Origin of the sequence: Streptomyces sp. NPDC006739 (genome assembly GCF_042869815.1) — a bacterium.
Lineage (GTDB): Bacteria > Actinomycetota > Actinomycetes > Streptomycetales > Streptomycetaceae > Streptomyces.
This window is the reverse complement of sequence record NZ_JBIAGM010000002.1, coordinates 225,508-281,512: the sequence shown is the minus strand read 5'-3', so window position 1 is coordinate 281,512 and position 56,005 is coordinate 225,508. Positions and strand designations below refer to the sequence as shown.

The window sequence follows — 56,005 nt, the reverse complement described above, 5'->3', positions numbered from 1 at the left end:
GCTCCGACCTCGACGTCCGCCTCACCTACCGGTTCGTGCGCGACACGGTCTGGGTCGCCGCCTCCTGGTACCGGCCCGGCGGACAGCACAGCCCGGAGGAGATCGCCCGGCAGTACCTGTCGATGGTGCTGGACGGGATCGCCGTACGCGCATAGTCCCTTCATCGTGAACATGCCTTTCCTGTGAGGGAGTTGTCATGGCCGAGGCCTACATAGTCGAAGCGGTGCGCACGCCCGTCGGACGACGCGGGGGCGGGCTGAGCGGGGTGCACCCGGCCGACCTGGGCGCGCACGTGCTCAAGGAACTGGTCGCACGCTCGGGCGTGGACCCGGCCGCCGTCGAGGACGTCGTCTTCGGCTGCCTGGACACGGTCGGACCGCAGGCCGGGGACATCGCCCGGACCTGCTGGCTGGCGGCCGGGCTGCCCGAGGAGGTGCCCGGCGTGACCGTCGACCGGCAGTGCGGCTCCTCGCAGCAGGCCGTGCACTTCGCCGCACAGGCCGTGCTCTCCGGCACCCAGGACCTGGTCGTCGCGGGCGGGGTGCAGAACATGTCCCAGATCCCGATCGCCTTCGCCACCCGGCAGGCCGCCGAGCCGCTGGGGTTCACCCAGGGTCCCTTCGCCGGCAGCAGCGGCTGGCGGAGCCGCTACGGCGACAAGCCCGTCAACCAGTTCGCCGGCGCCGAGATGATCGCCGCCAAGTGGGGCATCAGCCGCCAGGACCAGGAGGAGTTCGCCCTGCGCTCGCACCGGCGGGCGGTCCGGGCCATCGACGAGGGCCGCTTCGACCGGGAACTGGTGCCCTACGCCGACGTCCGCACCGACGAGGGCCCGCGCCGGGACACCTCCCTGGAGAAGATGGCCGCCCTGAAGCCGGTCATCGCCGGCGGCACCGTCACCGCCGCCTGCTCCTCCCAGGTCTCCGACGGCGCGGCGGCCCTGCTGCTGGCCTCCGAGCGGGCGGTCCGGGAACACGGTCTGCGTCCGCGCGCCCGCGTGCACCACCTGTCGGTGCGCGGCGAGGACCCCATCCGCATGCTCACCGCGCCGATCCCCGCCACCGCCCACGCACTGAAGAAGACCGGTCTGACCATCGGCGACCTCGACCTGGTCGAGATCAACGAGGCCTTCGCACCGGTCGTCCTGGCCTGGCTCGAGGAGACCGGCGCCGACCCGGAGAAGGTCAACGTCAACGGCGGCGCGATCGCCCTCGGCCACCCCCTCGGCGCCACCGGCGCCAAACTGATGACGACCCTGCTGCACGAACTGGAGCACACCGGCGGCCGGTACGGCCTGCAGACCATGTGCGAGGGCGGCGGCCAGGCCAACGTGACGATCGTCGAACGGCTGTGAACCTCACCCCACGGCCGCCAGTCTCCGCCGCACCTCCTCCGCCTCCTTCATGATCCGCTCCACCAGTTCCGCGCACGACGGCAGGTCGTCGATCACCCCGGCGACCTGCCCCGCCGCCATCACCCCGAGGTCCGTCCGCCCGTCCACCATCGCCGACCTCAGCAGCATCGGCGTGTTCGCCGCCAGCAGCACCTGACTCCAGGACAGCTCCTTGCCGTGCCTCAGGGCGAGCCCGTCACGCACCAGGTCCCGCCAGGTGAGCCCCGACAGCTTCCGGAATCCGGCCGCCCGGCGGAGGGCCCGGAACAGCGTTCGTGTCCGGCCGGAGTCCTCCAGCGCCCGCACCAGGTCCGTGCGCAGCATCCGGTGCGGCAGACCGTCCACCGCCCGGGTGACCGTCACGTCCCGGACCGTCGCCGCCAGGTATCTCTCCTTCACCGCGTCCGGCACCGTCGACTCCGAGGTGAGCAGGAACCGCGTGCCCATCGCCACCCCCGCCGCCCCGTACGCCAGCGCCGCGACCAGACCCCGCCCGTCGAAGAAGCCGCCCGCCGCCACGACGGGTATCCCCACCGCGTCCACCACCTGCGGCAGCAGCACGCTCGTCGCCACCTCGCCGGTGTGCCCGCCACCCTCCCCGCCCTGCACGATCACCGCGTCCGCGCCCCACGCCGCGACCTTCTCGGCATGCCGCCGCGCCCCGACCGACGGGATCACGACCACCCCCGCGGCCTTCAACTCGGCGATCAGCTCCCGGGAGGGCGCCAGGGCGAAGGACGCCACCCGCACCCCCTCCTCGATGATCAGACGGACCCGGTCGCCGGCGTCGGCCGCGTCCGCGCGCAGGTTCACCCCGAACGGCGCGTCGGTGCGGGCGGCGACCTCGCGCACCGCCGCCCGCAACCGGTCCGGCGTCATCGTCGCGGAGGCCAGGATGCCGAGCGCTCCCGCGTTCGCCGCCGCCGACACCAGGCGCGGACCCGCCACCCAGCCCATCCCCGTCTGCACGATCGGATGGCGGACCCCGACCAGCCGGGTGAGCGCGCTCTCCATCAGCTCCTCGCCCCCTGCGCGACCTCGCGCTCCCGGGCGCCGTCCGGGTCCAGCACCTCGCGGATCAGGCGCAGTTCCCCGGCCGAGGGCTCCCGTGTGTGCGGGACCTCGTCCGGCACCGTGAGCGCGAAGCCGGTCGCCTCCCGCACCTGCCCGACGCTCACCCCCGGGTGCACCGACGCCAGCCGCATCGAGTGGTCCGGGGTGGCGAAGTCGAACACGCCGAGGTCGGAGACCACCCGGGGGATCCGGTGGTGGCGGGCCGTGCCCGACAGGCCGGCCGCACGGTCGTACCCCACCCCGCACACCATGTCCACGCGCTCCACGAAGACCCGCCGGGAGTGTCTCGGGATCCAGTAGCTCGTCGGGTTGTTCAGCGTGTTGAGGGGCGCCCCGCGCACCCCGAGCAACTGCCGCCGGGGCCTCGCCCAGTCGCCGATGCAGGAGATGTTCTGGTTGCCGTACCGGTCGATCTGGCTCGCCCCCATCATCACGTGCCGCCGGCCGCCCGCCACCAGGGCCAGATGCTGCCGGTAGGGCAGCCAGCCCTCGGCCGTGCCGTCCGGGCGGACGAGCAGCGCCTCGCCGTCGGTCAGCAGCAGGTCCGGCGCGAAGGTGAGCCGGGCCAGCCGCGCTCCCAGGGAGGGGATCAGGCCCATCGGGGACGCCAGGATCTCCCCGCCGCCGCGCCATGCCTCGGCGCAGGCGATCACGCAGTGCTCGGCACGGGTGGCCGCGGGCAGGGGGCCCTCGGTGTCGCTCATTTCCCCTGCTCCTTCCACCAGTTCGCCACCGCCGCCCGGTAGGCCTGCTCGTCCCCGCCGAGGAACCGCTCGGCGAACTCCGGCCAGGGCGTGGACGCGTACAGCCGCTGGAAACCCTCGTCCCGGCCGTAGTCGGGGGCGCAGGAGGTGAAGTGCGCGCCGCTCGGAGCCTCCACCACCCCGGCCACCACATGCCGTTTGACGAGCAGCGTCTGGGCCGGCGCCTCCTTGGTCAGCTCGGCGGTGTCGACGATCCGTTCGCACGAGACGTAGGCCGCCTCCGCCGCCTCGCAGAACAGGTCGTCGAAGTAGGGGTCCGGGCCCAGGTACTGCCCGTTGCCCAGCCGGTCGGCGCGGTTGACGTGCACCAGGGCCGCGTCCAGCCGCAGCGCGGGCATCGCGACGAACGTCTCGGCGTCCTCGTAGGGCGAAGTGACCGTGCGCAGACCGGGGTTGACCCGCATGACGTCCGAGCCGAGACCCGCCCGCACGGGCAGGAAGGGCAGCCGGTTCGCCGCAGCCCGCAGACCCCACATGAACATCCCCTCGTCGATCTCCGTCAGCTCGAAGGCGCCCCGCTCACGCGCCGCCCGGTAGTGAGGTTCGAGCGGGATCGAGTCGAGGGTGACGAAGGCCGTGACCAGTTTGCGGATCCGTCCGGCAGCGGCCAGCGCGCCGACGTCCGGGCCGCCGTACGAGACGATCGTGAGATCGCCGATGTCGGACCGGAGCAACGCTCTGACCAGGGCCATCGGCTTGCGCCTGGACCCCCAGCCACCGATGCCGAGGGTCATGCCGCTCTCCAGGCGGGCGACCACCTCGTCGGCGGTCATCGTCTTGTCGCTCACCTACGCACCCTCCTTCCCGAAGGAGTCACGGACACGGCCGGCCACGCCACCGACATCGGCCTCGAAGGTGAAGCCCTGTTCGAAGCGGTAGCTGCGGCGCACGTCGACCGGGTCGATGCCGTTGATGGCCGCCTTCGCCATGCGCAGCAGATCGCCGTCCTTGGCGGCGATCTCGCGGGCCAGCTCCAGCGCCGCCGCTCGCAGCCCGTCGCCCGGCACCACCCGCCACACCGAGCCGTGGGCGTGCAGTTCGGCCGCGCTCACGGTGCGCGAGGTGTAGTACAGCGTCCGCATCAGATGCTGGGGGACGAGCCTGGCCAGATGCGTGGCCGCGCCCAGGGCGCCCCGGTCCAGCTCGGGCAGCCCGAAGGAGGCGTCCTCGCTCGCCACGATCGCGTCCGCGTTCCCCACCAGGCCTATCCCGCCGCCCAGGCAGAAACCCTGCACCGCCGCCACCACCGGGACCTCGCACTCGTACACCGCCGCGAAGGCCTGCGCGCAGCCCCGGTTGGCGCCGATCAGCGCCTGCCGCCCGTGCGCCTGTATCTCCTTGATGTCCACGCCCGCGTTGAAACCCCGGCCCTCGGCGGCCAGCACCAGGCACCGGACCTCCGGGTCGCGGCCCGCCGCGCGCACGGCCTCGGCCAGGGCGAACCAGCCGGCCACCGGCGGCGCGTTCACCGGCGGGAAGTCGACCGTGACGAGCGCAATCCCCTTTTCCGGGGACGAAGTGGAGACACCCATGGACGCATCAGCTACCTTCGCACTCAACGCCTTTCCACCAAACATTTGTTAGGTGAGGGTTCGAAGCTAGCAGTCGGCGATGACAAGCGGGAGAGCCTGTGGACAACTCGCTGCACGGCAGGACCGTCGTCGTCACCGGCGGCACCCGGGGGGTCGGCGCGGGCATCGCCCGGGCCTTCGCCGAGGCGGGCGCCCGGGTCCTGGCCTGCGCCCGCCGCCCACCCGAACACCCGCTCCACGGCGTGGAGTTCGCCTCGCTCGACGTGCGCGACCCGCCCGCCGTCCGCGCCTTCTTCGAGGCGCTGCCCCGGCTCGACGTCCTCGTCAACAACGCGGGCGGCACCCCGTACCGGCTCCTGGCCGACGGCGACAGCGAGCGGCACGTACGGGTGATCGAACTGAACCTGATCGCCCCGCTCACCGCCTCCCTCGCCGCCTACCCGCACCTGCGGCGGTCCCGGGGCTCGGTCGTGATGGTCGGCAGCGTCAGCGGCGGCCGCCCCTCGCCCGGCTCGGCCGCGTACGGGGCGGCCAAGGCGGGGCTGGAGAACCTGGCCCGCTCGATGGCGGTGGAGTGGGCGCCCGAGGTGCGCGTCAACACGCTCCTCGTCGGCATGGTCCGCACCGAGCTGTCCCACCTCCACTACGGCGGCGAGGACGGCATCGAGGCGGTCTCCCGCACCGTCCCGCTCGGGCGGCTGGCGGCGCCCACGGATGTCGGTGCCGCCGCCGTCTTCCTCGCCTCCGCGCAAGCCGCCTACATCAGCGGGGCGAGCCTGCACGTGCACGGGGGCGGGGAGCGGCCCGCGTTCCTCGACGCCGCGACCGCGAACCAGGCCGGACCGACGGCGGAGTCGGCCGGGCGAGCAGCCGAGACGGCCGGGCGAACAGCCGCGACAGCCGCCCGAACAGCGGGGACAGAGGAGAAGAAGGAGGAGGAGTGAGATGAGCGGAATCTGCGCCGGCCGGGTCGTCGTCGTCACCGGTGCCGGACGGGGACTGGGCCGGGCCCACGCCCTGGCCTTCGCCGCCGAGGGCGCGCGCGTCGTCGTCAACGACCTGGGCGTCGGTCTCGACGGGACGCCGGAACCGGACCACCCGGCGGCGGCCGTGGCGGAGGAGATCCGGGCGGCGGGCGGCCAGGCGGTCGCGCACGGCGGCGACGTCGCCACGAGCGGCGGGGCCGCCTCCCTGATCCGGACCGCGGTGGAGAGATACGGCCGGCTCGACACCCTCGTCAACAACGCCGGCTTCCTGCGGGACCGGATGCTGGTCAACCTCGACGAGGGCGACTGGGACGCCGTGCTGCGCGTCCACCTCAAAGGCCACTTCCTGCCGCTCAAGCACGCGGCCGCGCACTGGCGGGCCGAGGCCAGGGCGGGCCGCGCGCCGGTGGCCCGGATCGTCAACACCAGCAGCGGGGCGGGGCTGCTGGGCTCGGTCGGGCAGGGGAACTACAGCGCGGCGAAGGCCGGGATCGTCGGGCTGACCCTGGTCGCGGCGGCCGAACTGGCGCGCTACGGCGTGCAGGTCAACGCCGTCGCCCCGGCCGCCCGCACCCGTATGACGGAACGTACCTTCGCGGAGACCATGGCGGCCCCCGGCGCCGGTTTCGACACCATGGCCCCCGAGAACGTCTCCCCGCTCGTGGTCTGGCTCGGCTCCGCCGCGAGCGCCGGGGTGACCGGCCGGGTGTTCGAGGCGGAGGGCGGCCGGATCACCGTCATGGAGGGCTGGCGACCGGGCCCCACCGCCGACAAGGGCGCCCGCTGGGCCCCGGCCGAGGCGGGCGAGACGGCACTGAAACTGCTCGCGGCGGCACAGGAGCCGGGGGCGGTGTACGGGGCCCAGGCCCCATGACACGGCTTGCGGAAGCGTCCTAGGTGTCGCACTCCAGTACGGTCCGGCACAGTCCGCACCGCGCGCGCACCCGCCCCCGTACGGGCACCCGGATCCGCTGGTGGCAGGTGGGACAGGGAAAGGAGACCCGGAGCCGGCCGCCGCTGTCCGGGGTGAAGGTGTAGGGGACGCCCTCCTGGGAGACGGGCGGGTGGCGCCGGTCGCGGGCGTAACGGCGGCGCCCCGCCCAGCCGGCCGCGGTGAGCGGTGGCTGCTGCTCGTCCCGGCGGGCCAGGGCCAGGCCCTCGACGTACGCCGTGTAGGCCTGCGGGCTGGTGAACCACACGGAGGGGTCCTCGCCGAAGACCAGGGAGCGCTTGGCCAGGACGTAGCCGAACTCCTCCGGGGTGAGGTAGCCCAGCTTCTGGGAGGACGCCGCGTCCTCGCGGTAGGCGTCCAGCAGCAGCCAGCCCGCGCCCAGGTACGTCGTGGCCGTGTCCGTGAGGATCTCGTTCTCCGCGGTGCTGGGGAAGGACAGGTCCAGACGGTGCAGGTAGACGTGCATCACCTCGTGGGCGAGAGCCGCGCCGATGTCCCGGCGATGGGTGCGGAAGCGGTCGTTCAGTTCGATGAAGTACTCCGGGCCCGCCGTCAGTTCCACGTTCGCCGCGTGGGTCATCTCGCGAAAGCCGATGATCATGCGGGCGTCCGGCAGCCGGAAGTGCCGCACCAGCTCACGGGCCACCCGCTGGGCGCCCAGATGGAGGTCGTCGGTGTCACAGAAGGCCACGTCCGCGGGGGCCACGCTGGCCGGGAAGGTCTGGACGGTGTCGTACGACAGCCGCCGGTACAGCGCGGTGACAGCGGCCCGCACCGTCTCCAGATGCGGGAATCCGTGCTCGACCGGTCCGCCGTTCGCCACGTCCGTACCCCCAAAGACGCCCAGAACTCCTCTCCACTCTAGGCCGCCGTGCGCGGATCCCGCGTGAGTTGCGCCCGGCGCCCCGAGACCCGCCCGCGCCCCTTAGGGTTGGCCCCATGACCCCCAGCAACACCGGTAACGGTGACGTCGAGCCCGCGGTGCGCGCGGAGCTGGACCGGCTTCGTGACAGCATCGACAACATCGACGCGGCCGTCGTCCACATGCTCGCCGAGCGGTTCAAGTGCACCCAGCAGGTCGGACACCTCAAGGCGGTCCACCGGCTGCCGCCCGCCGATCCGGCCCGCGAGGCACGGCAGATCGCCCGGCTGCGCACCCTCGCCGAGAACGCCAAGCTCGACCCGGCCTTCGCCGAGAAGTTCCTCAACTTCATCATCGCCGAGGTGATCAGGCACCACGAGAGCATCGCCGAGGACACCCTCAACGGCCAGGCACTCCAGGCCGACTGACCCCGGGCGGGCACTTCCCGCCGTCCGCCGGGCCCTCCGTCGCGGAGCGGAGACGTAAGCTGGTGGTCCATGCGGAGGGACGTCGGGCCATGCCGTCGGATGCCAGGATCCTGATCGTCGACGATCACAAGGACACGCTCTACGCGCTGGAGAGCGCCCTCGTCTCCCTCGGCCACCCCCTCGCCCACGCCACCAGCGGCGACGAGGCGCTCAAGGAGGTGCTCCGCCGGCAGGTCGGTCTCCTGCTGCTGGACGTGCGCATGCCCGGCGTCAGTGGCCTGGACGTGGTGCGCTATCTGCGCCGCCTGGAACAGACCCAGCACATCCCCGTCATCCTGCTCACCGGCTTCGGCCCCGACCAGGAACTGGCCGCCACCGCCTTCGGCCTGGGCGTCGCCGACCTGCTCATCAAGCCCGTCGACCCCTGGTCCCTGCGCACCAAGGTCCAGTACCTGTACGACGCCCACCAGCGCAGGCTCGCCCTGGAGCGGGAGATCCGCGAACTGCGCGCCCTGGTCAGGGACCGTACGGCCGCCGTGGAGGACCGACAGCCCCACCCGCACCCCACCCCCACCACCGACAGCCGGGTGCCGCCCCAGCGGGAGGCGCGCCACGGCACCCCGGCGCAGGACCGGACATAAGCCGTGTACCGATCCACCCCTGTGCGCTGTCGGCGCCATCAGGCAGCATGTCGTTCATGTCCGTACTGACGCGCGACGAAGCGCAGCTGAGAGCACAGCTCCTCGACGTCCACCGCTACACGATCGATCTCGACCTGACCACCGGGTCCGAGACCTTCGCCTCCCGTACCGTGATCCGCTTCACCGCGCGGACCGAGGGCGAGACGTTCGTCGAGGTCAAGCCCGCCGAGCTGCGTTCGGTCACCCTCGACGGACAGCCCATGGACCCGGAGACCCTGGACCAGCACCGGCTGCCCCTGAAGAACCTCACGGCGGGCGAGCACGAGCTGTGCGTGGACGCGGTCATGCGCTACTCCCGCACCGGTGAGGGCATGCACCACTTCACCGACCCCACCGACGGCGAGACGTACGTCTACACCCAGGTGTTCATGGACGACGTGCAGCGCGTCTTCGCCGCCTTCGACCAGCCCGACCTGAAGGCCGTCTTCGAACTGACCGTCAGTGCGCCGCAGGACTGGACCGTGCTGGCCAACGGCGTCACCGAGCACCTCGGCGAGGGCCGCTGGCGGGCCGCCCCCACGCCGTTGATCTCCACCTACCTGGTCGCCGTCGCCGCCGGCCCCTGGCACTCCGTGCGCGCCGAGCACCGCGGCCTGCCCCTCGGCCTGCACTGCCGCCGCTCACTGGCGCCCCACCTGGACGCCGACGCGGAGGAAATCCTCGGCATCACGCGCGCGTGCTACGACCGCTACCACGAGAAGTTCGAGGAGCCCTACCCCTTCGACTCCTACGACCAGGCGTTCGTCCCGGAGTTCAACGCCGGCGCCATGGAGAACCCGGGCCTGGTCACCTTCCGCGACGAGTTCGTCTACCGCTCCGCCGTCACCGACACCGAGCGGCAGACCCGTGCCATGGTCATCGCCCACGAGATGGCCCACATGTGGTTCGGCGACCTCGTCACCCTCAAGTGGTGGGACGACATCTGGCTGAACGAGTCCTTCGCCGAGTACATGGGCTACCAGACCACCCTGGAGGCGACCCGCTTCACCGAGCCCTGGGTCGACTTCGGCGTGGCCCGCAAGGCCTGGGGCTACGACGCCGACCAGCGCCCCTCCACCCACCCGGTCGCCCCCGAGGCCGTGGACGACACCGCCGCCGCCCTGCTCAACTTCGACGGCATCTCCTACGCCAAGGGCGCCTCCGCGCTGCGCCAACTGGTGGCCTGGCTCGGCGAGAAGGACTTCCTGGCCGGCATCAACACCCACTTCGCCCGGCACCGGTTCGCCAACGCCACCCTCGCCGACTTCATCGACTCCCTCGCCTCCGCCACCGACCGTGACGTCCACGCCTGGGCCGACACCTGGCTGCGCACCACCGGCGTCGACACGCTCACCCCGCGCCTGGCCACCGCCCCCGACGGCACCCGCACCCTGACCGTCGACCGCGCGGGCAGCCGCCCGCACCGCATCACCGTCGGCCTCTACGACCACGACCTCGCCGACGAGGCCCGGCTCGTCCTGCGCGAGCGCATCGACCTCGACATCCCGCAGACCGCCCCGCAGCCCCTCGGCAAGCGCCCCGCACTGCTCCTCCTCAACGACGGCGACCTCGGCTACGCCAAGGTCCGCTTCGACGCCGAGTCCTTCGACACGGTCCGCACGCGCCTGTCCGGGCTGCCCGACCCGCTCACCCGCGCGGTGGTGTGGAACGCCCTCAGGGACGCGGTCCGCGACGGCGAACTCCCGCCCGCCGCCTATCTGGAGACGGCCCGCGCCCACCTCCCGCACGAGAGCGACCTGGCCCTCGTCCAGGGCGTCCTGTCCTTCGCCTGCGCCCAGATCGCCGACCGCTACCTGGCGCCCGAGGACCGCCCGGCCGCCCTGGCCACCCTGACCTCCCTGTGCCGCGACCTCATCCGGCGCACCGAGGACGGCGACAACCCGGGCCTGCGGCTGATCGCCGTACGGCACTTCATCGACGTCGCCGCCCACCCCGACGCCATCGCCGCCTGGCTCGCCGACGGCACGGTGCCCGGCGGCCCGGAACTCGACCCCGAGCTGCGCTGGCGCATCCTCGGCCGGCTCGCCGTCCTCGATGCCACCGACGAGGCCGCCATCGACGCGGAGCTGGCGCGCGACCCGTCCGCCACCGGCCAGGAGGGCGCCGCCCGCTGCCGCGCCGCCCTGCCCGACCCCGAGGCCAAGCGCCGGGCCTGGGAGGCGATGTTCGCCGCCGACGACTCGACCGATCTGTCGAACTACCTGTTCACGGCGACCGCCCAGGGTTTCTGGCAGCCCGAACAGAGTGAACTGGTACGGGAGTACGTGCCGCGCTACTACAAGGACGCGGTGGCCCTCGCCGCCCGTCGCGGCCCCGCCATCGCCGTCGCCACCGGCCGCTGGGCCTTCCCCGCCTACGCCGTCGACGCCGAGAACCTCGCCCTGGGCGAGGCCTGTCTGCGCGACGCCGAGCCGAGCGCGGCCCTGCGCCGCAAGCTCGCCGACGAACTGGACGACCTGGCCAGGGCGTTGCGCGTCCGGCGCGGATGACGAGGGGCGGGCGGACGGCGGCTCACCGGCTCCCCGGGGCCGATCCGGCGACAGGGCCGTGCCGGCCCGCGCTCACGAGGCGCCGTCCCGCTCCGCCGAGCCGGTCCGCCGGGCCGGCGCCAGACGCAGCACCGCCCGCCGCGCGTCCCCTTCGCGCGGCCCCGCCCGCCGGTTGCCCACCTCGGCCCGCCGCGGGGCGGCCGCCTCCAGGGTGAAGCCCAGGCGTTCCAGGAACCGTTCGCCGGAGCGCCAGCCCGGCGGGACCGTCGCCGTCACCAGCGAGGTGTCCTCGGCGCGCGCCAGCAGGAACTCGGCGACCGCCCGGCCGAGACCCCGCCCGCGCGCCCAGGGCGCCAGCAGGAACATGCCCACCGCCACCGACCCGGGCTCGGGATGGTTCCGTACGGCGTCCAACAGGCCCGTGACCACCCCGTCCCGCTCCACCACCAGGAGCACCTTGTCGTCGGGGCTCGCCCCCTCCGGCAGCGAGTAGAACAGACTCTGCACGTCACCCGGCCCGGACGGCAGCCCGGTCGCCGCCACGAACCAGTCCTCGCACTCCTCGAACAGGGCGAGCAGCGGCGCCTCGTCCGCGGGCCCGGGCTCCCGGACCACCACCCGCTCACCCGGTACGTCGATCATCCACGCGTCCGTCATCCGACCGACGTTAGTGCGGCCCGCACCCCTTGCCCAAGGTTTTCCCCGCACCGCGATACCACTTTCGGGTTGAGATCGCCGGGCTTTCGGGACGCGCGGGACTCTTCCCATACAAGCTGGAATTCCCCACGGACGTCCGCCTCGCCGCGCCCCGGAGGAGAACCCATGAGCCTGCCGCCCCTCGCCTCAGGACCCGACGGCCCCGTCGCCCTGCGGCCGCTCCTGGACACCGTCCTCGACGCGCTGCGGGCCGGCGGCCGGGCCCGGGGCGGCCCGCTGCCGGCCGGCGGACCCGACGCCGTGGCCGCCCGGGTCGCCGACGCCGTGGGGGACGTCCTGCCCGACGAGGGCGACCCCGACGCCCTGCGGGTCCTCGTGCACGCCCTCGCCGAAGGCGCCGCCGACCCCGCCGACCCCCTGTGCGCGGCCCATCTGCACTGCCCGCCGCTCGCCGTCGCCACCGCCGCCGACCTCGCCGCGAGCGCCCTCAACCCCTCGCTGGACTCCTGGGACCAGGCCCCGGCCGCCTCCGCCCTGGAGAGCGTCGTCGCCCGTACCCTCGCCCAGGAGGCCGGCCTCGCCGACGCCCTGGTCACCAGCGGCGGCACCGAGTCCAACCAGCTCGCCCTGCTGCTCGCCCGCGAGGCGCACGGCGGCAGCGTCCGCCTGGTCTGCGGCGCCAACGCCCACCACTCGCTGCCGCGCGCCGCCTGGCTGCTCGGACTGCCCGACCCGGTCGTCGTCCCCGCACCGGGCGGCACCCTCGACCCCGCCGCCCTCGACGAGGCCCTCACCGCGCTGTCCGGCCCGCTGCTGGTCGCCGCCACGGCGGGCACCACCGACGCCGGCCTCATCGACCCGCTGCCCGAGATCGCCGGCCTGTGCGCCGCCCACGGCACCCGGCTGCACATCGACGCCGCCTACGGCGGAGGCCTGCTGTTCAGCGACCGGCACCAGGAGAAGCTGGCCGGTCTCGAAGCCGCCCACACCGTCACCCTCGACCTGCACAAACTCGGCTGGCAGCCGGTCGCCGCGGGCCTGCTCGCCGTCGCCCGCCCCCGTGACCTCGCCGCACTCCACCAGCGCGCCGACTACCTGAGCGCCGACGACGACTCCGAAGCCGGGTACCCCGACCTGCTCGGCCGGTCGCTGCGCACCACCCGCCGCCCCGACATCCTCAAGATCGCCGTCACCCTGAAGACCCTCGGCCGCACCGGCCTCGGCGCCCTCGTCGACCAAGTCTGCGAGCGGGCCAAGGAGTTCGCCGCCCTCGTCCAGGACCACCCCGGCTTCGACCTCTACGACCGGCCCACCATCAGCACGGTCCTGTTCCGCCCCGCCCAGGCCGCCGACGACACCGTGGCCGCCGTACGCCGCACCCTCCTCCACCAGGGCCGGGCCGTCCTCGGCCGGGCCCGCCTCGACGGCCGGCTCTGGCTCAAGGTCACCCTCCTCAACCCCCACACCCGGCCGGACGACTTGGCCGACCTGCTGAAACTCGTGGAAGGAACGACGTTTCGATGAGCCCGATGCCAAACCCCCCACGCCACGAGCCCGAAGCACCCCGCGACCTGGTCGGCATCGGCATCGGTCCCTTCAACCTCTCCCTCGCCGCCCTCGCCGACCCGCTCGCCGAACTCGACTCCGTCTTCTACGAACAGCGCCCCGGCTTCGACTGGCACCCGGGGCTGCTCATCGCGGGCGCCACCATCCAGGTGCCCTTCCTCGCCGACCTGGTGACCCTCGCCGACCCCACCAGCCCCTGGAGCTTCCTCAACTACCTCAAGAGCCGCGACCGGCTCTTCCCCTTCTACTTCGCCGAGCGCTTCCACATCCAGCGCGCCGAGTACGACGCCTACTGCCGCTGGGTCGCCGAGAGCCTGCCCGGCCTGCACTTCCGCCACCAGGTCGACGCCGTCCGCTGGAACCCGGAACGCGACGTCTTCGAGGTCGACTTCACCCAGCTCGACGCCGAGGGAGAGGCCGAGGCCCTCGGCCGTACGTACACCAGGAACATCGTCCTCGGCGTCGGCACCGCCCCCTACGTCCCCGATCCGCTCAGGCCCCTCGTCGAGGCCCCCGGAGTGCCCGTCCTGCACGCCGCCGACTACCTCGAACACCGCGACACCGTCCTCGCCGCCGACCATGTCACCGTCGTCGGCTCCGGACAGTCGGGCGCCGAGGTCTTCCTCGACCTGCTGCGCCACCGCCCCCTCGGCCACGAGCGGCTGCACTGGCTCGGCCGCAGCGAGGCGTTCGCGCCCATGGAGTACTCCAAGCTGGGCCTGGAGCACTTCACCCCCGACTACACCCGGTACTTCCACGCCCTCGACGAACCCGTCCGCGACCGGCTCGTCGCCTCCCAGTGGCAGTTGCACAAGGGCATCGACGCCGACACCATCGCCGCCATCCACGACGAGCTGTACCGCCGTACCCTGCACGGCGGCTGGCCGGACGCCGTGCTCACCCCGGGCGTCCAGGTCCGCACCGCCGGCCGCATCGCCACCACCCAGCTGGAACTGCACGTGGAACACGTCCAGCAGGGCAGCCGCTCCCGCCTCACCACCGGCGCCGTCGTCCTCGCCACCGGCTACCGCGAACGCCCGCTCGGCCGCATCCTCGCCGGACTCGACCCCTATCTGCGCCGTGACAGCAGGGAACGCCCGCGCATCGACGAGAACTTCCGGCTCGTCCTCGACCCCTCCGTCACCGGCTCGGTGTACGTGCAGAACGCCGAACTGCACACCCATGGCGTCGGCGCCCCCGACCTCGGCCTGGCCGCCTGGCGCAGCGCCACCATCCTCAACTCCCTGACCGAAAAGGAGCCCTACCCGCTGCCCGCGCGCACGGCCTTCACCAGCTTCGGACTCGACGGGCCGAGGCACCGGATCCCGGCCGCCCGGCAGGCCATGCGGCTGACACCCCTGGTGGACGACCGGCAATAACCAGGCAAACCCCGGAAGATCCCCGATGACGGTGGTGTTGGGCCATGCCATGACCACAACATGGATCGCAGCCCACCGCACCGCCGTCATCAACCCCCATGAGAGCTTCCGGCTCTTCGAGAGCAGAGGCTTCACCGACCAGACCGTACGGCAGTCCCTGCGCCTGGCCGGAGGAGGTGAGGCGCTGCGCATCAGGATCGGCAACCGCTACGGCAAGGAACCCCTGGAGATCGGCGGCGCCCGCCTCGCCCGGCGCACCACCGGCCACGGCATCGACCCCGCGACCGACACCCCGCTGACCTTCGACGGCGCCACCGCCGTCACCGTCCCCGTCGGCGAGGAGCGCGTCAGCGACCCCGTCGAACGGCCCGTCCCGGCCGGGCAGGAACTCACCGTCAGCCTTTACCTGCCGGGCGAGACCGGACTCACCTCCTTCTCCGCGGTGCCGTACGACATCGGGTACGCCGTGCCCGGTGACCGGACGTCCGCCACCACCCTGCCGGACGCCGAGGAGGTGGCGACCGGCCACTTCGGGATCGGCGCCGACGTCCGGGCGCCCGAGGGCACGCGGATCGCCGTCGCCTTCGGGGACTCCTGGATCGAGGGCGCGGCCACCACCCCCGGCCTCGACAACAGCTTCCCGGCACAGCTCGGCCGACGGCTGACCCGCGGCTGGATCGTCAACCAGGGCATCTCCGGCAACCGGCTGCTCACCGACGAGATCGGCGAACACCTGCTCGCCCGCGTCGACCGCGATGTCCTCGCCGAGCCGGGCGTCAGCCACGTCCTGATCCACATCGGTCTCAACGACCTCGGCCTGCCGGGCACCATCGCCTTCCCGGAACCCGGCGAGCCGCCCACCGCCGAGGAGCTGGTCAACGGCCTGACGGCACTCGCCGACCGGCTGCACGCCGCCGGTCTCACCGTCATCGGCTCCACCATCGGCCCGTACCGGGGCACCGTCTACGACGGCTACGACACCGACACCGGCCAGGCCGTGCGGCGCGAGGTCAACGACTGGCTGCTCGGGGACCGGCACCCCTTCGACGGGGTGGTGGACGTCGCCGCGGCCGTGGCGGACCCGGCGGCGCCCGACCGGATCCGTCCCGAGTTCAACAGCGGCGACGGCCTGCACGTCAATGACGCCGGCGCGAAGGCCATCGCCGACGCCGTCGACCTGTCACTCCTGGACCTCTGACAGAGTGGGACGTATGACCACCGATGCGACCCGTCCGTACGGCACCCCCGAGTCCCCCCTCGTGGTGGTCCGTGGCGAGGCCGAACTGGAGGTCGAGCCCGAGACCGCGCGCATCGGTGTCACGGTCGGCGCCCTCAACCGCGACCGGCGCTCCACCCTCGACGACCTCACGCGCCGCAACGCCGCCGCCCTCGACCTCCTCAAGTCGTACGGGGACGCCGTGCGGCAGTTGTCGACGGGCGCCTTCTCCCTCAGCCCGGAGCTCGCCGAACGGGGCCGGGGCGAGCGCGTCCGCGGCTACCGGGGCAGCGTCTACCTCACCGCCGAGTTCACCGACTTCACCGCCCTGGGTGAGGTCACCACCCGGCTGGCCGACCTGGAGCTGACCCGGGTCGACGGCCCCTGGTGGGCCCTGCGCCCCGACTCCCCGGTGCACGGCGAGGCCCGTCAGCAGGCGGCGCGCGAGGCCGTGCGGCGCGCCCGGGAGTACGCCCAGGCCCTGGGCACCTCGCTGACGGCCCTGGTCGAGCTGGCCGACACCGGCGCCGAGCGCCCGCGCGCGGCCTTCGACCGCGGCACCCGCCGCCTCGCCGTCGCCGACTCCGCCCAGCCCCCGCAGCCGCTCGATCTCGAACCGCCGCGCCTGCGTGTCACCGCTCAGGTCAGCGCCCACTTCACGATGGCGCCCCCGAATTTGTGCTCATAGGAGCGGCGCACCGCACAATTCAACACTTGTCAATAGCCCTTTACCCAAAGGTTGTTGAGTAGACATGTCCGGCAGATTATCTACCCGCGGGTAAGGCCTAGGCTCGAATCATGCGCCGAGCAAAGATCGTTTGTACTCTGGGGCCCGCCACCGACTCGTACGACCGGATAAAGGCACTGGTCGAGGCCGGAATGGACGTCGCTCGTTTCAACCTCAGCCACGGCACCCACGCCGAGCACGAGGAGCGCTACCGGCGTGTGCGGAAGGCCTCGGACGAGACCGGCCGCAGCGTGGGGATCCTCGCCGACCTTCAAGGCCCGAAGATCCGGCTCGGCCGCTTCAGTGAAGGACCCGTACTCCTTGAACGCGGCGACTCCTTCACCATCACGGTGGAGGACGGGGTCGAGGGCGACCGCCACCGCTGCGGCACCACCTACGCGGGCCTCGCCACCGACGTCGCCCCCGGTGAGCGGGTCCTCGTCGACGACGGCAAGGTCTGCCTGGAGGTCACCTCCGTCGACGGTCCCCGCGTCCACACCCGGGTCGTCGAGGGCGGCGTCATCTCCGACCACAAGGGCCTGAACCTGCCCGGCGTCGCCGTCTCCGTGCCCGCCCTCTCCGAGAAGGACGAGGCCGACCTCCGCTGGGCGCTGCGCACCGGCTTCGACGTCATCGCGCTGTCCTTCGTGCGCAGCGGCAAGGACGTTGCGGACGTCCACCGCATCATGGACGAGGAGAGCCGCCGTCTCCCGGTGATCGCCAAGGTCGAGAAGCCGCAGGCCGTCGACAACATCGAGGACATCGTGGCCGCCTTCGACGGCGTCATGGTGGCGCGCGGCGACCTGGGCGTCGAGATGCCCCTGGAGCAGGTCCCGATCGTGCAGAAGCGGGCCGTCAAGCTCGCCCGGCGCAACGCCAAGCCGGTCATCGTGGCCACCCAGATGCTGGACTCGATGATCGACAACTCCCGGCCGACCCGCGCCGAGGCCTCCGACGTGGCCAACGCGGTCATCGACGGCACGGACGCGGTGATGCTCTCCGGTGAGACCAGCGTCGGGAAGTACCCGGTCGAGACGGTCATGACCATGGCGAAGATCGTCGAGGCCGCCGAGGAGGACATGCTGGCCAAGGGCCTGCCGCCGCTGACCGAGCGGAACAAGCCCCGCACCCAGGGCGGCGCGGTGGCCCGGGCCGCCGCCGAGATGGGCGACTTCCTCGGCGCGAAGTTCCTCGTCGCCTTCACCCAGTCCGGGGACACGGCCCGCCGGGTCTCCCGCTACCGTTCGCCCATCCCGCTGCTGGCCTTCACCCCCGAGCCGGCCACCCGCTCCCAACTCAGCCTCACCTGGGGTGCGGAGACGTTCCTCGGCCCGCATGTCGACTCCACGGACGCGATGGTCGACCAGGTGGACGAACTGCTGCTGAAATACGGCCGCTGCCGCAAGGGTGACGTCGTGGTCATCACGGCGGGTTCCCCGCCCGGTGTCTCCGGCTCCACGAACATGGTGCGCGTCCATCACATCGGCGAGGACGACAGTCCGAAAGAGGGAATGAGCGCGTCATGACGAAAGGCCCCTGCGAAAGAGGGGCCTCGATCATTGGCGAATAAGTGGCGCGAGCGGCGACCTTGGAATGCAAGGAAAAGTGCCCCGGGTCGGACTCGAACCGACACTGTACGGGTTTTGAATCCGTTGCCTGCTGCCAATTGGGCTACCGGGGCTCGCAGAATCCAAGGTTTCCCCCGACCCTCCGCGCGTCCACCATACCGTAGCTAGGTAGGCTCTTGTCAGCAGTACCCCTGCCCTGAACGAGGAGCCCCAGTGACCGCCGAGTCGCCCCAGCCCGTAGACGTGCCCGACGAGGACAAGTCGCACGTGCCTCCGCTGACGACCCGAGTCGTCATCGCCGAGGACGAGGCCCTGATCCGGCTCGACCTCAAAGAGATGCTGGAGGAGGAGGGGTACTCCGTCGTAGGCGAGGCCGGGGACGGCGAGCAGGCCGTGGAGCTGGCCCGCGAGCACCGGCCCGACCTGGTCATCCTCGATGTGAAGATGCCGAAGCTGGACGGCATCTCGGCGGCCGAGAAGATCGCCGAGGAGTCCATCGCGCCGGTCCTGATGCTCACCGCCTTCTCACAGCGCGACCTGGTCGAGCGCGCCCGGGACGCCGGTGCCATGGCCTACCTGGTGAAGCCGTTCAGCAAGAGCGACGTGGTCCCGGCCATCGAGATGGCCGTCTCCCGGTTCAACGAACTGCGGCAGCTGGAGAAGGAGGTCGCCGACCTCACCCAGCGGCTGGAGACCCGCAAGCTGGTCGACCGCGCCAAGTCCGTCCTGCAGACCGAGTACGGACTGACCGAGCCGGCCGCCTTCCGGTGGATCCAGAAGACCTCCATGGACCGCCGCATGTCGATGCAGCAGGTCGCCGAGGCGGTCATCGCGGACAGTGACGAGAAGAAGGCCGCCAAGGGCTGACCCACGCCCACCCGGACGCACACGACGAGGCCCGCGCCCCGGAGAACGGGCGCGGGCCTCGTCGTACGCGCGGAAGACCCTGGAGGCCCTGTCGTCGCGACAGGGTCTAGTCCTCGCCCAGGTACGCCTTCCGCACCGACTCGTCGTGCAGCAGGTCCTGCCCGCTACCCGACAGGACGATGTTGCCGACCTCCATCACATGGCCCTGGTCCGCCAGCGACAGCGCCGCCTGGGCGTTCTGCTCGACCAGCAGAATCGTCGTGCCCTGGGACTTCAGCTCGGCGATGGTCGCCATGATCTTCTGCATCATGATCGGCGACAGACCCATCGACGGCTCGTCCAGCATCAGCAGCTTCGGCTGGGACATCAGCGCCCGGCCCATCGCCAGCATCTGCTGCTCACCGCCCGAGAGGGTGCCCGCCGCCTGCTTGCGCCGCTCGCCCAGGATCGGGAAGAGGTCGTAGGCCCGCTGGATGTCCTTCTCGATGCCCTCCTTGTCCTTGCGGAGGAAGGCGCCGAGCTGCAGGTTCTCCGCGATCGTCAGCCGCGGGAAGATGTGCCGGCCCTCGGGGGAGTGGGCCAGCCCGAGCGCGACGATCTTGTGCGCGGGGACGTCGGCGAGCGGCTTGCCGTCGAAGACGATCCGCCCGCCGGCCGGCTTCAGCAGACCCGACAGCGTGCGCAGGGTGGTCGTCTTGCCGGCGCCGTTGGTACCGATGAGGGTGACGACCTGGCCGGCCTCCACGCTGAACGAGATGCCCTTGACGGCCTCGATCTTGCCGTAGGCGACCCTGAGGTTCTCGACCTCCAGCAGTGCGGTCACTGGGCCTCTCCCTTGGTGGTGCCGGTGGTGCTCGACGCGTCGGCCGTCGTCGCCGCCTCGGCGGCCTCGGCCTCCGCGGCCTCGACTTCGGCGGCCTCGGCCGCGCCCGGGTCGCCCTCGAAGGGCTCGCCGAGGTAGGCCGCCACGACCCGCTCGTCGGCCTGGACGACCTCGGACGTGCCCTCGACGAGCTTCTCGCCCTGCACGAGGACCGCCACCCGGTCGCACAGGTTGAAGATGAAGCGCATGTCGTGCTCGATGACGAGCACGGCGATGCCCTTGTCCCGGATGGCGAAGACCAGTTCCTCGGTGGTCCGGGTCTCCTGCGGGTTCATGCCGGCCGTCGGCTCGTCCAGCAGGAGCAGCCCCGGCTCGGACGCCAGCGCACGCGCGATCTCCAGCTTGCGCTGCTCGCCGTAGGGCAGGTTGCGGGCGAGGTGGTCGCGCTTGGCGGCCAGCCCGATGAACTCCAGGAGTTCCATGGCCCGCGCCTCGGACTCCTTCTCCGCCTGGCGGAAGCCGGGCCCGCGCAGCAGCGCCGACCACAGGCCCTCCTTGGTGCGGGTGTGCCGGCCCACCAGGACGTTCTCCAGAACCGTCATGTTGGCGAACAGCCGGATGTTCTGGAACGTACGGGCGATGCCCGCCTGCGTCACCAGGTGCGGCTTGGGCGGAAGGACGGAGCCTTTGTACGAGACCGTCCCCTCGGTCGGCACGTACAGGCCGGTGAGGCAGTTGAAGAACGTGGTCTTGCCGGCGCCGTTCGGGCCGATCAGACCGACGATCTCGCCGCTGTTGACGGTGAAGTCGACCGAGCGGACGGCGGTCAGGCCGCCGAAGCGCATGGTGACGTCACGGGCTTCGAGTACAGGTGTCGACGGTGTTGTCATCGTGCTTTACGCCCCTGCCTTGGTGACGGCCGGTTCGTCGGTCAGCGTCGTCTGGTCCGGTACGTCGAGTTGGCCGGTCTCGTGGAACTCCAGCTGGCGGCGGCGGTTGGCGATGATGCCCTCCGGCCTGAAGCGCATCAGCAGGATGAGCGCGATACCGAACGCGAACAGTTCGTAGTTCTGCAGGAACTGGAGCTTCTCCGGGACCAGGTAGAGCACGCTGGCGCCGAGCAGCGGGCCGCTGACGGTGCCCATGCCGCCGAGGACGACGGCGGCCAGGAGGAACGCCGAGTTGGGCGGGGCCGCGCCGGCGAACTGGTAGGGCTGCGGGTTGACGCTGTAGTTGACGTGCGCCATCACGGTGCCGGCCAGACCCGCGAGGGAGGCGCCGAGCGCGAACGCGATCAGCTTGACCCGGAAGCCGTTGATGCCCATGGCGGTGGCGGCGGTCTCGTCCTCGCGGATGGCGATCCAGGAGCGGCCGATGCGGGAGTCGGCCGCGCGGGTGAAGACGAGCACGACGATCGCCGTGACGATGAGCATCAGGAACAGGTAGTTGGCGAACCGGCCCAGGGTGAACCCGCCGATGTCGTGCGCCTCGCCGAGATTGAACCCGAAGATGTTCAGGTCCGGGATCTGCGTGATGCCGTTGGGGCCACGGGTGATGTTCGGGCCGGAGTCGCCGTCCAGGTTGTTGACGGTGATACGGAAGATCTCACCGAAGCCGAGCGTCACGATCGCCAGGTAGTCGCCGCGCAGCCGCAGGGTCGGCGCGCCGATCAGGACACCGAAGACCAGCGAGGCGGCCATGCCGGTCAGCGCGGCGGCCCAGAACGGGAAGTGGACGCCGGAGAACCGGGAGTACTCCGAGCCGGAGACCAGGGCGGCCGCGTAGGCGCCGACGCCGAGGAACGCGACGTAACCCAGGTCGAGCAGACCGGTCAGGCCGACGACGATGTTGAGGCCGAGGGCGACGGTGGCGAAGATCAGGATGTTCACGCCGATGTTGGCGTTGTGGTCGTCGCTCTGGGTGAACGGGAAGATCACCGCGGCGAGGAACGCCAGGGTGGTGGCGAAGCTCTTGTGCCGGGCGGAGATCGTCGCGTACCGGTCCAGCAGCCCGGCGTGCACCAGGGCCAGGACGGCGAACAGGAGCAACAGGAGGAAACCGATGAAGGTTTCGCTCGCGTTGTTGTCGATCCCGATGCCGTAGGTGAACGCGATCAGACCGACGGCGGTGCCCGCGGTGATGACACCGCGCTCGGCGATGCCGGAGAGCCTGCCGGGGCGGGGCTGTTCGGGCTTGGTCAGGTAGCCGCGGAAGCCGGCGCCCGGGGCGGGGTGCGGCAGGGCCAGGGCGCCGATCACCGGGAGCGCGGAGGCGGCCATCGCGACGAAACCGCCCGGGTCCAGGTTGACCAGGCCGCCGAGGTCGACGGCGATGGCGATGCCGGTGAACCAGCAGACGGCGAACGCGGACAGCGTCGCCAGCAGCACCGGCGTGGTGGCGTTGCCCGGGTTCAGCCAGCGCAGCCCCGGCACGTCGAACAGGGTGAGGCCGTACAGCAGGGTGAGCGCGCCGGCGACCAGGGCGAGGATCTGCAGGCCCGCCGGGTAGCCGTAGACGGTCAGGTCACCGGGGAAGTCGGGGGTCCAGGTCCAGCTGAGGAAGGTGCTGGCGATGGTGCCGACCGCGCCGACGGCGATGAGCAGCCGGGCGGCGGACGCCGGCAGCGGGACGGGCCCGCGCGCGGCCGCGGCCGTGGTCTCGGGGGTGGTGTCGGTCATGTCGCTCACGCCCTGTCCGCGACGCGTTCGCCGAGCAGGCCCTGTGGCCTGAAGAGGAGTACGAGGATGAGGAGGACGAAGGCCCACACGGCTGCCCAGCCCTGGCCGCCGAGCTGCTGCATGCCGGGGATGTCGGCGATGTACGCGGTCGCCATGGCCTCGGCGAGACCGAGGACGAGACCGCCGAGCATGGCGCCGTAGACGTTGCCGATGCCGCCGAGGACGGCCGCGGTGAACGCCTTCAGACCGGCGATGAAGCCCATGTCGTAGGAGACCGAACCGTACTTGAGGCCGTAGGAGACACCCGCGACCGCGGCGAACAGGCCGCCGATGGCGAAGGCGATGACGATGATGCGGTTGGTGTCGATGCCCATGAGCTGCGCGGTGTCCGGGTCCTGCGCGGTGGCCTGCATGGCGCGGCCGGTGCGGGACAGCCGCACGAAGAAGGCGAGGATCGCCATGGAGATCGGTGCGGCGATGATCAGGAAGACGTCACCGCTCTGGATCGTGACCGAGCCGAGGTGGTACGGCCCGAACGGCAGCTGCGGGAACACCCGGGCGGACTTGGCGTTCGGGTACAGGTTGAAGACGGCCTGCTGAAGGGCGAGCGAGAGGCCGATCGCGGTGATCAGCGGTGCGAGACGGGGCGCGCCGCGCAGTGGCCGGTAGGCGAAGCGCTCGGCGCCGACGGCGATGAGCACGGCGACGAGCGCGCCGCCGATCAGCATCGCCGGCAGGGCTATCCACATGGATATGCCGGCCGGCAGGGCGAGGTAGACCGTGAGGGCTCCGAACCCTCCGGTCATGAAGATCTCGCCGTGGGCGAAGTTGATGAGCTGGACGATTCCGTACACCATCGTGTAGCCGATGGCGATCAGACCGTACATCGAGCCGAGGAACAGCCCGTTGGCCAGCTGCTGCGGCAGGGTGTTCACCGCATGGCCTCCATGTGGTGGGGAGAGTCAAGGGGGAGGTAGAAGGCGGGCCGCGCGGTGACGGTGGTCTGCGCCGCGCGGCCCTGGGTGGTGCCGAGGTGTCCGGGTCGGGTTACTTCGGGTTGGCGACGCCGCTCTGGACGGACTTCCACACGCCCTTGGTGACCTGGTAGACGGTCAGCTGCTTGTTGGTGGTGTCGCCGTACTCGTCGAAGGCGATCTTGCCGGAGATGCCGTCGAAGGAGGTCTTCTGGACGGCGTCGACGATCTGGGAACGGGCGTCGGAGGGCAGCTTGCCGTCCTTCACGACCGAGCCGACGGCCTTGATGATGGCGGTGGCGGCGTCGTAGGAGTACGAGCCGTAGGTGCCGTAGTCACCGGGGTACTTCTTGGCCTTGTAGGTGGCCACGAAGTCCTTGGCGGCGGGCAGGGTGTCGACCGGGACACCGATGGAGGTCACGAGGTCGCCCTCGGAGGCGGCGCCGGCGGTCTTGATGTAGGTCGGGGTGAACATGCCGTCGCCGCCGAACAGCGGGATCTTGGCGCCGGCGTCCTTGAGCTGCTTGGTCAGCACCTCGGACTCGTCGTACTGGCCGCCGTAGTACAGCAGGTCGGCGCCGGAGTTCTTGATCTTCGTGACGAGGGTGGAGAAGTCGCGGTCGCCGACGCTGACGTGGTCGGTGCCGATGACCTGGCCGCCCTGCTTGGTGAACTGCTCGCGGAAGATCTTGGAGAGGCCGGCGCCGTAGGTCTGCTTGTCGTCGACGACGAAGGCCTTCTTTTTGTGGATGCCGTTGAAGGCGTAGTCCGCCGCGTAGGCGCCCTGGAGGGCGTCGGTGGTCGCGGTGCGGAAGTACGTCTTGAACGGGCGGGACTTCGAGGTCTGCCAGTTCTTGCCCTGGGTCAGCTCCGGGGCGGTGTTGGACGGGGAGATCTGCACCATGTTGGCGGTGGCGAAGACCTGCTGCATCTGCGTCGCCACACCCGAGTTGAGCGGGCCGACCACACCGACCACGCTCTTGTCGGCGACCAGCTGGGAGGCGTTCTGCTGACCGGTGGCGGGCAGCGCCTTGTCGTCCAGGGCCTGGATCTTGAAGGTGACGCCGGGGACGGTCTTGTTCTTGTTCGCGTCGTCGACGGCGATCTGCGCGCCGTACTGGATGCCGAGGCCGGTGGCGGAGTTCTGGCCGGTCAGCGGGGCGTCGACGCCGATGGTGACGACGGTGTTGCCACTGTCGCCGCTCTTGTTGCTGCTGTCGCGGGAGCCGCACGCGGTGAGAGTCAGAGCCCCGGTGGTCAGCACGGAGGTAAGAATCACCATGGAACGCTGTCGCACAATCAGTCCTTTCCGCAGGCACATCCGTCCCTGCGGGGACGGGGTTTGCGGTGCCGGTACCGAACTCCCGGTGGAGCGGTGACTGGCCGTGACTCTAAGGCCGGTGTGCAGACAACGGCATCGCCGTGCGCTGGCTTGTGACTTTCTTGTTATGACGGCGTGGACGGCGACCTTCCGGGCGGGAGACTCTCGGCCGTTTTGGCGGAATTTCCGCTCCGTCCACATATTGAGAATCCGCACTTCCGCTTGGCCTTGGGAGCGACACGGGTCCCGCTCGGTCGCGGGCCGCGCGTGGCGGAATCACAAAGGCCCCGGGGCGGGTCGCCGTGGAGATGACATCGCGCCGCCGCATTGCGCGCGTGTTACACAGCGTTACGCCCCGGAGCCGTCCCCTCAGGCCTTCTGCGCCCCGGGAGCCTCACGCAGCAGACAGGTCAGCCGGGCGGTGCACACCCGCCGCCCCTCCTCGTCGCTGATCACGATCTCGTACGTGGCCGTGGACCGCCCCCGGTGCACGGGTGTCGCCACCCCGGTGACCAGCCCCGACCGCACCCCCCGGTGATGCGTGCAGTTCAGGTCGACCCCGACCGCGAGCTTCGAGCTGCCCGCGTGCAGCATCGACCCCACCGAACCGAGGGTCTCCGCCAGCACGGCGGACGCGCCCCCGTGCAGCAACCCGTAGGGCTGGGTGTTGCCTTCCACCGGCATCGTCCCGACGACCCGCTCCGCCGAGGCCTCGACGATCTGCACGCCCATCCGGGTGCCGAGATGGCCCGCCGAGAACAGAGCCGGCAGGTCGACGCCGAGCGCCGCGTACTCGTCGATGACCTCCTGCGGGAACTTCACGTGCTGCTGTTCACCCATGGGACCCGGCTCCGTTCGTCATGCGGTGGTGCGCCTGATATCGGCTGAGCAAACGCTCAGTCGGTCGTCGATTGTTCCAGACGGACCACGACGGACTTGCTGGCCGGGGTGTTGCTGGTGTCCGCGGTGGCATCCAGCGGGACGAGGACGTTGGTCTCCGGGTAGTACGCCGCCGCGCAGCCCCGCGCCGTCGGGTAGTGCACCACCCGGAAGCCGGGCGCCCGCCGCTCCACGCCGTCCTTCCACTCGCTGACCAGGTCGACGTACGACCCCTCGGCCACCCCGAGGGCCCCGGCGTCCGCCGGGTGCACCAGCACCACCCGGCGCCCGTTCGTGATGCCCCGGTAGCGGTCGTCGAGACCGTAGATCGTGGTGTTGTACTGGTCGTGCGAACGCAGCGTCTGCAACAGCAGGCGCCCCTCGGGCAGTTCGGGATACTCCACGGGCGCCACCGTGAAGTTGGCCTTCCCCGTCGCCGTCGGGAAGCGCCGCTCGTCGCGGGGGGCGTGCGGCAGCGCGAAGCCGCCGGGGCGCGCCACCCGCGCGTTGAAGTCCTCGAAACCGGGGATCACGCGCGCGATGCGGTCACGGACGGCCGCGTAGTCCCGCTCGAACTCCTCCCACGGCACCGTGCTGCCGCCGCCGAGCACGCGGCGCGCCAGCCGGCACACGATGGCCGGCTCGGACAGCAGATGCGGGCTCGCGGGCTCCAGCCGCCCCCGGGAGGCGTGCACCATGCCCATGGAGTCCTCGACGGTCACGAACTGCTCGGTGCCCCGCCCGTCCGGGCCGGCCTGCAGATCGCGCTCGGTGCGCCCGAGCGTCGGCAGGATCAGCGCCCGCGCGCCGGTGACGACGTGCGAGCGGTTGAGCTTCGTCGACACGTGCACGGTCAGCCGCGCGCGCCGCATGGCCGCCTCGGTGACCTCGGTGTCGGGGGAGGCGGAGACGAAGTTGCCGCCCATGGCGAAGAAGACCTTCGCCTCACCGTCGCGCAGCGCGCCGATGGCGCGTACGACGTCGAAGCCGTGCTCGCGCGGCGGCGCGAACCCGAACTCCTTCTCCAGGGCGTCCAGGAAGGCCGGGGCCGGCCGCTCGAAGATGCCCATCGTGCGGTCGCCCTGCACGTTCGAGTGACCGCGCACCGGACACACGCCCGCGCCCGTGCGGCCGATGTTGCCGCGCAGCAGCAGGAAGTTGACCACCTCGCGGATGGTCGGGACGGAGTGCTTGTGCTGGGTGAGGCCCATGGCCCAGCAGACGATGGTCCGCTTCGAGGCGAGCACCATGCGCAGGGCCTCCTCGATCTCCCGCCGGGACAGGCCGGTCGCGGTGAGCGTCTCGGCCCAGTCGGCGGAGCGGGCGGCCGCCGCGAACTCCTCGTACCCGTGCGTGTGTTCGCGGATGAACTCCTCGTCGACCGCGCCCGCGCCGGGGGCGCTTTCGTGTTCGGCCAGGATCAGCTTGTTGAGCAGCCGGAAGAGGGCCTGGTCACCGCCGAGGCGGATCTGCAGGAACAGGTCGGTCAGCGCGGCGCCCTTGAGCATGCCCTGCGGGGTCTGCGGGTTCTTGAACCGCTCCAGACCCGCCTCGGGCAGCGGGTTGACGCTGATGATCTTCGCGCCGTTCGCCTTGGCCTTCTCCAGCGCGGAGAGCATGCGCGGGTGGTTGGTGCCGGGGTTCTGCCCGGCGACGATGATCAGGTCGGCCTGGTGGAGGTCCTCCAGCAGGACGCTGCCCTTGCCGATGCCGATCGTCTCGGAGAGTGCCGAGCCGGACGACTCGTGGCACATGTTCGAGCAGTCCGGCAGGTTGTTCGTGCCCAGCTCCCGGGCGAAGAGCTGGTACAGGAACGCGGCCTCGTTGCTCGTGCGGCCCGAGGTGTAGAAGACGGCCTCGTCGGGAGAGCCGAGGGCGGCGATCTCCTCGCCGATGATGTCGAAGGCGCGCTCCCAGGAGACCGGCTCGTAGTGCTCGCCGCCCTCGGGGAGATACATGGGGTGCGTGAGCCGCCCCTGCTGGCCGAGCCAGTAACCGCTGCGGCCGGCGAGGTCGGCGACCGGGTGCGCGGCGAAGAACTCGGGGGTGACCCGGCGCAGGGTGGCCTCTTCGGCCACCGCCTTCGCCCCGTTCTCGCAGAACTCCGCCTTGTGCCGGTGGTCCGGCTCCGGCCAGGCGCAGCCGGGGCAGTCGAAGCCGTCCTTCTGGTTCACGCGCAGCAGCGTCAGCGCGGTCCGCTTCACGCCCATCTGCCGCTGGGCGATGCGCAGGGTGTGCCCGATGGCGGGCAGCCCGGCGGCGGCGTGCTTCGGCTCCGCGACCTGCGGCGCGTCCTGTACCGGATCACCCTTGGGTGGCTTCGTCGCCATCGCACGGTCCCCTTCGACTGCGGTGTGAAGTACTGCCCAGATCCTCGCACGGGGTGCTGACAGCGAGCGCCCCCGGTCCGAGGGCCGTCGTTGTCAGTGGCTCGTGGCAGGATCGGGGACGTGGCAGATTCAGCATCGAAGAAGACCGACAAGAACCCCGGCGGCCGTCCCCGGCTGATGCTCATGGACGGGCACTCGCTGGCCTACCGCGCGTTCTTCGCGCTGCCCGCGGAGAATTTCACGACCGCGACCGGCCAGCCGACGAACGCGATCTACGGCTTCGCGTCGATGCTGGCCAACACCCTGCGTGACGAGGCGCCCACGCACTTCGCGGTGGCCTTCGACGTCTCCCGCAAGACCTGGCGCTCCGAGGAGTTCACGGAGTACAAGGCGAACCGCTCCAAGACCCCGGACGAGTTCAAGGGGCAGGTCGAACTGATCGGCGAGCTGCTCGACGGGATGCACGCCCAGCGCTTCGCCGTGGAGGGGTACGAGGCGGACGACATCATCGCCACCCTCGCCACCCAGGCCGAGGCCGAGGGCTTCGAGGTGCTGATCGTCACCGGCGACCGAGACTCCTTCCAGCTGGTCAGCGAGCACACCACGGTGCTGTATCCGACGAAGGGCGTCTCGGAGCTGACCCGGTTCACCCCGGAGAAGGTTTTCGAGAAGTACGGATTGACGCCCGCCCAGTACCCGGACTTCGCGGCGCTGCGCGGCGACCCGTCCGACAACCTGCCCGGCATCCCCGGGGTCGGCGAGAAGACGGCCGCGAAGTGGATCAACCAGTTCGGTTCCTTCGCCGAGTTGGTCGAGCGCGTCGACGAGGTCAAGGGCAAGGCCGGGCAGAACCTCCGCGACCATCTGGAGGCGGTCAAGCTCAACCGCCGGCTCACCGAGCTGGAGCGCCGGGTCGAGCTGCCGAAGGCGGTCGCCGACCTGGAGCGCGCGGCCTACGACCGCAAGGCGGTCGCGATGATCCTGGACACCCTGGAGATCCGCAACCCGTCCCTGCGGGAGCGGCTCTTCGCCGTCGACCCGGGCGCCGAGGAGGCGGAGGCCACGCCGGTCAGCACGGACGGCGTCCAGCTGGACGGCACGGTCCTCGGTGCGGGCGAGCTGGCCCCGTGGCTCGCGCGGCACGGCACGCGCACGCTCGGCGTGGCCACCGTGGACGCCTGGGCCCTGGGCGCCGGCTCGGTCGCCGAGGTGGCGCTGGCCGCGGCCGACGGCGCGGCCGCCTGGTTCGACCCGTCCGAGCTGGACGAGGCCGACGAGAACGCGTTCGCGGCCTGGCTGGCCGACGCCTCCCGGCCCAAGGTCCTGCACAACGCCAAGGGCGCCATGCGGGTCTTCGCCGAGCACGGCTGGAGCGTCGAGGGCGTCGGCATGGACACCGCGCTGGCCGCCTACCTGGTCAAGCCGGGCCGCCGCTCCTTCGACCTGGACGCGCTGTCCCTGGAGTACCTGCACCGGGAGCTGGCGCCCGCCGCGACGGCCGACGGCCAGCTGGCCTTCGGCGCGGACGACGGCGCCGAGGCCGAGGCCCTGATGATCCAGGCTCGCGCGGTCCTCGACCTGGGCGAGGCCTTCGAGGGCCGCTTGCGGGAGGTGGGCGCGACGGACCTGCTGCGGGACGTGGAGCTGCCCACCTCCGTGCTGCTGGCCCGCATGGAGCGGCACGGCATCGCGGCCGACAGGCCCCATCTCGAAGCCATGGAACAGATGTTCGCCGGTGCGGTGCAGCAGGCCGTGAAGGAGGCGCACGCGGCGGCCGGGCACGAGTTCAACCTGGGCTCGCCCAAGCAGCTCCAGGAGGTCCTCTTCGGCGAGCTGGCCCTGCCCAGGACCAAGAAGACCAAGACCGGCTACACCACCGACGCCGACGCCCTGGCCTGGCTCGCCACCCAGACCGACAACGAACTGCCGGTGATCATGCTCCGCCACCGCGAGCAGGCGAAGCTGCGGGTCACGGTCGAGGGCCTGATCAAGACGGTCGCGGGCGACGGCCGGATCCACACCACCTTCAACCAGACGGTGGCCGCGACCGGCCGCCTGTCCTCCACCGACCCCAACCTCCAGAACATCCCCGTCCGCACGGACGAGGGCCGCGCCATCCGACGCGGCTTCGTCGTCGGTGAGGGCTTCGAGTCCCTGATGACCGCGGACTACAGCCAGATCGAACTGCGCGTGATGGCCCACCTCTCCGAGGACGCGGGCCTGATCGAGGCGTTCACCTCCGGCGAGGACCTGCACACCACGGCGGCCTCCCAGGTGTTCGGCGTCGAGCCCGCCGCCGTGGACGCGGAGATGCGCCGCAAGATCAAGGCGATGTCGTACGGCCTCGCGTACGGCCTGTCGGCGTTCGGCCTGTCCCAGCAGCTGAACATCGACGCGGGGGAGGCCCGCGCCCTGATGGACGCCTACTTCGAGCGTTTCGGCGGCGTCCGGGACTATCTGCGCCGGGCGGTCGACGAGGCCCGGGCCACGGGCTACACGGCGACGCTCTTCGGCCGGCGCCGCTACCTGCCCGACCTCAACAGCGACAACCGCCAGCGCCGCGAGGCGGCCGAGCGCATGGCGCTGAACGCGCCCATCCAGGGCACGGCGGCCGACATCGTCAAGATCGCCATGCTCAAGGTGGACGAGGCCCTGCGCGAGGCCGGCCTCAAGTCCCGCATGCTCCTCCAGGTCCACGACGAGATCGTCCTGGAGATCGCCCCGGGCGAGCGTGCGGCCACGGAGGAACTCGTCCGCCGGGAAATGGCTGCCGCCGTCCACCTGAGGGCCCCCCTGGACGTATCGGTGGGCGTGGGCCCGGACTGGGAATCGGCCGCGCACTAGTCTCCGACGGCTGGGCAGGGGGGTGCGTGCCGGCGGCCGGTGGTGCCGGGGGTCCCGGGGCGGGAGTTGTCCTGGGGTGCTCGGGGCCTGCGGCGCCGCCCGGGGTGCGCGCCGCTGCGGGTGCGGGTCCTGCGGACCGCCTCCGCTGACAGTCGTCGTGCCTGCGCGCTCTCGCCGCTGCGGTGGTGTCGTGCACGGCTCGCGTGGTCGCCTGCGCCGTGGCTGCGGGGGTGGGGGTGGTGTCTGCGGGCCCCCGCCGTCCCTGCGGGTGCGGTGCCTGCGTGGCCGGCGCCACTTCGGTTGCCGTGCCCGGCCGCAGTGGTCACGGCGCGCGGCCGCTCCGGCGCCCGCGCGCAGCGGCCGCAGTGGTCACGGCGTCCGCGCAACGGCCTCCGCGGGAGGAACCCCGCCGCCGCTCCGGGCAACCATCCGCGACTCCCGCCACGGCAGACCCCCCCGGCCCGAGCCCGCAGGGGCCTTTCACTCCGGTAGCCCCCGTCAGAACGCCCCCCGGCCTCCCGGCCGCAAGGATGCGGGCATGGGTATACGCATGCTCCACCGCTGGACGCCCGCGGCGGGAACCCCGGCCCGGGCGGACGCCGCCTCGGCCCCGTCCGTCCCGTCCTCGCCGGTCCCGGCCTTCGCGGCCGACGCAAGCACCGCCCGCATCCCGACCGACCTGGTGGCGGTCGCACGCCGGACGGCGACGCGCCTCAGACACCGGTTCACCGCCCGAGTCACCCGGGTGGGCCGGGCGGCCGGCGCCCCTCTCCGGGGCCGCTGGACCGACCTGGTCCGCGGCTACCTCGCGCTGCTCCTCGCCGCGATCCCGAGAACCCGACCCCCGCGCACCATCACCGTCTTCGTGGCGTCCCTCACCGAGCGGCCGTCCGGCCCCGGCCCTCACCGACCGCCCCGCCGAAACCGCCAGGGCCGCCAGGACCCTGGGCGGGGCGCCACACCCTGACCGCCACGGCGTACAGCAGCAGCCCGGGGACCAGCCCCGCGCCCGCGCCGAAGCACACCGTGGGCACCAGGTCCCAGGGCTTGGCCGTCGCGCCCCAGTAGGCCCACCACGTCGTCGCCCGCTCCACCGCCCCGGCCACCGCGCAGCCACCGATCACCGCACCGGCCCACCACCGGTCCCCTACCGACAGCACGGGCACCCCCACCGGCTCGGCGACCGGAGCCCGGCGTAGCGCGCGGACCACGAAGACGGCGACCACCACCGCGCCCACCACCGAACTGCCGTACTGCAGCCACGAGAAGACCGGCATTCCCGCCAGCTCCCGGCCGAGGCCCGGCACCACCCGCGACCCCCACCGGTCGTGATGCGTGAACGCGTCCCACACCACATGCGTCAGCGCCCCGAGCGACGCCGAGACGTACCACCACGCCACCGCATCCGGCCGCACGCGCGCGCGGGGCGCCCCACAGCGCAGCAGGACCGCCGGCCGCCCCTGCCGGGCCCGGGGCGCCAGCGCCACCAGGGGCTCACGCACCAGCAGCCACAGCCCCACCAGCGTCCAGGAGATGAGCACGTCGACGGTGAACACCCCGGCGAACGAGTGCGTGACGTCCCCGAACGCCATCCCGCCCGGCAGGACACTCGCCGCGTAATAGGGCATGTCGGGGGAGAACGAACCGGCGACGAGCGCCGCCGTGCGCAGTCCGCCCCGGCCGGTCCCGTCCCCGCGCACGGCGGGCAGCACGGCGGCCGCATGGCTGAGCGTGAACGGCAACGGGTCCCCCTGGAGCGGCAGTCGGCCGTATCGCCGAAGCGGTGATCACTCCCGTCAAGTATGCGTGACGGGCAAGGGCGACAAGCCTGTGCGGCCGCCATGGCGACGGCACATGGCCAACCGGTGAAATCCGGGCACCAACGGGTGCCCGCGCAAAGCAAGTTGTCGTAGGGTCGCCTGGGCTGCCGTGCCGGGCGCACGGTCGGAACACGGAGCACGGGAGTCGAAAAGCGGAACGGGGGCAACCACAGCACCGGGTCAACCGTCACAACAGGACGAGGCAGGCAGCAGGCACGCGGAGCAGGGCGCTCCGGCGTCCACGGGAGGTTTCACTCTATGGCGGCGCATTTCGGCAGGCGGTTGCGCAAGGGGGCGGCGACGACCGCCGTGGCCGCGGCGGCGGTCGCGGCTCTCTCCGCGTCCCAGGCTCCGGGAGTGACGGCCGAAGACCACGGCAGACAGGCCGCCGCCGGTGCCGCCACCCCCGCCCCGGGCGCCGGCTCCGACGGCAGCGCCACCGGAAACTCGCCGTACTACACGGACCTCCCGCCGCTCAACAGCCCCAGTCCCAGCCCCAGCCCCTCCCCGACCGCGGGCACCCCGGCCGCGCCGGGCGCGAGCGAGGCGGGCATCCCCGCGACCGTCCTCGACGCCTACAAGAAGGCCGCGGCCGAGCTGCGCGACTCCAAGCCCGGCTGCAACCTGCCCTGGCAGCTGCTCGCCGCCATCGGCGAGGTCGAGTCGGGCCAGGCCCGCGGCGGCCGGGTCGACGCCAACGGCACCACCCTCACCCCGATCCTCGGCCCAGTCCTCGACGGCAACGGCTTCGCCCTCATCAAGGACACCGACGGCGGCAGGTACGACGGCAACAGCACGTACGACCAGGCCGTCGGCCCGATGCAGTTCATCCCCTCCACCTGGGCCTGGGCCGGCCGGGACGGCAACGGTGACGGCAAGAAGGACCCCAACAACGTCTACGACGCCGCGCTCGCGGCCGGTCACTACCTGTGCCGCGGCAACTGGAACCTGTCCGTCCAGGCCGACCTGCACAGCGCGATCCTCAGCTACAACGGCTCGCAGGACTACCTGAACACCGTCCTGTCCTGGCTGGAGTACTACCGCAAGGGCACCCACTCCGTGCCCGACGGCACCGGCAGCCTGCCCTCGGGCCGCAGCGACAGTCACACCGGCGGCTCCCCGTCGCCGTCCGGGCCGGCGAAGACGACGCCGGCCCCCAGGCCGAGCGAACCCGGCAAGCCGGGCAAGCCGGGCAGCGGCCCGAGCCCCGCCCCGCCCACGCCGGGCAAGCCGTCGCCGCCGGCCCCCACTCCGCCGCCCACCCCCGCGCCCACGCCCACCGACACCGTCGACCACCTGGCGGACGCGGGCACCGCCAAGCTCACCGCGATGGCCGGCGACACGTTCACGAAGAAGATCAGCACGCGCGCCGAGACCAAGACCGGCAAGGCCGTCGGCAAGGTCAGGATCCGGTTCACCATCACCGGGGACACCGACGCCACCTTCACCGGCGGCGAGACCGTCGCCATGATCGTCACCGACGGCAAGGGCGTGGCGGTCGCGCCGGCGCTCCAGGCGGGTGAGAAGACCGGTGACTTCACCGTCCACGCCGCCGTCGTGGGCCGCGCGGTGACCGGCGTCGACTACACGGCGACCGTCACGGCGCGCGCCGCCGACACCCTCTCCCGCACCAGCGACACCCCGCTGACCTGTACCCCGGGCGGCGAGTTCGCCGACCAGGTCGAGGTGAAGGCCACGTACAAGGGGGCCGTCGCGGACAAGGTCGCGGCCACCGCCACCCTGATCAAGTCGGCCGACGACGCCACCGAGAACGACAAGGGCCCCTACTTCAAGGACGCCGACGGCAAGACCGTACGCACCCTGACCGGCCTGCAGACGGACGCCGACGGCCTGCTCAAGCTGCCCAAGCTGTACGCGGACGACACCACCGGCACCTTCCTGCTCCGCATCACGACCACCGGTGGCGCGACGCTCACCGTCGAACTGACCGTCGCCGCTGCCGGCCCCTCCGCCGGGCCCAGCCCGTCGCCGAGCCCCACGGCGTAGCCCCCGGCTCTTCCCAGGGCGCCCCTCCGCTCCGGCGGGCGGGCGCCCTCGTGCGTGTGCTACGTGTTCTCATCTCGGCCGGCCGTTGCTACCGTGCCAAAACTGACGACCTATCAGGAACCGTCCGCCGGGAGGCCCGCATGCGCGCCCTGATCGCCGCCGCGACCGGTCTCGCCCTCGCGCTCGCCGTCGTCCTCACCCTCAGCGCCATGGGCTCCCCGACGGGCCGGACGTCCCCCAAGCCGCTGCTGACCACGGTGCCCGCGCACCCGTAGTCGCACCCCTACGGGAAGGAGGCGGAGATGCGCCGCAAGGCCAGTCTGGTCCTGCTCGCCTGCGCCGTGTTCTGCGCGGCGCTGTCCCCGCTGCTGCGCTGGTACGCCTTTCCCCGCCTGGCCAGGATCCCGGCCGGCCAGTACCAGGCGATGGTCCTGGAGGCGAAGGACGCCACCCTCCTCGACTACGGCACCATGCGGGCCAGGAGGGTCTCCAAGGTCACCATCGTGCAGACCCTCAAGGGCGACGTGGAGGCCGCCAGGGAGATCGGGCAGGCGACGGGCCGGGGCGTGGTGGTCTGGGACGGTCTGTCCTACGTCCAGGGCCCCGACGGCAAGATGGTCTCCGAGATCCCCGAGCGCTACATCTTCGACGCCCACAGCCAGGCCCCCGTCCACGCGACCGGCGAGATGGTCGACGGCGACCCCGTCAAGCGGACCGGCATCGAGTTCAAGTGGCCCTTCCTCACCCAGAAACGCGACTACGAGTACTTCGACGCCCAGACCCGGACCACCAACCCCATCCACTACGGCGGAACCCGGACGTTCCGCGGCCTGAAGGTCTACTACTTCGAGCAGACCATCCCCTGGACCAGGGTCGGCATGCCGAAGACCATGCCCGTCAAGGGCATCACCCCCGAGACGGTCGCCAGGACCGGCACCACCCGCTGGTACACCACGGTCCGCAGGTTCTGGGTCGAGCCCGTCACCGGAGCGCCCGTGTACGGCGAGGAGACCCACCGGGAGGAACTGCGCGGCGGCACCCTGCTCGGCGGCCGGCCCCGGGTCACGGCGTTCGCCGGAGACGTCAAGATGCGCGAGGACTACATCGAGCACACCGTCGCCCTGGTCAAGCACAACCGCACCCTCGTCCTGCTGCTGACCTCGTACCTGCCCTGGGGCTTCCTGGTCCTCGGCGTCCTGCTGCTGTCGCTCTCCCTCTGGCTGGAGGCGCGCGGCCGCCGCCCCGAGGACCCGGCACCCGTGGAGACGGCGGAACCCGAACCGGTCAGCGCCTGAGCCGGGCGTTGGTGTGCCGGGTGGGCTCGGCGGTGGCCGGGTCCTCCGGCCACGGATGCTTCGGGTACCGCCCGCGCAGCTCCGCCCGAACGCCCCGGTAGCCGTCCCTCCAGAAGGAGGCGAGGTCGGCCGTGACGGCGGCGGGCCGCCCGGCGGGGGAGAGGAGATGGACCAGCAGCGGCACCCCCGCCACGGCCGGCGTCTCCCGGGCCCCGAACATCTCCTGCAACTTCACCGCGAGCACGGGCCGCTCGGGATCGCCGTAGTCGATCCGGATTCTGGACCCACTCGGTACGGCCATCCGCTCCGGGGCCAGCTCGTCCAGCCGGGCCGCGTCACCGCTCGCCCAGGGCAGCAGCCGCGCCAGCGCCTGCCCGGCGTCGATCCGCGCGAGATCGGCCCGGCGCCGGGCCCGGCTCAGTTCGGGCTCCAGCCATTCGTCCACGCGCGCGTACAGCGCCTCGTCGGACACGTCCGGCCACGGCTCCCCGAGCCGCGCGCGCAGGAAGGCCAGCCGCTGCCGGAGCACGCCGCCTTCGGCCGGCCACCGCAACAGCCCGAGCCCCTCGCGCCGCAGCCCTTCCACGAGCGCCTCGCGCACGGCGGCCGGGCCGGGGTTCTTCAGGGGCCGTACCGCCAGCTCGACGGCCCCGAGCCGCTCGACCCGCCGCGCGACGACGTCCCCGTCGGCCCAGCGCACCTCGTCCCCTTCCTCGAGGAACGACCCGGCGGCGCGCCGGGCGACGTCCTCGTCGACGACTGCGCCGAGCCGTACGCGCGCGTGCCCCTTGCCGAGCGGCCGGTCGGCGACGGCGACGGCGATCCAGGGCGAGCCGTGCAGCGGCGACCCCTCGGCAAGCTCCGCCCGCGTCCCGGACACCATGAGGTACGACCCGCCGTCCAGCTTCGCGACCCGCTCCGGGAAGGCGAGCGCGGCCACGATCCCGGCGACGGTGTCATCGGTGCCGCCCGCTCCGGCCCCGACGACGCCGTCCCGCCGGGAGCCACGGGCCGGCGCGGGGGAGGGCTCCCCGACGGCGGCCCGCAGTCGGCGTACCTCGGCCCGCCACCGCCCCGCGTAGGCGTCATCCCCGTGCCGGGCGCGCCGCACGGCGCCGGCGAGATCGTCCCCGTACTCCCGGGGCACCTCCTCGGAGAGCAGGGCGACCACCTCGGCACCGGTACCGGCGCCGGAGACGTCGAGCAGTGCCCGCCCGAGCCGGGGGTGCAACCCCAACCGGGCCAGCCGCACGCCGCGTTCGGTGGCCCGGCCGAGAGAGTCCACCGCTCCCACGGCCGCCAGAACCCCCCGAGCCGCCGCCATCGCACCTCCCGGCGGCGGATCCAGCAGTGCCAGCCCGGAGGCCTCCGGATCCCCCCAGCAGGCCGCCTGAAGGGCGAACGCGGTCAGATCGGCCAGTCGGATCTCCGGCGACGGAAAACGCGGCAGACGCGCGTCCTCGGCCTCCGACCAGCACCGGTACACCGCACCCGGCGCCTCACGTCCGGCCCGCCCGGCCCGTTGCCGCCCGGCCGCCTGCGACGCCCGCACCGTCGCCAGCGCGCTCAGCCCGCGCGCGTGGTCCACCCGCGGCTCCCGCGCCAGACCCGAGTCGACCACCACCCGCACCCCGGGCACCGTCAGCGACGACTCCGCCACGGACGTGGCCAGCACCACCCGGCGCCGCGCACCGGGCGCCAGCACCGCGTCCTGGACGGCCGCCGGTGCCCGCCCGTGCACCTGGAGCACCTCGATCCCGCCGAGGTCCCCCAGCTGACCGGCCACGCGCGCGATCTCGCCCACGCCCGGCAGGAAACACAGCACGTCCCCCGGCCGTTCGGCCAGCGCACGCCGCACCACCGACGCCACGTGCGTGAGCAGCGCCGGATCGACCCGCATGCCGTGCGGCGGCCGTACCGGACGCGCCGGCGGCGCCCAGACCACCTCGACGCCGTACGCGTCACCCCGCGCCTCCACCACCGGCGCGCCGCCCAGCAGCCGCGCCCAGCCCTCGGCGTCCGTGGTCGCCGAGGCGGCCACCAGCCGCAGCTCCGGCCGCAGCGTCCCGCGCACGTCCCACAGGAACGCGGCCGCCGTGTCGGCGTCCAGATGCCGTTCGTGGCACTCGTCGAGGACCACCACGTCGACGCCGGGCAACTCCTGGTCGCGCTGCAGCCGCTGCAGCAGCACACCGGTCGTCACGACCTCCACGCGCGTGCGGCTCCCGACCACCCGCTCGCCACGCACGGTGTAGCCGACGCTCCCGCCCGCCTTCTCGCCCAGCAGCCACGCCATCCGCCGGGCCGCCGCCCGCACCGCGATCCGCCGCGGCTCGGCCACCAGCACCCGCCGCGCGGCCCCGCCCCCGGCCAGCCCGGCCAGCACGAGCGGCACCAGCGTGGTCTTGCCGGTGCCGGGCGGCGCCACCAGGACGGCGGTGCCGTGCCCCTCCAGGGCCTCGGCCAGGGCGGGCAGGGCGGCGCCTACGGGCAGCGCGTCCAGGGCGTCGTAACGGATCACGCCCCCAGTGTCGTACGACGTCCGGCGCGGCCGGTCCCCTCAGTCCCGCTCGCAGACGAAGATCGCAGTCCCGGGGATCAGGTTCCCGCGCAGCGGCGACCAGCCGCCCCACTCCGAGGTGTTCCAGGCCGGCCACTCCGGCTCCACCAGGTCGACCAGCCGGAAACCCGAGGACACGACGTCCCGGACGCGGTCGCCGATCGTCCGGTGGTGCTCGACGTACACCGCGCGGCCGTCGTCGTCCTGCTCCACGTACGGCGTGCGGTCGAAGTACGACGCCGCCACCGAGAGCCCCTCGGGGCCGGGCTCGTCCGGGAACGCCCAGCGGACCGGGTGCGTCACCGAGAAGACGAAGCGCCCGCCCGGCCGCAGCACGCGCCGCACCTCCCGCAGCACCAGCCGCGGATCGGCCACGAACGGCAGCGCGCCGTACGCGGAGCAGGCCAGGTCGAACGAGCCGTCCGCGAAGGGCAGCGCGCCGGCGTCCGCACAGATCAGGGGAAACGATCCGCCGATGCGCAGCGCGTGCTGGAGCTGGCGGTGCGAGAGGTCCAGGGCCACCGGCAGCGCCCCCTGGGCGGCCAGCCAGCGCGCGCACTGGGCCGCGCCCGCGCCGATCTCCAGCACGGCCCGGCCCTTCAGCTCCTCGGGCGGACCGAGCAGCTCGGCCTCGACCTCGTCCAGGCCCTCGGGGCACCACACGAAGCGGTCGTCGCCGAGGAACGTGCCGTGCTCGACCTGGTACTCGTCCGCGTTGCGGTCCCACCAGCCCCGGTTGGCCCTGGAACTCTCGGTGACATCCGCCGCACGCCGGGTGGCTTCCGGTTCGGACGCTTCGGACTCTTGGATGATCGGCTCCCTCGTCGTACTCTTCCGTGCATCCCTCACGGGGCGACACGGAAGGGATCCCGCAGGCCTGCTTCGGCCTCGCGGGACGATTCTTGTGCCGGGTATGCGGCGATCCGCCCCGGGTGTGCGCCTTCGCGCATTGACCCTGCCCGGCTGCCCCCGTATGCTACAAGTTGCGCTGCGGGCCTGCGCACCTCAGACGTAGCAGGCTGCGCTCGCATCTGTTGTATGTCCCCTCGGTTGTCGAGGCGTCATCACCGGTTCCCGGTGAGGCGCTTCCTTGGCTGTCCGGCTTCTTCAGAGCGAAACGGGCTCCCGGCGTAAGCAGTACCTACGACTTCAATGTCCGTACCGGAGCCCTTTCCCACATGACGAGCAGCACCGAGACCACCGCCACCACCCCGCAGGTAGCGGTCAACGACATCGGTAACGAGGAAGCCTTCCTCGCCGCGATCGACGAGACGATCAAGTACTTCAACGACGGCGACATCGTCGACGGCGTCATCGTGAAGGTCGACCGGGACGAGGTCCTGCTCGACATCGGTTACAAGACCGAAGGTGTCATCCCGAGCCGCGAGCTCTCGATCAAGCACGACGTCGACCCGAACGAGGTCGTCGCCGTCGGTGACGAGATCGAGGCCCTCGTCCTCCAGAAGGAGGACAAGGAAGGCCGCCTGATCCTCTCGAAGAAGCGCGCCCAGTACGAGCGTGCCTGGGGCACCATCGAGAAGATCAAGGAAGAGGACGGCATCGTCACCGGTACCGTCATCGAGGTCGTCAAGGGTGGTCTCATCCTCGACATCGGCCTCCGCGGCTTCCTGCCGGCCTCCCTGGTCGAGATGCGCCGCGTCCGCGACCTCCAGCCCTACGTGGGCAAGGAGCTCGAGGCGAAGATCATCGAGCTGGACAAGAACCGCAACAACGTGGTCCTGTCCCGCCGTGCCTGGCTGGAGCAGACCCAGTCCGAGGTCCGCCAGACGTTCCTCACGACCCTCCAGAAGGGTCAGGTCCGCTCCGGTGTGGTCTCCTCGATCGTCAACTTCGGTGCCTTCGTGGACCTGGGTGGCGTCGACGGTCTGGTCCACGTCTCCGAGCTGTCCTGGAAGCACATCGACCACCCCTCCGAGGTGGTCGAGGTCGGCCAGGAGGTCACCGTCGAGGTCCTCGACGTCGACATGGACCGCGAGCGTGTCTCCCTGTCGCTGAAGGCGACCCAGGAAGACCCGTGGCAGCAGTTCGCCCGGACCCACCAGATCGGCCAGGTCGTCCCGGGCAAGGTCACCAAGCTGGTTCCGTTCGGTGCGTTCGTCCGCGTGGACGAGGGCATCGAGGGTCTGGTCCACATCTCCGAGCTGGCCGAGCGCCACGTGGAGATCCCGGAGCAGGTCGTCCAGGTCAACGACGAGATCTTCGTCAAGGTCATCGACATCGACCTCGAGCGTCGTCGCATCAGCCTCTCGCTGAAGCAGGCCAACGAGTCCTTCGGTGCCGACCCGGCGTCGGTCGAGTTCGACCCGACCCTGTACGGCATGGCTGCCTCGTACGACGACCAGGGCAACTACATCTACCCCGAGGGCTTCGACCCCGAGACCAACGACTGGCTCGAGGGCTACGAGAAGCAGCGCGAGGAGTGGGAGCGCCAGTACGCCGAGGCGCAGACCCGCTTCGAGCAGCACCAGCAGCAGGTCATCAAGTCCCGCGAGGCGGACGCCCAGGCCGCTGCCGAGGGTGGCGAGGCCGCCGCTCCGGCCGCGTCCGGCGGCGGTTCGTACTCCTCCGAGGGCGCCGACACGTCCGGCGCGCTGGCCTCGGACGAGGCCCTGGCGGCCCTGCGCGAGAAGCTGGCCGGCGGCCAGAGCTGAACACCGCCGGCTGAGGCTTAGCCGGTAGACGAGGGCCCGCACCCATCAGGGTGCGGGCCCTCGGTGCGTTGTCCCACCGGGATCTGCCGACCCGGTGCTGACGGGCCGTAAGCGCCCCCCCGCCACAGGTGACTTCGGAACACCTGCCATGAAAAGCCGCTGAGAGAAGGCTGATCAGGGGGCCGGGCGGGAATGCCCACGCTCCGGGCCGCGTTGTCCACTAGGAACACGAGGAGGAGCGGTCACAGTGCTTGATCCGCAGGGTTTGTACGCATGGGAGCCGAACGGGCTGGCCGTCGTCGACATGGCGCTCGCCCAGGAGTCGGCCGGTCTTGTCATGCTCTACCACTTCGACGGATACATCGACGCGGGTGAGACCGGCGACCAGATCGTCGAACGGCTCCTCGACTCACTGCCCCACCAGCTCGTCGCCCGGTTCGACCACGACCGGCTCGTGGACTACCGGGCCCGCCGCCCGCTGCTGACGTTCAAGCGCGACCGCTGGACCGAGTACGAGGTGCCGGCCATCGAGGTCCACCTCGTCCAGGACGCCACCGGAGCCCCCTTCCTGCTGCTGTCCGGGCCCGAACCGGACGTGGAGTGGGAGCGCTTCGCGGCCGCCGTACGGCAGATCGTGGAGCGGCTCGGCGTCCGCCTGTCCGTGAACTTCCACGGCATCCCCATGGGCGTCCCGCACACCCGCCCGGTGGGTCTCACGCCGCACGGCAACCGCACCGACCTGATCCCGGGCCACCGCAGCCCCTTCGACGAGGCCCAGGTCCCCGGCAGCGCCGAGTCACTGGTGGAGTACCGCCTCATGGAGGCGGGCCAGGACGTCCTGGGCGTCGCCGCGCACGTCCCGCACTACATCGCCCGCTCGCCGTACCCGGACGCGGCACTGACCGTCCTGGAGGCCATCACGGCCGCCACCGGTCTGGTCCTGCCGGGCGTCGCGCACGCCCTGCGCACGGACGCGCACCGCACGCAGACGGAGATCGACCGACAGATCCAGGAGGGCGACGAGGAGCTGACCGCCCTCGTCCAGGGCCTCGAGCACCAGTACGACGCGGCCGCGGGTGCCGAGAGCCGGGGCAACATGCTCGCCGAGCCGGTGGACATCCCGTCGGCGGACGAGATCGGCCTGGAGTTCGAGCGGTTCCTGGCCGAGCGAGAGGGAGAGAACTAGGGCGCGCGGCCCGCGGCGGTGTCCGTGGAGGCGCCTGTCCGTGGCCCTGTCAGTGGCCCTGTCAGTGGCAGGGCCTAAGCTTCCGCTCATGCTGACAGTGGGCCTGACCGGTGGCATCGGCGCCGGCAAGAGCGAGGTGTCCCGGCTGCTCGTGGAGCACGGGGCCGTGCTGATCGACGCCGACCGCATCGCCCGCGAGGTCGTCGCGCCCGGTACGCCGGGTCTCGCGGCCGTCGTCGAGGCCTTCGGCACCGGGGTGCTCGCCCCGGACGGCAGCCTGGACCGGCCCCGACTCGGCGCCGTCGTCTTCGCCGACCCCGCGAAGCTGGCCGTCCTGAACTCGATCGTGCACCCCCTGGTGGGCGCCCGCTCCCGCGAACTGGAGAACGCCGCCGCCGAGGACGCCGTGGTCGTCCACGACGTCCCCCTGCTCACGGAGAACAGCCTGGCCCCGCTCTACGACGTCGTGGTCGTCATCGACGCGAGCCCCGAGACCCAGCTCGACCGGCTGGTGCGGCTGCGGGGCATGACCGAGGAGGACGCCCGCGCGCGCATGGCCGCGCAGGCGTCCCGCGACGAACGCCTGGCGATCGCGGACATCGTGATCGACAACGACGTACCCCTGGAGACACTGGAGCGGCGCGTCGACGAGGTGTGGGACGACCTCGTCCGCAGAACGCAGGAATAGCCGCCCTCCGCCGAGGCGTTGAACCGCTCCAGTGAGGGAAGGACTGTGCCGTGCCCGACGAGACCAGCGGTTCCACCGGACGTACTCCGGAGACCCATGTCATCGACTTCCGTGCCGCTGAGCAGCTGCTCAGCGCACGTGATCCGCAGGGCGCGGTGAAGCTGCTCGACTCGGTGATCGCCGCTCACCCGGAGAACACCGCCGCGCGCCTGCTGCGCGCGCGGGCCTTCTTCGCCGCCGCGCAACTTCGGCCCGCCGAGCTGGAGTTCACCATCGTCCTGGAGCGCGAGCCGGACAACGCCTTCGCCCACTTCGCGCTCGCCCGCACCTATGAACGCCAGGGCCGCTCCGACCAGGCCAAGCGCCACTTCCGGCTGGCCGCCGCGCTGGACCCGAACCCTCAGTACCTGAAGGCCGCGCGCTTCGACTCCTGACCGGGCGCTTCCCGGTCTGCCCGGTTCACGTGGGGCGGTGCCGCGGTGGCCGCCGGTACGACGGAGGCCGCCGGCGGGGCGGGCCGCTCTCCGCCGGCGCGTACGGCGGCACGTCCGGGCCGGGCTGGTAGTGCGGGCCCTGCCGCCGGTGCCGCAGGACCACGGCCATGTCGACGAGGGCCACCAGCCACAGCACCCCGCAGGCCGCGGCCCAGCCGGGGCGCCCGGCCAGCACGAACGCCGCCGTACCGAAGATCGCCCACATCAGGCCCCACAAGCTCAGCCAGAACCGCGCCCGCAGCGCGCTGCGCGCGGTCCTCGGCTCACTGCCTGTACGCATCGGATCACCGTCCTCCTTGCAACGTACTCTTCGACCGGGACGTTCACCAAAGGGGGACCACACCGTGCTGCCGGACGCCGACGACCTGCCCGAACTGCTCCTCGACCTCGCCGTGCCGCACGAGGACATCAACGAACTGGTCGCCCTGCTGCCCGCCGTCACGGGCGACGCGGAGACGGCACGGATCCTGGAGAGCTGCGTCGAGGATCTGGTGCGGGGCCTGGACGAGCCCGGCCGCACGGCACGGCTCGACGAGCTGCTCGCGGACGCGCCGCCCGCGCTGGCCGGGCACCTCCCCGTCTACGTCTTCCTCGCCGCCCTCCCGCACACGCTCGCTCACCACCGCGGGCGCGGCATTCCGCCCGAAGTGTCCCGGCGCACCCTCGCCGACCTGGGGCGTCACATCGCCGTGCACCGCAGGCGGCACGGCAGGACCGGGCTGCCCGCGCCGGGCTGGCTGGCCCGCCACTTCCGCGGGGAGCTGTACCAGCTGGGGCGGCTCCAGTTCGAGCGGGCCCGGCTGGGGCAGCGCACGGCAGCGGCGATCGCGGCGGCAGGGTGGGACGTGGTGCCCGGCACCCCCTGTCTGAACCTGCACATCCCCGACTTCCACGGGCCGCTGACCCCGTCCGCCTGCGACCGCTCGCTGGCGCTGGCCCGGGAGTTCTTCGCCCGGCACTTCCCCGAGGAACACCCGGTGGCCGCCCTCTGCCACTCCTGGCTGCTCGACCCGCAGCTGAGGAGGTACCTGCCCGCCCACTCGAACATCGTCCGCTTCCAGGAACGGTTCAGCGTCGCCCGCGAGGACACGGAACCCTCGGACACCGAGCCCGTCCAGTTCGTCTTCGGCGATCCGGACCTGCCGGTGGCGGAGCTGCCGCGCCGCACGTCCGTGGAACGGGCCGTCGGGGACCACCTGCGGGCGGGAGGACACTGGTACATCGGGCACGGATGGTTCCCGTTCCCGGCCGGATGACTCGAAGGAGTGAACCGACGCGGCGCGGGAACGGGCGTGCGGTGGCGGGCCGTTGTTCGGGCATGACGGTTGAAATGCGTGAGGGGTACGAGGGAACGGGACCCGGTGCGATCACTCCGGACGGCTGCGCGGTCGAGCTGTACTCGCGGCTGCCGGTGGGCGACGAGCCGGACATCATCGCCGCCGCGGTGCCGGCCGGCGCCCGCATCCTGGAGCTGGGCAGCGGGGTCGGACGCATGACCCACCCGCTGCTGGAGCGGGGCTTCACGGTCACGGCGGTGGACGAGTCCGCGGAGATGCTGCGGCGCGTCCGGGGCGCGCGCACCATATGCAGCCCTATCGAGGACCTCGACCTGGGCGAGACGTTCGACGTGGTGCTGCTCGCGTCGTTCCTGGTGCACGCCGGGGACGTGCGAGTGCGCCAGGGCCTGCTGCGCACCTGCGCCCGGCATGTGGCCGACGGCGGCAGCGTGCTCATCCAGCGAGAAGGGGAGGACTACCACACCGACCTTCCGCGCGAGCGGGTCGACCCCAGCGGTTTCACCGTGCGGATGGTCTCGGCGGAGCCCGTCGGGGACGGCGTGAACTCGGTGCGCGCCGAGTACGTGTTTCCGGACGCGGTCTGGACGCAGACCTTCCTGGCCCGTCCGCTGAGCAGGGAACAGTTCGAGCAGGCGCTGGCGGAGGCGGGACTGGAGGTGGACGCGTATCTGACCCCGGACCGGGTGTGGGTGAGAGCGGTCGCGATGGGGTGAGGGACACCGATGAGTTCTCGGCGCGGCTCCGGTCTACCTCCATGACAGCAACCGGGACCGTTCCACACAGGAGAACCCCATGTCCGAGACCACCGCCCCCACCACCTCCGTCGCCACCGCCGCGGTCACCGTGTCCGCGCGGGGCCGCCGGGCCCGGACCGCCCTGCGCGTGGTGCAGGTGCTGCTCGCCCTCTTCTACGGGCTCGCGAGTGCCCTGCCCAAGCTGATCGCGAACAGCTCGGCCGTCGAGTCGTTCGACAAGATCGGCTGGGGCAGCGCGGGCATGTACACCATCGGTGTCCTCGAACTGGCCGGAGCCATGGCCCTGTTGATCCCGGTGCTGCAGTCCGTGGCGGCCATGGCGCTGAGCGCGCTGATGGTGGGGGCGTTCATAGTCCAGCTGACCGTCTTCGACGGTCAGTACGCGGCGACACCCCTGATCCTCATCGTGCCACTGGCCCTGATCGCCTGGACCAGGCGCGACCACAACAGGCAGTTGCTGCGGGTGATACGCGGCCGGGCGTGATCCGCCGGGTGCGTTCCCGAGGGGCGGCGCCGGGTCACTTCCCCTCGGGCCGTCCCCCGAACCCGAGGCCGCCCATGCTCCGCAGCCGTTCCAGCTCGCGGCGGTCGCGCTTGGTGGGGCGGCCGGCACCGCGGTCGCGGACACCGGCGGGGGCCACGATGTCGCGGGGCGGGGGCGGAGGCGAGTTGTCGATGTAGCACTGGGCGGCCACGGGGGCGCCGACCCGCTTGCGGATCAGGCGTTTGACGATGACGACGCGTTCCCGGCCCTCCTGCCGCACCCGGACCTCGTCGCCGACGCGCACGGAATAGGCCGGCTTCACCCGCTCGCCGTTCACATGGACGTGCCCGCCACGGCAGGCGGTGGCGCCCAGGGAGCGGGTCTTGATGAGGCGCACGGCCCAGATCCAGCTGTCGATACGCACGGTCTCGCCGTTCGCCGGCCCCGCGGCTTCGGCGGCGGCCACCGCGGCGGCGATCTTCGGGTCGAGGGCCTCGGCCGCACCGGCCTCGCCGCCCGCACCGGCCGCGCCGGCACCGTCGGCGGTGGCGCCGGTCTCGCGGGGCCTGTTCTCGACCGCATCCTCGGAAGCCATGCTCCCGACCTTAGCTCTTCGGGCCGGGTGAGCCGGACGGGTTTTCCGAGGGCGGGGCGCGCCGGGCCTACGGTGGTCGTATGGGCGGTGATGTGAGGGGGGACATGGGCGGCGAAGGGGACGGCCGTACGGGGCCCGGCCGGGGTGACGGCAGCGGTCTCGCCCGGCTGGACGGGCGGGTGACGGGCTGCCGGGCCTGCCCGCGGCTGGTCGGCTGGCGGGAGGAGGTGGCGCGGACGAAGCGGGCCGCTTTCGCCGACTGGACGTACTGGGGCCGCCCGGTGCCCGGCTTCGGACCGGCCGACGCCCGTCTGCTGATCATCGGTCTGGCCCCCGCCGCGCACGGCGGCAACCGCACCGGCCGCATGTTCACCGGGGACCGGTCCGGAGACGTGCTCTACCAGGCGCTGTACGACCTCGGGCTCGCCTCGCAGCCCACCTCCGTCAGCGCCGACGACGGACTGGAACTGCGCGGTGTGCGGGTCACCTCGCCGGTGCACTGCGCGCCGCCCGCGAACAAACCGACCCCCGAGGAGCGGAACACCTGCCGTCCCTGGCTGGTGCAGGAGTTGAGACTGCTGCGTCCGACCCTGCGGGCCGCCGTCGTCCTCGGCGCCTTCGGCTGGCAGGCCGCGCTGCCCGCCTTCGCCGAGGCGGGCTGGGCCGTGCCCCGGCCCCGGCCGGCCTTCGGGCACGGCAGCCGGGTGGCGCTGGACGGCCTGGACCTGTTCGGCTGCTTCCATGTCAGCCAGCGCAACACCTTCACCGGCCGTCTCACCCCCGAGATGCTGCGGGAGGTGCTCGGCACGGCCGCGCGGGCGGCACACCTCCGGCAATGAGGCGAGCCGCCCGCGCCGCGTCAGCCGGTCCTCAGCTCCGGGTGCCGGTGCGCAGGACGGCGAACAGCGCTCGGGTGCGGGTTCCGTCCGGCAGGTCCCAGGCGCCGCCGATGTGACCGGACGCCCCCACGGGGGGTTCCTCCACACCGGGCCGCAGCACCCGGTGCAGGCGCAGGGACGTGCCGTCGGACGCGGTCAGCTCCGTTCCGTCCTGGTCGTCGGTGGCCGTGAAGTCCACGGGGAGGGGATCCCCGCCGGCGTAGGAGCGGGCGGTCTCCCGGTCCGGGGTGTCGCTGACGCTCTGGGCCTGGGCCTCGGTCCGCCCCTCGATCAGCGCCGCCAACCGGGCGAGCAGTACCGGGTCGTGGGTGCCGTCGTAGGCCCAGCGGCGCCCCAGTACGCCGTGCTCCATCGTGCCGATCAGGGCGTGCTCCGCGCCGTCGAGGGGCGCGCCCCGGTAGGTGAGGGGCACCAGATAGGAGGCCGCTTGGGCGCCGGAGGTGTCCGTGGCCACCATGAACTCGATGCCGACCTCGCCGAGGGGGTCGTCCAGCCGGAAGCCTCCGGCCTTGGCCAGCTCCGGTTCGCCCGTGCCGCCGCGGTACCACGGGCGTGACGGCAGCCAGAGGGTGAGCAATTCCAGCTTGGTCGGCTTCAGGGTGGTGTTGTGGATGACGGACATGCGTGATGCCTCTTCCGTTCAGTGGACGTCGGAGCCGAACAGGTGTCGTATGGTCGATCGGTAGTTGGCCTGTACGTGACTGAGGGCGTGGGCGCGGGCGCGGTCCGGGTCGCCGGAGGCGATCGCCTCGTACAGGTCCCGGTGTTCGGTGAGGAGTTGGGGCCACTCCTCGTTCTGCCGGGTGAGCCAGCGCAGCCGGCCGTCGACCGGTTCCATGACCGAGGTCAGCAGGCTGTTGCCCGCCAGGGCCAGGATCCGGTCGTGGAAGCGGGTGTTGGCGTCGGCGATCGTCTCCGCGTCCCCCGCCTTCGTCGCCGTGGCCGCCCGGTCCAGCAGCTCCCGCAGGTCCGCCAGCGCCCGAGGTGTGGCCCGGGAGGCGGCGAGCCCCGCCGCGTAGACCTCCAAGGCCTCGCGCACCTCGAAGAGTTCCTTGACGTCGTTCGGGGTGAGCCGTCGTACGACCGTACGGCGGGCGGACTCGAAGTGGACGAAGCCCTCGGCGACCAGGGCGCGGATCGCCTCCCGGACCGGCACCCGCGAGACCCCGAAGCGCTCCGCCAGTTCCCGTTCGACCAGCCGGTCGCCGGGCCCGAGGCGGCCCGCGATGATGTCCTGCCGCAGCGTGGCGAGGACGCGTTCGCGTACGGCGCCGAGCGGTTCGATCTTCACCATGGGGCCATCCTCGCCGATGCGAGAGGGCTTTTACGGAGCCGTAACAGGAAGGACATCGGTCCGAACGCTTGACGGCGGCACCATGACCGCAGTTTGGTATACCAAACGCGGCGTTCTCGTCCCCCCGGCCCTGTCGCTCATGGAGGCCACGTGTCCCTCGCCGATCACGCCGAAGCCACCGGCGCCCCAGCGTTCGTCCCCGACCCCCGCCTCACCAACGAAGACCTCGCCCCCGCCGGGCAGCGGAACTGGAAGGTCTTCGACCTCTTCGCCATGTGGATGTCCGACGTCCACAACCTCGGCAACTACACCTTCGCCGCCGGCCTGCTGGTCCTCGGCATGAACGTGTGGCAGGTCTTCACCTCCCTGCTCGTCGGCTTCGTCCTCATCTACATCGGCATGAACTGGATGGGGAGGATCGGCCAGCGCCACGGCGTCCCCTTCCCCGTGGTCAGCCGCATGAGTTTCGGCGTCTGGGGTGCCAACATCCCCGCCCTCATCCGGGCCGTGATCGCCATCATGTGGTACGGCATCCAGACCTATCTGGCCTCCGTCGCCGTCAACGTGATGCTGCTGGCCGCCTGGCCGGGCCTCAAGTCCCTGACCCACCACTCCTTCCTCGGCCTGGACGCCCTCGGCTGGATCTCCTTCCTCTCCCTCTGGCTCATCCAGGCGCTGATCATCAGCCAGGGCATGGAGTCGGTGCGCAAGTTCCAGGACTTCTGCGGTCCGGCGATCTGGCTGGTGATGATCGCCCTGGCGATCTGGGTGCTGGCCAAGGCCCACTGGACGATCTCGCTCACCTCCACCCCGCACCCGGTCTCGACCGGCGAGCAGTGGCGGCAGTGGTTCGGGGCCATCGGGCTGATCCTCGCCACCTACGGCACCCTGATGCTCAACTTCTGCGACTTCTCCCGCTTCGCCCCCGACTACCGGACGGTCCGGCGCGGCAACTTCTGGGGCCTGCCCATCAACTCCACCGCCTTCGTCGTCGTCTCCGTCATCGTCACGGCCGGCTCGCTGAAGGCGTTCGGCCAGGCCATCACCGACCCGGCGGAACTGGTGGCCAGGGTCGGCAACACCTGGGTGATGGTCATCGGCGCGCTGACCTTCGCGGTCGCCACCATGGGCGTCAACATCGTCGCCAACTTCGTCTCACCGGCGTACGACCTGGCCAACGTCTGGCCGCAGAAGATCACTTTCAAGGTCGGCGGACTGATCAGCACCGTGGCGGCGCTGGTGGTGACCCCCTGGAACCTCTTCTCCAACCCCACGGTGGTCAACTACTTCCTCGGCGGCCTCGGCGCCTTCCTGGGCCCGCTGTTCGGCGTGATCATGGTCGACTACTACTGGGTCAAGCGGGGCCGCGTCGACGTCGACGAACTCTTCGACGCCACTCCCGGCTCCCGCTACCACTACCGCAAGGGCGTCAACCCCAAGGCACTGTGCGCGTTCCTGCCCTCGGCGGCGGTCGCCGCCGTGCTGGCGCTGGTCAAGACCTTCAGCGACGTGGCGCCGTACTCCTGGTTCATCGGAACGGCGCTGGCCGCCGGACTCTACGCGGCACTGTGCCGCGCCGAGCGCACCGCCGCTCCCGCCGCCGCGCCCGCGCCCGCCACCGAGGAGGTCTGACGCACGTGCGGATCGTCGTCACCAACTGCAACACCACGCAGGAGATGACCGAAGAGATCGTACGAGGTGCCCGGGCCGCCGCAGGCCCGGGCACCACCGTGACCGGGCTGACCCCCGGGTGGGGCCCCGAGTCCGCCGAGGGCTGGCTCGACAGCTACCTCTCGGCGGCGGCCGTCATCGACGCGCTGCGCACCTACGAGGGGCCGGCCTACGACGCCGTCGTGATGGCCGGCTTCGGCGAGCACGGCCGGGAAGGCGTACGGGAGCTGGTGGACGTCCCCGTCGTCGACATCACCGAGGCCGCGGCCCACCTCGCCTGCCTGCTCGGACGGCGGTACGGCGTCGTCACCACGCTGGAGCGCTCCCGCGGCCAGATCGAGGACAGTCTGGAGACCGCCGGAGTCGCCCGGAACTGCGTCGCCGTGGTCGGCACCGGCCTGGGCGTCCTCGACCTCGCCGGCGACGGCGCCCGCACCCCGACCGCCTTCCTGGCGGCGGCCGAACGGGCCTTGGAGGCCGGGGCCGAGGTGCTGGTCCTGGGCTGCGCCGGGATGACGGGGCTGCAGCGGGCGGTGGCGGAGAAGCTGGGCGTTCCGGTGGTCGACGGGGTCGGCGCGGCGGTGAAGCTGGCGGAGTCGCTGGTGTCGCTGGGCCTGACGACAAGCCGGGCGGGAAGCTACGCCGAGCCGCTGCCCAAGCGGAGGACATGGGGCCGGCCGCCAGGGTGACCGGGCGGTCTGCGTGGGGGCGGGTGCGCACAAGACGACCGCCGTCGCACACGCCGCCCGGCGCCGGATTGCGTTCATAAAGAACGCGGCTTCCGGGCCACTCTTCACACCCCGGCAACACGAATGCCCGGTTCGCCCCGGGACCACGATCTACCGTGGAACACACCGCTGCCCATGACTCGGCCACCGTCGCCCGAAGGCACACCCCGCCCTCGTCCGGACAGGAGCCCCGTGCCCCGCGCCCTTCCCGCACCACCCCCATGGCTCGCCCACGCCCTGCGTGCCCAGCGCGGGCCCGTGCCCTGGAGCGCGGTCACCCGGGGCGCGCTCGCCGCCGGGCCGCTGCTGCTCGCCGCCGTGCTCAGCGGCCGTACCTCCCTCGGCGTGGTCGCCGCCATCGCCGCCATGCTCGCCGGGATCAACGACCGGCCCGGCAGCCGGCGCGTCTCCGTCAAGCGGCTCGGGGCACCCGCGCTGGCCGGCGCGGCCGGGCTGCTCGTCGGGACGTACGCGGGGGAGAGCCTGGGAGCCGTCCCCCTGACCGTCCTGCTGACCGGGCTCGGGCTGATCGCCGGCGGCATGAGCGCCGTCGGCCCGGTCGCCTCCTCCTCCGGTACGCACCTGCTCGTCGGCGCCGCGGTCGGCGCCGGCATGGGCCTGCCCGAGGCGGGCTGGCAACGGGCCCTCGCCTTCCTCGCCGGCGCCGGATGGCTGCTCACGCTGCGGCTGGCGCTGCCCACGCCCGGCTCCCTCACCGGTGACTTCCGGTTCGACGGCGAACGGGACGCCGTCGCCGGGGTGTACGAGGCCGTCGCCGACCTGCTCGACGCCGTCGGCACGGACGCCGCCGCCGACCGGCGCGCCGCGCTCTCCGCCTCCCTCGACCACGCCCAGGACGCGCTCGCCGGACCCCGGCTGCGGCGCCACGCCAGTTCGGCGGCCGAGCGCCGGCTGCACGCCCAGTACGCCGCCGCCCTCCCGCTAGCCGAGGCCGCCACCGCCCTCGCCTGGGCCGGACAGGCCATCGACGAGCGGGCCGCCGAGGGTCCCCGGCGCCTCGCCGCAGCCGTCCGGGACAACAGCGGCACCGGACCGCTGCCCGCACCCCGCCGCTCCGGTCCCGCCCTGCGCGCCCTCGACGACGCCCTGCTGCGTGCCGCCGAGGCCTTCGACCGGGGCGAGGACGAGCCACGGCGGCCGCCCGCCCGGCGCCGGGGCGCCCGTGACCTGGCGCGCGCCGCCTTCGGCAGCGGCGGACGGGAGTACGGGCTGCGCGTCGCCCTGTGCTTCGGTGCCAGCGCCGCCATCGCCCAGGCCCTGCACCACACCCACTGGTACGGGAACCACCAGCACTGGTACTGGCTTCCGGTCACCGCCGTCTTCCTCGTCAAGCCCGACCTCGGGCCACTGGCGTCCAGGGTGCTGTGCCGGGCCGCCGGGACCGTCCTGGGCGCCCTCGTCTTCGCGGGCTTCGCCGCCGTACTGCCCCGGCCCGAGGGGCTGATCGCGCTGGTGGCCGTCGGCGGGGCGCTGATCCCCGTCGCCACCCGGCACTTCGCCGCCCAGACCGCCGTCGTCACCGTCCTCGTGCTCGCCCTCGTCATGGTCGGCGGGGAGCCGCAGGCCTCCGCCGGCCGGATCGGCGAGACGCTGCTGGCCTGCGCGATCGTACTGATCGTCGGGCACCTGCCGATGCCCGGGAAGCGGGGCGGCGGGGTCCGGGCACGGCTCGCGGCGGCGGCCGGCGCCGCGCACGCCTATCTCGGGCACGTCCTGAGCGAGTCCGGCGACCGCACCGAGCGCTGGGCACTGCGCCGCGAGGCCTACCGCACCCTCGCCGAGGCCCGTACCGCCATCGCCGTGTCCGCCGCCGAACTGTCCGCCCTCGCCCGGCACACCGAGGGCACGGACCACATCGCCGCCGTACTCGAACGACTCGCCGACACCACGACCGCCTGCGCCGTCCATCTCGACGACAGCGGGCACCTCACCCCTCGGCACGCCCGGCAACTGGGGGACCTCCTGAAGGAGCTGGAGCGGGGCGAGAAGCGACTCGGGCTGCCCCGTCACCGTCCGACAACCCTTCGTGATGCGGAAAATACCGTTCATGTCGCAAAGTGACCGGACTTTCACGGTCTGCCGTAAGCGCGTGTCAACAATGTCTCAGTCGGGTCACTGAGCGAGGCGTTCGGCCCCTCCACGGCGTTAACTCCTACAAGTACGACGCTTAGGGAGGTGCAGGATGGTGAACGGGCGAACAGTGCTCGAACGCTTTCCGGCCGGCGGACCGAGGGGATCGTGGCCGGCCGAGGAGTTCGCGCACGCGCGGCGCCTCGAAGGGCTGCCCGCCGAGGTCGTCATGGACCTCACGACGGACATGTTCCTGGTGATCGTCCGGGGCGCCGCCGCCACCGAATGAGGCCGCTCAGCCCGCCTTCGGGGCGGGCAGCTTCACCGTGAACTGGTCCGCCTGCAGCGCGTACAGCTCCGCGTAGACCCCGCCGGCGGCGAGGAGTTCCTCGGGGGCGCCCGACTCCACCAGCCGCCCGTGTTCGAGCACGTGCACCAGATCGGCGTGGCGGACCGACGCCAGCCGGTGGGTGATCAGCACGACCGTCTGGCCACTGCCCGCCAGCGCCCGGATCTTCTCGAAGACCTCCAGTTCGGCCCGGGCGTCCAGGGCCGCCGTCGGCTCGTCCACGATCAGGATCTGCCCGCGTCGGTAGGCGGCCCGGGCGATGCCGAGGCGCTGCCACTGGCCGCCGGACAGCTCGTGCCCGCCGCTGAAGTTGCGGGCCAGCAGGGTGTCCAGGCCGTGCGGCAGATCGGCGACCACGTCCCCGGCGCCCGCCCGGGCGACCGACTCGGCCAGCCGCTCCTCGGTCAGCGGCACCGACGAGCGGCCCACGGCGACGTTGACCCGCGCGGTGAACGGCCAGCGCTTGAAGTCCTGCGCCACCATCGCGATGCGCTCGGCCAGTTGGTGGCGGTCGGCACCGGCCGCGTCGACGCCGTCCCACAGGATCCGGCCCCGGTCCGGCTTGTACAGGCCCGCGAGCAGCTTGACCAGGGTGGTCTTGCCCGAGCCGTTCTCGCCGACGAGTGCGATGATCCGGCCGAGCGGCAGGGTGAGGCTGACGTCGTCAAGGGCGGGACGGGTGCTGTCGCCCGGATAGCTGAAGCCCACGTGTTCGAAACGGACCTCCTTCGGGTCCTCGGGCAGAGGTTCCCCGCCGACCGGGATGGCCCGCTCGGCCGCCTCCACGTACAGCCGCTGCAGATCGCCCACGAACAGGGCCTCCTCGTGCAGCTCGTTGATCTCCAGCACCAGGGTGTCCAGGCTCGCCGATCCGGTGCGGATCGCGATCACCGCCGTACCGGCCACCGACAAGGCCATGGCCCCGGACAGCAGCAGCGCGCCCAGGGTGGCGTACGTCGCGACGGTCGCCAGTCCCGTCCAGCCGGCCGCGATGAGCCCGGTACGGGCCGCGAGGCGGGCCAGCCGGGCCTGCTCCGCCTCGGCGGTCTCCGACATGGCCCGGAAGTGGCGCAGCAGGAAGGGGCCCACGCCGTGCACCCGGATCTCCGGAGCCGCCTGGGGCTCGGTGAGCAGCGCGCTGATCAGATGGCCGGCGCGGGCGTGCTGGACCCAGGTGTGGAAGGACTCGTACCGGCGCCGGGCGTTGGTCAGCGCGCCCCACGCGCTGGGCAGGGTCATGGTGACCAGCAGCGGCAGCAGCGCCGGATGCAGCACGGTCAGCACGCTCGCCGCCGCGACCAGCGAGATCACCGCGTTGATCACCCGGGTGCCGTACATGATCATGCGGCGGGCCGACTGGGCGCCGTACTGGGCGGTGTCCAGCAGTTTGTGGAAGGCGTGGTCCTCGATCGCGGCCAGTTCCACGGCCGCCGCCCGCTCCAGGTACAGCTCGGTCGCCACCCGCTCCACCTTGGGTTCCAGACGCCCGGTGGCATACGTCGAGGCGCCCCGCAGCAGGGCCGTGACCAGCATCACCGCGGTCATCGCGACCAGGGCGGGGGTCGCGTCGCGCAGCCGCTGCCCGATCGCGCCGGTGCCGATCAGCCGTCCCAGCACGCTGTTCACGGCGAGCAGGCTCACCGCCTGGGCCAGTCCCCGGCCCGCCTCGGCGGCCAGCACGACCCGCGCGGCCCGGGGGTCGGCCTGCCGGGCCAGCCGGAGGCTGGAGGCGAGCATTCCGGGCAGCTGGACCACCATCGCCCGCAGGCTCAGCTCCAGGAAGGCGTCACGGTGCTGGTTCCAGCCCATGTCGTACCTGAGCGGGCCGCCGAACAGCAGCCGCTCCGACTCCGAGACCTCGGGCTCACTCGCCCCACGCCTCTTTCCCACCGCCGGCCTCCCCCCGTTCGCCCAACGAACGGCCCACTATTGCGGTCCGCGCGGGGCGGGGGCAGGGCGCGCGAGGGGGCGGTGGAGGTGCGCGGGAGTATGCCACGTGAGCGTGGCGCCACCGCGGGGCGGCGGTCAGGCCGACAGCGGGCGCGACCAGTACGGTGTGGTGCCGGTCACCTTGCACAGGGCCAGGTACAGCGGGATCGGCGGGGTGTA

General features: G+C 72.1%; 52 protein-coding genes and 1 tRNA gene (2 of these 53 running past the window's edge). 30 read left to right on the top strand and 23 right to left on the bottom strand.

The features are described from left to right. Both ACFYMM_RS04685 and ACFYMM_RS04680 read left to right on the top strand, forming a co-directional pair. A protein-coding gene (locus ACFYMM_RS04685; protein ID WP_388383805.1) for a TetR/AcrR family transcriptional regulator crosses the window boundary here: on the top strand, positions 1-155 show its 3' end. 457 nt of this gene lie to the left of the window's left edge; only the last 155 of its 612 coding nucleotides appear in the window; the start codon falls outside the window, past its left edge; the stop codon is at positions 153-155. A 41-nt stretch (positions 156-196) separates the two neighbouring features. Further along, positions 197-1,354, top strand: a complete 1,158-nt coding sequence (locus tag ACFYMM_RS04680; RefSeq protein ID WP_388383803.1) for an acetyl-CoA C-acetyltransferase — start codon at positions 197-199, stop codon at positions 1,352-1,354. Positions 1,355-1,357: 3 nt separating this feature from the next. Here ACFYMM_RS04680 and ACFYMM_RS04675 read toward each other — a convergent pair whose 3' ends face one another. From ACFYMM_RS04675 to ACFYMM_RS04660, 4 genes are read right to left on the bottom strand one after another with little or no spacing between them, the layout of a single operon-like run. Continuing rightward, positions 1,358-2,407 (bottom strand): NAD(P)H-dependent flavin oxidoreductase, encoded by a 1,050-nt coding sequence (locus tag ACFYMM_RS04675; RefSeq protein WP_388383802.1) that lies wholly within the window; start codon positions 2,405-2,407, stop codon positions 1,358-1,360. Next, the gene (locus ACFYMM_RS04670) at positions 2,407-3,171 is read right to left on the bottom strand and encodes a CoA-transferase subunit beta (RefSeq protein WP_388383801.1); all 765 of its coding nucleotides are present in this window, start codon (positions 3,169-3,171) and stop codon (positions 2,407-2,409) included. Before ACFYMM_RS04670 ends, ACFYMM_RS04675 begins: the two co-directional genes overlap by 1 nt. Beyond that, positions 3,168-4,019, bottom strand: coding sequence for a CoA transferase subunit A (locus tag ACFYMM_RS04665; protein WP_388383799.1), 852 nt, complete (start codon positions 4,017-4,019; stop codon positions 3,168-3,170). The genes ACFYMM_RS04670 and ACFYMM_RS04665 overlap by 4 nt, the downstream gene beginning before the upstream one ends. Continuing rightward, positions 4,020-4,763 carry an enoyl-CoA hydratase family protein gene (locus ACFYMM_RS04660; RefSeq protein WP_388383798.1) on the bottom strand — a complete coding sequence of 248 codons (744 nt, stop codon included), beginning with the start codon at positions 4,761-4,763 and terminating at the stop codon, positions 4,020-4,022. Between the two features lie 98 nt (positions 4,764-4,861). Here ACFYMM_RS04660 and ACFYMM_RS04655 point away from each other — a divergent pair, with 98 nt between their 5' ends. Both ACFYMM_RS04655 and ACFYMM_RS04650 read left to right on the top strand, forming a co-directional pair. Next, complete coding sequence (locus tag ACFYMM_RS04655; RefSeq protein ID WP_388383796.1) at positions 4,862-5,707, top strand: SDR family oxidoreductase; 846 nt, start codon at positions 4,862-4,864, stop codon at positions 5,705-5,707. Between the two features lies 1 nt (position 5,708). Then, the gene (locus ACFYMM_RS04650) at positions 5,709-6,623 is read left to right on the top strand and encodes an SDR family oxidoreductase (protein ID WP_388383793.1); all 915 of its coding nucleotides are present in this window, start codon (positions 5,709-5,711) and stop codon (positions 6,621-6,623) included. A 19-nt stretch (positions 6,624-6,642) separates the two neighbouring features. On the opposite strand, the gene ACFYMM_RS04645 is transcribed toward ACFYMM_RS04650, so the two are convergent. Next, entirely contained in the window at positions 6,643-7,524 is an 882-nt protein-coding gene (locus tag ACFYMM_RS04645; protein WP_388383792.1) for a hypothetical protein, read from the bottom strand. 116 nt (positions 7,525-7,640) lie between these two features. Between ACFYMM_RS04645 and ACFYMM_RS04640 the strand changes: the two genes are divergently transcribed. From ACFYMM_RS04640 to pepN, 3 genes are all read left to right on the top strand, one after another. Then, positions 7,641-7,991 (top strand): chorismate mutase, encoded by a 351-nt coding sequence (locus ACFYMM_RS04640; protein ID WP_388383790.1) that lies wholly within the window; start codon positions 7,641-7,643, stop codon positions 7,989-7,991. 89 nt (positions 7,992-8,080) lie between these two features. Continuing rightward, the gene (locus ACFYMM_RS04635) at positions 8,081-8,632 is read left to right on the top strand and encodes a two-component system response regulator (protein ID WP_388383788.1); all 552 of its coding nucleotides are present in this window, start codon (positions 8,081-8,083) and stop codon (positions 8,630-8,632) included. Positions 8,633-8,688: 56 nt separating this feature from the next. Beyond that, on the top strand, positions 8,689-11,181 hold the full coding sequence (pepN, locus tag ACFYMM_RS04630; RefSeq protein ID WP_388383786.1) for an aminopeptidase N: 2,493 nt from the start codon (positions 8,689-8,691) through the stop codon (positions 11,179-11,181). Positions 11,182-11,253: 72 nt separating this feature from the next. On the opposite strand, the gene ACFYMM_RS04625 is transcribed toward pepN, so the two are convergent. Next, positions 11,254-11,838 (bottom strand): GNAT family N-acetyltransferase, encoded by a 585-nt coding sequence (locus tag ACFYMM_RS04625; protein ID WP_388383784.1) that lies wholly within the window; start codon positions 11,836-11,838, stop codon positions 11,254-11,256. Between the two features lie 165 nt (positions 11,839-12,003). Here ACFYMM_RS04625 and ACFYMM_RS04620 point away from each other — a divergent pair, with 165 nt between their 5' ends. The 5 genes from ACFYMM_RS04620 to pyk all read left to right on the top strand — a co-directional run bounded on the left by ACFYMM_RS04620 (position 12,004) and on the right by pyk (position 18,252). Continuing rightward, the gene (locus ACFYMM_RS04620; RefSeq protein WP_388383782.1) at positions 12,004-13,362 is read left to right on the top strand and encodes a pyridoxal phosphate-dependent decarboxylase family protein; all 1,359 of its coding nucleotides are present in this window, start codon (positions 12,004-12,006) and stop codon (positions 13,360-13,362) included. Beyond that, positions 13,359-14,783 (top strand): lysine N(6)-hydroxylase/L-ornithine N(5)-oxygenase family protein, encoded by a 1,425-nt coding sequence (locus tag ACFYMM_RS04615; protein WP_388383780.1) that lies wholly within the window; start codon positions 13,359-13,361, stop codon positions 14,781-14,783. The genes ACFYMM_RS04620 and ACFYMM_RS04615 overlap by 4 nt, the downstream gene beginning before the upstream one ends. A 49-nt stretch (positions 14,784-14,832) precedes the next feature. Then, entirely contained in the window at positions 14,833-15,981 is a 1,149-nt protein-coding gene (locus tag ACFYMM_RS04610) for a GDSL-type esterase/lipase family protein (RefSeq protein ID WP_388383777.1), read from the top strand. 13 nt (positions 15,982-15,994) lie between these two features. Further along, on the top strand, positions 15,995-16,687 hold the full coding sequence (locus tag ACFYMM_RS04605) for an SIMPL domain-containing protein (protein ID WP_388383776.1): 693 nt from the start codon (positions 15,995-15,997) through the stop codon (positions 16,685-16,687). Positions 16,688-16,797: 110 nt separating this feature from the next. After that, entirely contained in the window at positions 16,798-18,252 is a 1,455-nt protein-coding gene (gene pyk, locus ACFYMM_RS04600; RefSeq protein ID WP_388383774.1) for a pyruvate kinase, read from the top strand. A gap of 80 nt (positions 18,253-18,332) precedes the next feature. On the opposite strand, the gene ACFYMM_RS04595 is transcribed toward pyk, so the two are convergent. Next, a tRNA-Leu gene (locus ACFYMM_RS04595) sits at positions 18,333-18,407 on the bottom strand. Positions 18,408-18,507: 100 nt separating this feature from the next. Between ACFYMM_RS04595 and ACFYMM_RS04590 the strand changes: the two genes are divergently transcribed. After that, on the top strand, positions 18,508-19,161 hold the full coding sequence (locus ACFYMM_RS04590; protein ID WP_388383772.1) for an ANTAR domain-containing response regulator: 654 nt from the start codon (positions 18,508-18,510) through the stop codon (positions 19,159-19,161). A 106-nt stretch (positions 19,162-19,267) separates the two neighbouring features. Here ACFYMM_RS04590 and ACFYMM_RS04585 read toward each other — a convergent pair whose 3' ends face one another. From ACFYMM_RS04585 to ACFYMM_RS04555, 7 genes are all read right to left on the bottom strand, one after another. Next, positions 19,268-19,984, bottom strand: coding sequence for an ABC transporter ATP-binding protein (locus tag ACFYMM_RS04585; RefSeq protein ID WP_388383770.1), 717 nt, complete (start codon positions 19,982-19,984; stop codon positions 19,268-19,270). Then, complete coding sequence (locus ACFYMM_RS04580; protein WP_388383768.1) at positions 19,981-20,874, bottom strand: ABC transporter ATP-binding protein; 894 nt, start codon at positions 20,872-20,874, stop codon at positions 19,981-19,983. The genes ACFYMM_RS04585 and ACFYMM_RS04580 overlap by 4 nt, the downstream gene beginning before the upstream one ends. A 6-nt stretch (positions 20,875-20,880) precedes the next feature. Then, positions 20,881-22,662, bottom strand: a complete 1,782-nt coding sequence (locus ACFYMM_RS04575) for a branched-chain amino acid ABC transporter permease (protein ID WP_388384499.1) — start codon at positions 22,660-22,662, stop codon at positions 20,881-20,883. Positions 22,663-22,667: 5 nt separating this feature from the next. Further along, positions 22,668-23,597, bottom strand: a complete 930-nt coding sequence (locus tag ACFYMM_RS04570) for a branched-chain amino acid ABC transporter permease (RefSeq protein ID WP_388383766.1) — start codon at positions 23,595-23,597, stop codon at positions 22,668-22,670. A 112-nt stretch (positions 23,598-23,709) separates the two neighbouring features. Continuing rightward, positions 23,710-24,918 carry a branched-chain amino acid ABC transporter substrate-binding protein gene (locus ACFYMM_RS04565; protein ID WP_388383764.1) on the bottom strand — a complete coding sequence of 403 codons (1,209 nt, stop codon included), beginning with the start codon at positions 24,916-24,918 and terminating at the stop codon, positions 23,710-23,712. Between the two features lie 408 nt (positions 24,919-25,326). After that, the gene (locus ACFYMM_RS04560; protein ID WP_388383762.1) at positions 25,327-25,797 is read right to left on the bottom strand and encodes a hotdog fold thioesterase; all 471 of its coding nucleotides are present in this window, start codon (positions 25,795-25,797) and stop codon (positions 25,327-25,329) included. A 56-nt stretch (positions 25,798-25,853) separates the two neighbouring features. Next, positions 25,854-28,166: an FdhF/YdeP family oxidoreductase gene (locus ACFYMM_RS04555; RefSeq protein ID WP_388383760.1), complete on the bottom strand. Its 2,313-nt coding sequence runs from the start codon at positions 28,164-28,166 to the stop codon at positions 25,854-25,856. A 120-nt stretch (positions 28,167-28,286) separates the two neighbouring features. Between ACFYMM_RS04555 and polA the strand changes: the two genes are divergently transcribed. After that, positions 28,287-31,010 carry a DNA polymerase I gene (gene polA, locus ACFYMM_RS04550; protein ID WP_388383758.1) on the top strand — a complete coding sequence of 908 codons (2,724 nt, stop codon included), beginning with the start codon at positions 28,287-28,289 and terminating at the stop codon, positions 31,008-31,010. Between the two features lie 538 nt (positions 31,011-31,548). Next, the gene (locus ACFYMM_RS04545; RefSeq protein ID WP_388383756.1) at positions 31,549-31,977 is read left to right on the top strand and encodes a hypothetical protein; all 429 of its coding nucleotides are present in this window, start codon (positions 31,549-31,551) and stop codon (positions 31,975-31,977) included. Here ACFYMM_RS04545 and ACFYMM_RS04540 read toward each other — a convergent pair. Continuing rightward, positions 31,886-32,752, bottom strand: coding sequence for a DUF4184 family protein (locus tag ACFYMM_RS04540; protein ID WP_388383754.1), 867 nt, complete (start codon positions 32,750-32,752; stop codon positions 31,886-31,888). The two genes, ACFYMM_RS04545 and ACFYMM_RS04540, sit on opposite strands and share 92 nt — an antisense overlap. A gap of 336 nt (positions 32,753-33,088) precedes the next feature. On the opposite strand from ACFYMM_RS04540, the gene ACFYMM_RS04535 reads away from it, so the two are divergent. From ACFYMM_RS04535 to ACFYMM_RS04525, 3 genes are all read left to right on the top strand, one after another. Continuing rightward, on the top strand, positions 33,089-34,837 hold the full coding sequence (locus ACFYMM_RS04535) for a lytic murein transglycosylase (protein WP_388383752.1): 1,749 nt from the start codon (positions 33,089-33,091) through the stop codon (positions 34,835-34,837). 140 nt (positions 34,838-34,977) lie between these two features. After that, the gene (locus tag ACFYMM_RS04530; protein WP_388383750.1) at positions 34,978-35,112 is read left to right on the top strand and encodes an SPW_0924 family protein; all 135 of its coding nucleotides are present in this window, start codon (positions 34,978-34,980) and stop codon (positions 35,110-35,112) included. Between the two features lie 27 nt (positions 35,113-35,139). Beyond that, on the top strand, positions 35,140-36,132 hold the full coding sequence (locus tag ACFYMM_RS04525) for a DUF3068 domain-containing protein (protein WP_388383748.1): 993 nt from the start codon (positions 35,140-35,142) through the stop codon (positions 36,130-36,132). On the opposite strand, the gene hrpB is transcribed toward ACFYMM_RS04525, so the two are convergent. Both hrpB and ACFYMM_RS04515 read right to left on the bottom strand, forming a co-directional pair. Continuing rightward, the gene (gene hrpB, locus ACFYMM_RS04520) at positions 36,122-38,653 is read right to left on the bottom strand and encodes an ATP-dependent helicase HrpB (protein WP_388383745.1); all 2,532 of its coding nucleotides are present in this window, start codon (positions 38,651-38,653) and stop codon (positions 36,122-36,124) included. The two genes, ACFYMM_RS04525 and hrpB, sit on opposite strands and share 11 nt — an antisense overlap. A 39-nt stretch (positions 38,654-38,692) precedes the next feature. Continuing rightward, entirely contained in the window at positions 38,693-39,541 is an 849-nt protein-coding gene (locus ACFYMM_RS04515) for a class I SAM-dependent methyltransferase (protein WP_388383743.1), read from the bottom strand. Between the two features lie 329 nt (positions 39,542-39,870). Between ACFYMM_RS04515 and rpsA the strand changes: the two genes are divergently transcribed. The 4 genes from rpsA to ACFYMM_RS04495 all read left to right on the top strand — a co-directional run bounded on the left by rpsA (position 39,871) and on the right by ACFYMM_RS04495 (position 43,672). Then, positions 39,871-41,364: a 30S ribosomal protein S1 gene (rpsA, locus tag ACFYMM_RS04510; protein WP_388383740.1), complete on the top strand. Its 1,494-nt coding sequence runs from the start codon at positions 39,871-39,873 to the stop codon at positions 41,362-41,364. Positions 41,365-41,611: 247 nt separating this feature from the next. After that, positions 41,612-42,550: a PAC2 family protein gene (locus tag ACFYMM_RS04505; RefSeq protein ID WP_388383738.1), complete on the top strand. Its 939-nt coding sequence runs from the start codon at positions 41,612-41,614 to the stop codon at positions 42,548-42,550. An 88-nt stretch (positions 42,551-42,638) separates the two neighbouring features. Next, positions 42,639-43,238, top strand: a complete 600-nt coding sequence (gene coaE, locus ACFYMM_RS04500) for a dephospho-CoA kinase (protein ID WP_388383736.1) — start codon at positions 42,639-42,641, stop codon at positions 43,236-43,238. 50 nt (positions 43,239-43,288) lie between these two features. Beyond that, a complete protein-coding gene (locus tag ACFYMM_RS04495; protein WP_388383733.1) occupies positions 43,289-43,672 on the top strand; it encodes a tetratricopeptide repeat protein in 384 nt (127 codons plus the stop codon). Positions 43,673-43,697: 25 nt separating this feature from the next. Here ACFYMM_RS04495 and ACFYMM_RS04490 read toward each other — a convergent pair whose 3' ends face one another. Then, positions 43,698-44,012: a DUF6343 family protein gene (locus tag ACFYMM_RS04490; RefSeq protein WP_388383731.1), complete on the bottom strand. Its 315-nt coding sequence runs from the start codon at positions 44,010-44,012 to the stop codon at positions 43,698-43,700. Positions 44,013-44,076: 64 nt separating this feature from the next. On the opposite strand from ACFYMM_RS04490, the gene ACFYMM_RS04485 reads away from it, so the two are divergent. From ACFYMM_RS04485 to ACFYMM_RS04475, 3 genes are all read left to right on the top strand, one after another. Beyond that, positions 44,077-44,988, top strand: coding sequence for an acyltransferase domain-containing protein (locus ACFYMM_RS04485; protein WP_388383728.1), 912 nt, complete (start codon positions 44,077-44,079; stop codon positions 44,986-44,988). A 74-nt stretch (positions 44,989-45,062) separates the two neighbouring features. Then, a complete protein-coding gene (locus tag ACFYMM_RS04480; RefSeq protein ID WP_388384498.1) occupies positions 45,063-45,743 on the top strand; it encodes a class I SAM-dependent methyltransferase in 681 nt (226 codons plus the stop codon). Positions 45,744-45,822: 79 nt separating this feature from the next. Beyond that, positions 45,823-46,269 carry a DoxX family protein gene (locus ACFYMM_RS04475; protein ID WP_388383726.1) on the top strand — a complete coding sequence of 149 codons (447 nt, stop codon included), beginning with the start codon at positions 45,823-45,825 and terminating at the stop codon, positions 46,267-46,269. Positions 46,270-46,303: 34 nt separating this feature from the next. Here the strand turns inward: ACFYMM_RS04475 and ACFYMM_RS04470 are convergent, their stop codons facing one another. Continuing rightward, entirely contained in the window at positions 46,304-46,864 is a 561-nt protein-coding gene (locus ACFYMM_RS04470; RefSeq protein ID WP_388383724.1) for an RNA-binding S4 domain-containing protein, read from the bottom strand. A gap of 104 nt (positions 46,865-46,968) precedes the next feature. On the opposite strand from ACFYMM_RS04470, the gene ACFYMM_RS04465 reads away from it, so the two are divergent. Continuing rightward, the gene (locus ACFYMM_RS04465; RefSeq protein ID WP_388384496.1) at positions 46,969-47,703 is read left to right on the top strand and encodes a uracil-DNA glycosylase; all 735 of its coding nucleotides are present in this window, start codon (positions 46,969-46,971) and stop codon (positions 47,701-47,703) included. 31 nt (positions 47,704-47,734) lie between these two features. Here the strand turns inward: ACFYMM_RS04465 and ACFYMM_RS04460 are convergent, their stop codons facing one another. Continuing rightward, on the bottom strand, positions 47,735-48,385 hold the full coding sequence (locus ACFYMM_RS04460) for a 1,4-alpha-glucan branching protein (RefSeq protein ID WP_388383722.1): 651 nt from the start codon (positions 48,383-48,385) through the stop codon (positions 47,735-47,737). An 18-nt stretch (positions 48,386-48,403) separates the two neighbouring features. Further along, a complete protein-coding gene (locus ACFYMM_RS04455) occupies positions 48,404-49,057 on the bottom strand; it encodes a GntR family transcriptional regulator (protein ID WP_388383720.1) in 654 nt (217 codons plus the stop codon). Positions 49,058-49,207: 150 nt separating this feature from the next. Here ACFYMM_RS04455 and ACFYMM_RS04450 point away from each other — a divergent pair, with 150 nt between their 5' ends. The 4 genes from ACFYMM_RS04450 (at position 49,208) to ACFYMM_RS04435 (ending at position 53,836) form a co-directional block, all read left to right on the top strand. Beyond that, on the top strand, positions 49,208-50,689 hold the full coding sequence (locus ACFYMM_RS04450) for an NCS1 family nucleobase:cation symporter-1 (protein ID WP_388383718.1): 1,482 nt from the start codon (positions 49,208-49,210) through the stop codon (positions 50,687-50,689). A 5-nt stretch (positions 50,690-50,694) separates the two neighbouring features. Continuing rightward, complete coding sequence (locus ACFYMM_RS04445; protein ID WP_388383716.1) at positions 50,695-51,417, top strand: aspartate/glutamate racemase family protein; 723 nt, start codon at positions 50,695-50,697, stop codon at positions 51,415-51,417. Between the two features lie 231 nt (positions 51,418-51,648). Beyond that, positions 51,649-53,538, top strand: a complete 1,890-nt coding sequence (locus tag ACFYMM_RS04440) for an FUSC family protein (RefSeq protein WP_388383714.1) — start codon at positions 51,649-51,651, stop codon at positions 53,536-53,538. Between the two features lie 121 nt (positions 53,539-53,659). Beyond that, positions 53,660-53,836: a hypothetical protein gene (locus ACFYMM_RS04435; RefSeq protein ID WP_388383712.1), complete on the top strand. Its 177-nt coding sequence runs from the start codon at positions 53,660-53,662 to the stop codon at positions 53,834-53,836. Between the two features lie 6 nt (positions 53,837-53,842). On the opposite strand, the gene ACFYMM_RS04430 is transcribed toward ACFYMM_RS04435, so the two are convergent. Continuing rightward, positions 53,843-55,705, bottom strand: coding sequence for an ABC transporter ATP-binding protein (locus ACFYMM_RS04430; RefSeq protein ID WP_388384494.1), 1,863 nt, complete (start codon positions 55,703-55,705; stop codon positions 53,843-53,845). Positions 55,706-55,921: 216 nt separating this feature from the next. After that, on the bottom strand, positions 55,922-56,005 hold the 3' end of the coding sequence (locus tag ACFYMM_RS04425) for a hypothetical protein (protein WP_388383710.1). 345 nt of this gene lie beyond the right edge of the window; only the last 84 of its 429 coding nucleotides appear in the window; the start codon falls outside the window, past its right edge; it ends in the stop codon at positions 55,922-55,924.

Bases quoted from the DNA above. Each gene is read 5' to 3' on its own strand.
- ACFYMM_RS04480 (WP_388384498.1), top strand. From the start codon at position 45,063: ATGCGTGAGGGGTACGAGGGAACGGGACCCGGTGCGATCACTCCGGAC.
- pepN (WP_388383786.1), top strand. From the start codon at position 8,689: ATGTCCGTACTGACGCGCGACGAAGCGCAGCTGAGAGCACAGCTCCTC.
- ACFYMM_RS04615 (WP_388383780.1), top strand. From the start codon at position 13,359: ATGAGCCCGATGCCAAACCCCCCACGCCACGAGCCCGAAGCACCCCGC.
- ACFYMM_RS04660 (WP_388383798.1), bottom strand. From the start codon at position 4,763: ATGGGTGTCTCCACTTCGTCCCCGGAAAAGGGGATTGCGCTCGTCACG.
- ACFYMM_RS04640 (WP_388383790.1), top strand. From the start codon at position 7,641: ATGACCCCCAGCAACACCGGTAACGGTGACGTCGAGCCCGCGGTGCGC.
- ACFYMM_RS04545 (WP_388383756.1), top strand. From the start codon at position 31,549: ATGGGTATACGCATGCTCCACCGCTGGACGCCCGCGGCGGGAACCCCG.
- ACFYMM_RS04555 (WP_388383760.1), bottom strand. From the start codon at position 28,166: ATGGCGACGAAGCCACCCAAGGGTGATCCGGTACAGGACGCGCCGCAG.
- ACFYMM_RS04560 (WP_388383762.1), bottom strand. From the start codon at position 25,797: ATGGGTGAACAGCAGCACGTGAAGTTCCCGCAGGAGGTCATCGACGAG.
- ACFYMM_RS04465 (WP_388384496.1), top strand. From the start codon at position 46,969: ATGGGCGGCGAAGGGGACGGCCGTACGGGGCCCGGCCGGGGTGACGGC.
- ACFYMM_RS04435 (WP_388383712.1), top strand. From the start codon at position 53,660: ATGGTGAACGGGCGAACAGTGCTCGAACGCTTTCCGGCCGGCGGACCG.
- ACFYMM_RS04470 (WP_388383724.1), bottom strand. From the start codon at position 46,864: ATGGCTTCCGAGGATGCGGTCGAGAACAGGCCCCGCGAGACCGGCGCC.
- ACFYMM_RS04610 (WP_388383777.1), top strand. From the start codon at position 14,833: ATGACCACAACATGGATCGCAGCCCACCGCACCGCCGTCATCAACCCC.
- ACFYMM_RS04620 (WP_388383782.1), top strand. From the start codon at position 12,004: ATGAGCCTGCCGCCCCTCGCCTCAGGACCCGACGGCCCCGTCGCCCTG.
- pyk (WP_388383774.1), top strand. From the start codon at position 16,798: ATGCGCCGAGCAAAGATCGTTTGTACTCTGGGGCCCGCCACCGACTCG.
- ACFYMM_RS04680 (WP_388383803.1), top strand. From the start codon at position 197: ATGGCCGAGGCCTACATAGTCGAAGCGGTGCGCACGCCCGTCGGACGA.
- ACFYMM_RS04535 (WP_388383752.1), top strand. From the start codon at position 33,089: ATGGCGGCGCATTTCGGCAGGCGGTTGCGCAAGGGGGCGGCGACGACC.
- ACFYMM_RS04525 (WP_388383748.1), top strand. From the start codon at position 35,140: ATGCGCCGCAAGGCCAGTCTGGTCCTGCTCGCCTGCGCCGTGTTCTGC.
- rpsA (WP_388383740.1), top strand. From the start codon at position 39,871: ATGACGAGCAGCACCGAGACCACCGCCACCACCCCGCAGGTAGCGGTC.
- ACFYMM_RS04565 (WP_388383764.1), bottom strand. From the start codon at position 24,918: ATGGTGATTCTTACCTCCGTGCTGACCACCGGGGCTCTGACTCTCACC.
- ACFYMM_RS04575 (WP_388384499.1), bottom strand. From the start codon at position 22,662: ATGACCGACACCACCCCCGAGACCACGGCCGCGGCCGCGCGCGGGCCC.
- ACFYMM_RS04650 (WP_388383793.1), top strand. From the start codon at position 5,709: ATGAGCGGAATCTGCGCCGGCCGGGTCGTCGTCGTCACCGGTGCCGGA.
- ACFYMM_RS04460 (WP_388383722.1), bottom strand. From the start codon at position 48,385: ATGTCCGTCATCCACAACACCACCCTGAAGCCGACCAAGCTGGAATTG.
- ACFYMM_RS04430 (WP_388384494.1), bottom strand. From the start codon at position 55,705: ATGGGCTGGAACCAGCACCGTGACGCCTTCCTGGAGCTGAGCCTGCGG.
- ACFYMM_RS04675 (WP_388383802.1), bottom strand. From the start codon at position 2,407: ATGGAGAGCGCGCTCACCCGGCTGGTCGGGGTCCGCCATCCGATCGTG.
- ACFYMM_RS04490 (WP_388383731.1), bottom strand. From the start codon at position 44,012: ATGCGTACAGGCAGTGAGCCGAGGACCGCGCGCAGCGCGCTGCGGGCG.
- ACFYMM_RS04670 (WP_388383801.1), bottom strand. From the start codon at position 3,171: ATGAGCGACACCGAGGGCCCCCTGCCCGCGGCCACCCGTGCCGAGCAC.
- coaE (WP_388383736.1), top strand. From the start codon at position 42,639: ATGCTGACAGTGGGCCTGACCGGTGGCATCGGCGCCGGCAAGAGCGAG.
- ACFYMM_RS04455 (WP_388383720.1), bottom strand. From the start codon at position 49,057: ATGGTGAAGATCGAACCGCTCGGCGCCGTACGCGAACGCGTCCTCGCC.
- ACFYMM_RS04475 (WP_388383726.1), top strand. From the start codon at position 45,823: ATGTCCGAGACCACCGCCCCCACCACCTCCGTCGCCACCGCCGCGGTC.
- ACFYMM_RS04625 (WP_388383784.1), bottom strand. From the start codon at position 11,838: ATGACGGACGCGTGGATGATCGACGTACCGGGTGAGCGGGTGGTGGTC.
- ACFYMM_RS04530 (WP_388383750.1), top strand. From the start codon at position 34,978: ATGCGCGCCCTGATCGCCGCCGCGACCGGTCTCGCCCTCGCGCTCGCC.
- ACFYMM_RS04580 (WP_388383768.1), bottom strand. From the start codon at position 20,874: ATGACAACACCGTCGACACCTGTACTCGAAGCCCGTGACGTCACCATG.
- ACFYMM_RS04605 (WP_388383776.1), top strand. From the start codon at position 15,995: ATGACCACCGATGCGACCCGTCCGTACGGCACCCCCGAGTCCCCCCTC.
- ACFYMM_RS04635 (WP_388383788.1), top strand. From the start codon at position 8,081: ATGCCGTCGGATGCCAGGATCCTGATCGTCGACGATCACAAGGACACG.